Origin of the sequence: Cytobacillus mangrovibacter, from assembly GCF_042865275.1 — a bacterium.
GTDB classification, from domain to species: domain Bacteria; phylum Bacillota; class Bacilli; order Bacillales; family Cytobacillaceae; genus Cytobacillus; species Cytobacillus mangrovibacter.
On record NZ_JBIACJ010000003.1, the window covers coordinates 284,378 to 342,048 of the forward strand.

At 38.3% G+C, this 57,671-nt stretch carries 57 protein-coding genes (2 of these 57 running past the window's edge); 40 read left to right on the plus strand and 17 right to left on the minus strand.

Annotation, left to right across the window (positions count from 1 at the left end; all coding sequences use genetic code 11):
* Positions 1–1,216: the 5' portion of a YheC/YheD family endospore coat-associated protein gene (locus ACFYKT_RS07810; protein WP_389217873.1), read on the minus strand. The gene continues 158 nt to the left of window position 1, outside the view; 1,216 of the gene's 1,374 nt are visible here — the first part of the coding sequence; its start codon is at positions 1,214–1,216; the stop codon falls past the left edge of the window.
* A gap of 125 nt (positions 1,217–1,341) precedes the next feature.
* Here ACFYKT_RS07810 and ACFYKT_RS07815 point away from each other — a divergent pair, with 125 nt between their 5' ends.
* Both ACFYKT_RS07815 and ACFYKT_RS07820 read left to right on the plus strand, forming a co-directional pair.
* Positions 1,342–2,481 carry a DUF445 domain-containing protein gene (locus tag ACFYKT_RS07815; protein WP_389217875.1) on the plus strand — a complete coding sequence of 380 codons (1,140 nt, stop codon included), beginning with the start codon at positions 1,342–1,344 and terminating at the stop codon, positions 2,479–2,481.
* 75 nt (positions 2,482–2,556) lie between these two features.
* A complete protein-coding gene (locus ACFYKT_RS07820; protein ID WP_389217878.1) occupies positions 2,557–2,907 on the plus strand; it encodes a YlbF family regulator in 351 nt (116 codons plus the stop codon).
* Positions 2,908–2,981: 74 nt separating this feature from the next.
* Here the strand turns inward: ACFYKT_RS07820 and ACFYKT_RS07825 are convergent, their stop codons facing one another.
* Positions 2,982–3,182, minus strand: coding sequence for an alpha/beta-type small acid-soluble spore protein (locus tag ACFYKT_RS07825; RefSeq protein ID WP_053475138.1), 201 nt, complete (start codon positions 3,180–3,182; stop codon positions 2,982–2,984).
* Between the two features lie 230 nt (positions 3,183–3,412).
* On the opposite strand from ACFYKT_RS07825, the gene ACFYKT_RS07830 reads away from it, so the two are divergent.
* The 4 genes from ACFYKT_RS07830 (at position 3,413) to ACFYKT_RS07845 (ending at position 8,916) form a co-directional block, all read left to right on the plus strand.
* Positions 3,413–4,279 (plus strand): Cof-type HAD-IIB family hydrolase, encoded by an 867-nt coding sequence (locus ACFYKT_RS07830; RefSeq protein WP_389217881.1) that lies wholly within the window; start codon positions 3,413–3,415, stop codon positions 4,277–4,279.
* 432 nt (positions 4,280–4,711) lie between these two features.
* Positions 4,712–6,223, plus strand: coding sequence for a coproporphyrinogen III oxidase (locus ACFYKT_RS07835; RefSeq protein ID WP_389217884.1), 1,512 nt, complete (start codon positions 4,712–4,714; stop codon positions 6,221–6,223).
* A 147-nt stretch (positions 6,224–6,370) separates the two neighbouring features.
* Complete coding sequence (locus tag ACFYKT_RS07840) at positions 6,371–7,993, plus strand: long-chain fatty acid--CoA ligase (RefSeq protein WP_389218310.1); 1,623 nt, start codon at positions 6,371–6,373, stop codon at positions 7,991–7,993.
* Positions 7,994–8,124: 131 nt separating this feature from the next.
* On the plus strand, positions 8,125–8,916 hold the full coding sequence (locus ACFYKT_RS07845) for an enoyl-CoA hydratase (RefSeq protein ID WP_389217887.1): 792 nt from the start codon (positions 8,125–8,127) through the stop codon (positions 8,914–8,916).
* Between the two features lie 60 nt (positions 8,917–8,976).
* Here the strand turns inward: ACFYKT_RS07845 and ACFYKT_RS07850 are convergent, their stop codons facing one another.
* Positions 8,977–9,162, minus strand: coding sequence for a YhzD family protein (locus tag ACFYKT_RS07850; RefSeq protein ID WP_389217890.1), 186 nt, complete (start codon positions 9,160–9,162; stop codon positions 8,977–8,979).
* Between the two features lie 171 nt (positions 9,163–9,333).
* Between ACFYKT_RS07850 and ACFYKT_RS07855 the strand changes: the two genes are divergently transcribed.
* The 6 genes from ACFYKT_RS07855 to ACFYKT_RS07880 all read left to right on the plus strand — a co-directional run bounded on the left by ACFYKT_RS07855 (position 9,334) and on the right by ACFYKT_RS07880 (position 17,300).
* A complete protein-coding gene (locus ACFYKT_RS07855; protein WP_389217892.1) occupies positions 9,334–10,233 on the plus strand; it encodes an ABC transporter ATP-binding protein in 900 nt (299 codons plus the stop codon).
* A complete protein-coding gene (locus ACFYKT_RS07860) occupies positions 10,226–11,479 on the plus strand; it encodes an ABC transporter permease (protein ID WP_389217895.1) in 1,254 nt (417 codons plus the stop codon). The genes ACFYKT_RS07855 and ACFYKT_RS07860 overlap by 8 nt, the downstream gene beginning before the upstream one ends.
* Positions 11,480–11,708: 229 nt before the next feature.
* The gene (locus ACFYKT_RS07865) at positions 11,709–12,929 is read left to right on the plus strand and encodes a metallophosphoesterase family protein (RefSeq protein ID WP_389217897.1); all 1,221 of its coding nucleotides are present in this window, start codon (positions 11,709–11,711) and stop codon (positions 12,927–12,929) included.
* Positions 12,930–12,941: 12 nt separating this feature from the next.
* Positions 12,942–15,947 carry an ATP-binding protein gene (locus ACFYKT_RS07870; protein WP_389217900.1) on the plus strand — a complete coding sequence of 1,002 codons (3,006 nt, stop codon included), beginning with the start codon at positions 12,942–12,944 and terminating at the stop codon, positions 15,945–15,947.
* 77 nt (positions 15,948–16,024) lie between these two features.
* Positions 16,025–16,969 (plus strand): 3'-5' exoribonuclease YhaM, encoded by a 945-nt coding sequence (gene yhaM, locus ACFYKT_RS07875; RefSeq protein ID WP_389217903.1) that lies wholly within the window; start codon positions 16,025–16,027, stop codon positions 16,967–16,969.
* Between the two features lie 157 nt (positions 16,970–17,126).
* The gene (locus ACFYKT_RS07880; protein ID WP_389218313.1) at positions 17,127–17,300 is read left to right on the plus strand and encodes a sporulation YhaL family protein; all 174 of its coding nucleotides are present in this window, start codon (positions 17,127–17,129) and stop codon (positions 17,298–17,300) included.
* A 56-nt stretch (positions 17,301–17,356) separates the two neighbouring features.
* On the opposite strand, the gene ACFYKT_RS07885 is transcribed toward ACFYKT_RS07880, so the two are convergent.
* On the minus strand, positions 17,357–18,253 hold the full coding sequence (locus tag ACFYKT_RS07885) for a peptidylprolyl isomerase (RefSeq protein ID WP_389217905.1): 897 nt from the start codon (positions 18,251–18,253) through the stop codon (positions 17,357–17,359).
* A gap of 273 nt (positions 18,254–18,526) precedes the next feature.
* Here ACFYKT_RS07885 and ACFYKT_RS07890 point away from each other — a divergent pair, with 273 nt between their 5' ends.
* Together ACFYKT_RS07890 and ACFYKT_RS07895 are read left to right on the plus strand one after the other, a co-directional pair.
* Positions 18,527–18,610: a YjcZ family sporulation protein gene (locus ACFYKT_RS07890; protein WP_064503397.1), complete on the plus strand. Its 84-nt coding sequence runs from the start codon at positions 18,527–18,529 to the stop codon at positions 18,608–18,610.
* A gap of 213 nt (positions 18,611–18,823) precedes the next feature.
* The gene (locus tag ACFYKT_RS07895; RefSeq protein WP_389217908.1) at positions 18,824–18,919 is read left to right on the plus strand and encodes a YjcZ family sporulation protein; all 96 of its coding nucleotides are present in this window, start codon (positions 18,824–18,826) and stop codon (positions 18,917–18,919) included.
* Between the two features lie 165 nt (positions 18,920–19,084).
* Here ACFYKT_RS07895 and ACFYKT_RS07900 read toward each other — a convergent pair whose 3' ends face one another.
* Positions 19,085–19,264 (minus strand): hypothetical protein, encoded by a 180-nt coding sequence (locus tag ACFYKT_RS07900; protein WP_389217911.1) that lies wholly within the window; start codon positions 19,262–19,264, stop codon positions 19,085–19,087.
* A 182-nt stretch (positions 19,265–19,446) separates the two neighbouring features.
* Positions 19,447–19,995 carry a DUF3267 domain-containing protein gene (locus ACFYKT_RS07905; protein WP_389217913.1) on the minus strand — a complete coding sequence of 183 codons (549 nt, stop codon included), beginning with the start codon at positions 19,993–19,995 and terminating at the stop codon, positions 19,447–19,449.
* Between the two features lie 148 nt (positions 19,996–20,143).
* Here ACFYKT_RS07905 and ACFYKT_RS07910 point away from each other — a divergent pair, with 148 nt between their 5' ends.
* Positions 20,144–20,479 carry a DUF1878 family protein gene (locus ACFYKT_RS07910; RefSeq protein ID WP_389217916.1) on the plus strand — a complete coding sequence of 112 codons (336 nt, stop codon included), beginning with the start codon at positions 20,144–20,146 and terminating at the stop codon, positions 20,477–20,479.
* A 5-nt stretch (positions 20,480–20,484) separates the two neighbouring features.
* On the opposite strand, the gene ACFYKT_RS07915 is transcribed toward ACFYKT_RS07910, so the two are convergent.
* Both ACFYKT_RS07915 and ACFYKT_RS07920 read right to left on the minus strand, forming a co-directional pair.
* Positions 20,485–21,060, minus strand: a complete 576-nt coding sequence (locus tag ACFYKT_RS07915) for an HTH-type transcriptional regulator Hpr (protein ID WP_389217919.1) — start codon at positions 21,058–21,060, stop codon at positions 20,485–20,487.
* Between the two features lie 501 nt (positions 21,061–21,561).
* On the minus strand, positions 21,562–21,924 hold the full coding sequence (locus tag ACFYKT_RS07920; protein ID WP_389217922.1) for a YtxH domain-containing protein: 363 nt from the start codon (positions 21,922–21,924) through the stop codon (positions 21,562–21,564).
* Between the two features lie 183 nt (positions 21,925–22,107).
* Between ACFYKT_RS07920 and ACFYKT_RS07925 the strand changes: the two genes are divergently transcribed.
* Positions 22,108–22,299 carry a hypothetical protein gene (locus ACFYKT_RS07925; RefSeq protein ID WP_389217924.1) on the plus strand — a complete coding sequence of 64 codons (192 nt, stop codon included), beginning with the start codon at positions 22,108–22,110 and terminating at the stop codon, positions 22,297–22,299.
* Between the two features lie 44 nt (positions 22,300–22,343).
* Here ACFYKT_RS07925 and ACFYKT_RS07930 read toward each other — a convergent pair whose 3' ends face one another.
* The 3 genes from ACFYKT_RS07930 to ACFYKT_RS07940 all read right to left on the minus strand — a co-directional run bounded on the left by ACFYKT_RS07930 (position 22,344) and on the right by ACFYKT_RS07940 (position 24,947).
* Positions 22,344–22,880 carry a tryptophan transporter gene (locus ACFYKT_RS07930; RefSeq protein ID WP_389217927.1) on the minus strand — a complete coding sequence of 179 codons (537 nt, stop codon included), beginning with the start codon at positions 22,878–22,880 and terminating at the stop codon, positions 22,344–22,346.
* Between the two features lie 124 nt (positions 22,881–23,004).
* The gene (serC, locus tag ACFYKT_RS07935; RefSeq protein ID WP_389217930.1) at positions 23,005–24,087 is read right to left on the minus strand and encodes a 3-phosphoserine/phosphohydroxythreonine transaminase; all 1,083 of its coding nucleotides are present in this window, start codon (positions 24,085–24,087) and stop codon (positions 23,005–23,007) included.
* Positions 24,088–24,527: 440 nt separating this feature from the next.
* On the minus strand, positions 24,528–24,947 hold the full coding sequence (locus tag ACFYKT_RS07940; protein WP_389217933.1) for an HIT family protein: 420 nt from the start codon (positions 24,945–24,947) through the stop codon (positions 24,528–24,530).
* 673 nt (positions 24,948–25,620) lie between these two features.
* Between ACFYKT_RS07940 and ACFYKT_RS07945 the strand changes: the two genes are divergently transcribed.
* From ACFYKT_RS07945 to ACFYKT_RS07955, 3 genes are all read left to right on the plus strand, one after another.
* A complete protein-coding gene (locus ACFYKT_RS07945; RefSeq protein ID WP_389217936.1) occupies positions 25,621–26,361 on the plus strand; it encodes an ABC transporter ATP-binding protein in 741 nt (246 codons plus the stop codon).
* A complete protein-coding gene (locus ACFYKT_RS07950; RefSeq protein ID WP_389217939.1) occupies positions 26,354–27,565 on the plus strand; it encodes an ABC transporter permease in 1,212 nt (403 codons plus the stop codon). Before ACFYKT_RS07945 ends, ACFYKT_RS07950 begins: the two co-directional genes overlap by 8 nt.
* Before the next feature lie 78 nt (positions 27,566–27,643).
* Positions 27,644–28,369 carry an EcsC family protein gene (locus ACFYKT_RS07955; RefSeq protein WP_389217942.1) on the plus strand — a complete coding sequence of 242 codons (726 nt, stop codon included), beginning with the start codon at positions 27,644–27,646 and terminating at the stop codon, positions 28,367–28,369.
* Between the two features lie 25 nt (positions 28,370–28,394).
* Here the strand turns inward: ACFYKT_RS07955 and ACFYKT_RS07960 are convergent, their stop codons facing one another.
* Positions 28,395–29,549 (minus strand): M20 family metallopeptidase, encoded by a 1,155-nt coding sequence (locus tag ACFYKT_RS07960; RefSeq protein ID WP_389218316.1) that lies wholly within the window; start codon positions 29,547–29,549, stop codon positions 28,395–28,397.
* A 406-nt stretch (positions 29,550–29,955) separates the two neighbouring features.
* On the opposite strand from ACFYKT_RS07960, the gene ACFYKT_RS07965 reads away from it, so the two are divergent.
* Together ACFYKT_RS07965 and ACFYKT_RS07970 are read left to right on the plus strand one after the other, a co-directional pair.
* The gene (locus tag ACFYKT_RS07965; RefSeq protein WP_389217945.1) at positions 29,956–30,603 is read left to right on the plus strand and encodes a phosphatase PAP2 family protein; all 648 of its coding nucleotides are present in this window, start codon (positions 29,956–29,958) and stop codon (positions 30,601–30,603) included.
* A 148-nt stretch (positions 30,604–30,751) separates the two neighbouring features.
* A complete protein-coding gene (locus tag ACFYKT_RS07970; RefSeq protein ID WP_389217948.1) occupies positions 30,752–32,992 on the plus strand; it encodes an AAA domain-containing protein in 2,241 nt (746 codons plus the stop codon).
* A gap of 31 nt (positions 32,993–33,023) precedes the next feature.
* On the opposite strand, the gene ACFYKT_RS07975 is transcribed toward ACFYKT_RS07970, so the two are convergent.
* Positions 33,024–33,530 (minus strand): antibiotic biosynthesis monooxygenase family protein, encoded by a 507-nt coding sequence (locus tag ACFYKT_RS07975; protein ID WP_389217952.1) that lies wholly within the window; start codon positions 33,528–33,530, stop codon positions 33,024–33,026.
* 502 nt (positions 33,531–34,032) lie between these two features.
* On the opposite strand from ACFYKT_RS07975, the gene hemE reads away from it, so the two are divergent.
* The 5 genes from hemE to ACFYKT_RS08000 all read left to right on the plus strand — a co-directional run bounded on the left by hemE (position 34,033) and on the right by ACFYKT_RS08000 (position 40,706).
* Positions 34,033–35,079, plus strand: coding sequence for a uroporphyrinogen decarboxylase (gene hemE / locus ACFYKT_RS07980; RefSeq protein WP_389217955.1), 1,047 nt, complete (start codon positions 34,033–34,035; stop codon positions 35,077–35,079).
* A 212-nt stretch (positions 35,080–35,291) separates the two neighbouring features.
* Entirely contained in the window at positions 35,292–36,227 is a 936-nt protein-coding gene (gene hemH / locus ACFYKT_RS07985; RefSeq protein WP_389217957.1) for a ferrochelatase, read from the plus strand.
* A 26-nt stretch (positions 36,228–36,253) separates the two neighbouring features.
* Positions 36,254–37,684: a protoporphyrinogen oxidase gene (hemY, locus tag ACFYKT_RS07990; protein ID WP_389217960.1), complete on the plus strand. Its 1,431-nt coding sequence runs from the start codon at positions 36,254–36,256 to the stop codon at positions 37,682–37,684.
* A gap of 214 nt (positions 37,685–37,898) precedes the next feature.
* Positions 37,899–38,474: a TetR/AcrR family transcriptional regulator gene (locus ACFYKT_RS07995; protein WP_389217963.1), complete on the plus strand. Its 576-nt coding sequence runs from the start codon at positions 37,899–37,901 to the stop codon at positions 38,472–38,474.
* Positions 38,475–38,540: 66 nt separating this feature from the next.
* Positions 38,541–40,706 (plus strand): YhgE/Pip family protein, encoded by a 2,166-nt coding sequence (locus ACFYKT_RS08000; RefSeq protein ID WP_389217965.1) that lies wholly within the window; start codon positions 38,541–38,543, stop codon positions 40,704–40,706.
* Positions 40,707–41,064: 358 nt separating this feature from the next.
* Here ACFYKT_RS08000 and yhfH read toward each other — a convergent pair whose 3' ends face one another.
* Positions 41,065–41,199 (minus strand): protein YhfH, encoded by a 135-nt coding sequence (yhfH, locus tag ACFYKT_RS08005; RefSeq protein ID WP_075209111.1) that lies wholly within the window; start codon positions 41,197–41,199, stop codon positions 41,065–41,067.
* Between the two features lie 211 nt (positions 41,200–41,410).
* Between yhfH and ACFYKT_RS08010 the strand changes: the two genes are divergently transcribed.
* From ACFYKT_RS08010 to ACFYKT_RS08050, 9 genes are all read left to right on the plus strand, one after another.
* Positions 41,411–42,145 (plus strand): MBL fold metallo-hydrolase, encoded by a 735-nt coding sequence (locus ACFYKT_RS08010; RefSeq protein WP_389217968.1) that lies wholly within the window; start codon positions 41,411–41,413, stop codon positions 42,143–42,145.
* Positions 42,146–42,158: 13 nt separating this feature from the next.
* Positions 42,159–43,148 (plus strand): lipoate--protein ligase, encoded by a 990-nt coding sequence (locus ACFYKT_RS08015; protein ID WP_389217971.1) that lies wholly within the window; start codon positions 42,159–42,161, stop codon positions 43,146–43,148.
* Between the two features lie 354 nt (positions 43,149–43,502).
* On the plus strand, positions 43,503–44,018 hold the full coding sequence (locus ACFYKT_RS08020) for an RNA polymerase sigma factor (RefSeq protein WP_389217974.1): 516 nt from the start codon (positions 43,503–43,505) through the stop codon (positions 44,016–44,018).
* 1 nt (position 44,019) lies between these two features.
* Positions 44,020–44,901: a DUF3298 and DUF4163 domain-containing protein gene (locus ACFYKT_RS08025; RefSeq protein WP_389217977.1), complete on the plus strand. Its 882-nt coding sequence runs from the start codon at positions 44,020–44,022 to the stop codon at positions 44,899–44,901.
* A gap of 198 nt (positions 44,902–45,099) precedes the next feature.
* Complete coding sequence (locus ACFYKT_RS08030) at positions 45,100–46,650, plus strand: fatty acid--CoA ligase family protein (RefSeq protein WP_389217980.1); 1,551 nt, start codon at positions 45,100–45,102, stop codon at positions 46,648–46,650.
* Between the two features lie 136 nt (positions 46,651–46,786).
* Positions 46,787–47,563, plus strand: a complete 777-nt coding sequence (locus ACFYKT_RS08035) for an enoyl-CoA hydratase-related protein (RefSeq protein ID WP_389217983.1) — start codon at positions 46,787–46,789, stop codon at positions 47,561–47,563.
* Between the two features lie 501 nt (positions 47,564–48,064).
* Positions 48,065–49,078, plus strand: coding sequence for an ABC transporter substrate-binding protein (locus ACFYKT_RS08040; protein WP_389217986.1), 1,014 nt, complete (start codon positions 48,065–48,067; stop codon positions 49,076–49,078).
* A 63-nt stretch (positions 49,079–49,141) separates the two neighbouring features.
* Positions 49,142–50,152, plus strand: a complete 1,011-nt coding sequence (locus tag ACFYKT_RS08045) for an ABC transporter permease (protein ID WP_389217989.1) — start codon at positions 49,142–49,144, stop codon at positions 50,150–50,152.
* Entirely contained in the window at positions 50,127–50,921 is a 795-nt protein-coding gene (locus tag ACFYKT_RS08050) for an ABC transporter ATP-binding protein (protein ID WP_389217992.1), read from the plus strand. Before ACFYKT_RS08045 ends, ACFYKT_RS08050 begins: the two co-directional genes overlap by 26 nt.
* Positions 50,922–51,065: 144 nt before the next feature.
* On the opposite strand, the gene ACFYKT_RS08055 is transcribed toward ACFYKT_RS08050, so the two are convergent.
* A complete protein-coding gene (locus ACFYKT_RS08055) occupies positions 51,066–51,617 on the minus strand; it encodes a helix-turn-helix domain-containing protein (RefSeq protein ID WP_389217995.1) in 552 nt (183 codons plus the stop codon).
* 143 nt (positions 51,618–51,760) lie between these two features.
* On the opposite strand from ACFYKT_RS08055, the gene ACFYKT_RS08060 reads away from it, so the two are divergent.
* The 3 genes from ACFYKT_RS08060 (at position 51,761) to ACFYKT_RS08070 (ending at position 54,355) form a co-directional block, all read left to right on the plus strand.
* Entirely contained in the window at positions 51,761–52,489 is a 729-nt protein-coding gene (locus ACFYKT_RS08060) for an AzlC family ABC transporter permease (RefSeq protein ID WP_389217998.1), read from the plus strand.
* Positions 52,482–52,787 carry an AzlD domain-containing protein gene (locus tag ACFYKT_RS08065; protein WP_389218000.1) on the plus strand — a complete coding sequence of 102 codons (306 nt, stop codon included), beginning with the start codon at positions 52,482–52,484 and terminating at the stop codon, positions 52,785–52,787. Before ACFYKT_RS08060 ends, ACFYKT_RS08065 begins: the two co-directional genes overlap by 8 nt.
* A 287-nt stretch (positions 52,788–53,074) precedes the next feature.
* Positions 53,075–54,355, plus strand: a complete 1,281-nt coding sequence (locus ACFYKT_RS08070) for a M48 family metallopeptidase (protein ID WP_389218003.1) — start codon at positions 53,075–53,077, stop codon at positions 54,353–54,355.
* Positions 54,356–54,453: 98 nt separating this feature from the next.
* Here ACFYKT_RS08070 and ACFYKT_RS08075 read toward each other — a convergent pair whose 3' ends face one another.
* The gene (locus ACFYKT_RS08075; protein ID WP_389218006.1) at positions 54,454–54,690 is read right to left on the minus strand and encodes an IDEAL domain-containing protein; all 237 of its coding nucleotides are present in this window, start codon (positions 54,688–54,690) and stop codon (positions 54,454–54,456) included.
* 265 nt (positions 54,691–54,955) lie between these two features.
* On the opposite strand from ACFYKT_RS08075, the gene ACFYKT_RS08080 reads away from it, so the two are divergent.
* Positions 54,956–55,534 carry a competence protein ComK gene (locus ACFYKT_RS08080; protein ID WP_389218009.1) on the plus strand — a complete coding sequence of 193 codons (579 nt, stop codon included), beginning with the start codon at positions 54,956–54,958 and terminating at the stop codon, positions 55,532–55,534.
* A 144-nt stretch (positions 55,535–55,678) separates the two neighbouring features.
* On the opposite strand, the gene ACFYKT_RS08085 is transcribed toward ACFYKT_RS08080, so the two are convergent.
* Positions 55,679–56,068, minus strand: coding sequence for a hypothetical protein (locus ACFYKT_RS08085; RefSeq protein ID WP_389218012.1), 390 nt, complete (start codon positions 56,066–56,068; stop codon positions 55,679–55,681).
* A 262-nt stretch (positions 56,069–56,330) separates the two neighbouring features.
* Here ACFYKT_RS08085 and ACFYKT_RS08090 point away from each other — a divergent pair, with 262 nt between their 5' ends.
* On the plus strand, positions 56,331–57,671 hold the 5' portion of the coding sequence (locus ACFYKT_RS08090; RefSeq protein WP_389218015.1) for a S9 family peptidase. 648 nt of this gene lie beyond the right edge of the window; the window shows 1,341 of its 1,989 coding nt (coding positions 1–1,341); the start codon lies at positions 56,331–56,333; the stop codon falls past the right edge of the window.

A 57,671-nucleotide genomic window follows, 5' to 3' on the forward strand; every position in this document is an offset into this window, starting at 1 on the left:
CTATTCCCAATTCCCCTACTAGGCCATCAGCCGTTTGACAAATTAATGAGGCTATCTCAACGGCTAGTTCTTTCATTAATTCTAACTGTTGAAGGGCTATACTCCGATCGGATAATAGAGAGAGAATGTGTAATGGTCGCATCATGTCACCGCCCCTTGCGATGTTTGATACAAATTGCTGATCAGCAGATATTCTTGCCACTGCGGAAGTAGCTTTCCATGCGTCCTGGAAATTTTTATGACAAAGGATTCGGAAATCTAGCTGCCTCTCCTTATAGGTGATCAAAGGAATAGCCTGCTGGACTATATATTTTCTTCTTTTTAGAAAAGGTTTTAGCCACTTGTGAAATTGGCTAAAGTCTCCAAATGAGAGGATATTATCCTTTCCCATCCCTGTTGATAATTTAGCCGATAGCTGATTATTTTCTTTTGAAACCTTGATAATATTTCTGCCTTGGCTTCCGTGTATTGGTTTGATGAAAATGGAATGATATTTTTCAAGGATTACTTGAAGTGATTGTTCCGTGAGAAGGCTTGTTTCAGGAAGGTAGGGCTGCATATATTCTTCGGAATACAGGATTTGATGAACAATTTCTTTCGATAAGAACCGATCATTAAAAATTGCTATATTTTCTGTCAATAGCATGGTCTTAAATTGTTGAAAAAATGGGCTCGCTTCAAGCTTGCGTGAATGAATGCGATTATAAATTACATTCGGAAGGGGGACGGATGATTTCTGCCAGCGATTATTTTCTAGATAATAGCCATTTAGCTTGCCGTCAGAGAAATCACTTAGTTGAAACACATAGAGAAAACCGCCGATATCTGCCATATGGTCATGCAGTTCCCTGCAAAAAGTATGAATCGTGCGGAAGTGCGGTTCTTCTCCCGTTTGATCTATTTCAGTCAGCACCCCGATGACCGGCCCTAATGTAAGCCGATTATCCTTTCTTGAAAAGCTGGCAATCCATTGGGCTTCCTTGAGGGGGAGGAATAACTCTGAAAATATATTTTCAGCTAAAAATATTTCATCCTTTGTGATTGCTTCCCCTCTGACCCTAGTTACGATTTGATTGCGGCCGACTGTAAGAATAAGAGGCTTACTTGTATCGATCTCCCAATATTTGATGAGGGAGTGGCTGACCTGAACATGGACATCATTCTGTTGAAACTTTTTAACTGGAATAATCGTAATGGGTAATAATGAAAAAGTCATGATCATTCCTCATTTGCTTAGGCTTTGTGGTACATTATATTATAGGCAAAAGCTGATAAAGTATCGTATGTCAAAAAGGATAAATTGGTGCGCAAGCCCACAACGGAAGGTAGAGGTTAAACAGTATGCAAATAGCACTAACAATTACAATGATGATCGTAATAGGAGCGATTATCGGAGGCTTTACAAATTATCTTGCGATTAAAATGCTCTTTAGGCCTTATAAAACTTTATATATTGGCAAATGGAGAGTTCCTTTTACACCGGGATTAATTCCAAAACGGCGGGATGAGCTTGCTGAGCAAATGGGGAAAGTTGTTACTCATCATTTATTAACGCCTGAGGGCATAAAGAAAAAATTCCTTAATGAGAACTTTCAAAATGAGATGACTGGTTTCGTACAAAAAGAGTTAGAGAACCTCTTGAATACGGAAAAGTCACCAGCTGAGCTGCTTGAAGCATTTGGAATAACTGACGGACATCTAAAAGCAGAAATTCGTATCAATCAATTGATTGATGATAAATACGATAGCTTAATGGATAAATACCGTTATCAACCTTTAAAAAACATTCTTTCAGAAAATGTAGTCGAAAAGGTTGATGCTAAACTTCCGATCGTAAGCTCATTCATTCTGCAAAAAGGGATCGATTATTTTTCGAGCATAGAGGGAAGAATGCGTATACAAAAAATGGCAGATGATTTTCTGAAAGAACGAAGCGGCGTACTTGGAAATATGATGCAAATGTTTATGGGCAATATTAATATTGCTGATAAAATTCAACCAGAGATCATTAAGTTTCTTAGAAATGAAGGAACCGCAGAAATGATTACGACACTGCTGAAAAAAGAATGGGATAAAGTGCTTGAATGGGAAGCGGTAAAGTTGGAAGAGCAATTTAAGAAAGAGGAAATTCTTTCTATGATTAAGGTAAATGTGAGTAAATTACTTGGTTTAGAGAATTTATTCCAAACTCCATTGTCCCAATTAACCATGTCTATCCGAACAGAATTAATTGACAATCTAGCTCCCAAAGGGGTTCAGCTATTCGGAGATTGGCTTGCAGACAGAATGGATGTCTTAATGGAAAGGCTTCGCCTGCAAGAGATTGTCCGACAGCAGGTAGAGAACTTTTCAGTTGAGCAGCTAGAGGAAATGGTTCTAACGATCATTAATAAGGAATTAAAAATGATTACTTTCTTAGGAGCTTTGCTCGGTGGAGCGATCGGGCTTTTTCAAGGAATTCTTGCTATCGTAATGAATTAATTTGTCATTTCTCGCATTTATTATCATAGTTTGTTATAGTGGAGTCATTCTTGGAATGAGTAAGGGGTGTCATACATGCCAGTTAATTTATACGATGCTGCCTATGAGCTTGAGAAGGCAGTGAGGCAAAGTGAAGAATATAGTCGTTTAAAGCAAGCATATGATGAAGTGAATGCGGATGCGTCAGCGAAAGATATGTTTGATAATTTCCGCAGCATTCAATTGCAGCTTCAGCAGAAGCAAATGATGGGCGAGGATATTTCAGAAGAAGTAGTAATGCAAGCTCAAAAGTCAGTAGCTCTTGTCCAGCAGAATGCAAAGATCTCGAAGCTAATGGAAGCAGAGCAGCGCATGAGCATGGTTATTGCTGAAATGAATAAGATTATCATGAAGCCTCTTGAAGAATTATACGGATCAATGGAATAAGTACCTATCCTAAAGGAAAAACAACCGCTCCACGGTGATGATGTGGAGCGGTTGTTTTGTGATCTAAGTATGTTTTAGAATCTTCCGCCAAGCTGCTGCTCAGCCATTTGTACAAGACGCTTTGTAATTTCTCCACCAACAGAACCATTTGCTCTTGAAGATGTTTCTGGGCCAAGATTCACGCCAAATTCTGATGCGATTTCTACCTTCATTTGATCAATTGCTTGAGAAACTCCTGGTACTAAAAGCTGATTTGAACTATTGTTACTTGCCATGTAAATCATCTCCTTTGGTGTTTTTTTGTTACAGTTATAGTTTTGTGAGAATAACCAATATTTATTCGTTGTTTATAGTGGTAATTATTTCATATTAGGCTTTCTCTCAGTCCGCAAAAAATATGACGTTCGATTTAAATTCTGACATTGTCCATGTACTGTTCTATTCCTTTTCATTTTTTCATAAAAGTGTAGTAGAGACTTTTACACCAGGAATAGGGGGCAATGATATGATATACCGGCTGTTAGCAATTAATATTGACGGAACTCTCCTTCAATCGAATGGAAGACTTCATAAATCAACAAAAGAAGCCATAGAATATGTTCAGCATAAGGGGATATATGTCACCTTAGTGACATCAAGAAGCTACCCTTCAGCGAAAAAGGTAGCAAAGGCATTGAAATTAAATTCATTGCTTATTGCCCATAGCGGTGCTTATATTGCCGGGCCACAAGGAAAGCCGATATTTGTTCAACGGATTGCTGAGGATGTAACCTACGAAATTGTCCGCCTCCTTGAGGGTTTTCCGAGCCAAATTCGCTTGGTACATGAGAAATATGCATTGGCAAATAAGTTCAAGCTTAATCATAATATGATGGCCAAAACAGTTTTTACATCAGGGGATCCTATTTTTTATTCACAGCAATTTGTCGATTGTGTGAGTGACACGATTCTTGAGGAACCAGTTACACCTTCAAAAATTGAAGTGTATTTTGAAGATAAAGCAGATCTTGAAGATGCAAAGGCAGCGATTCAAGGTGCGTTTGGAGAAGTGGATATTGTTCAATTAAACGAGCTTCGGCTAGATATTATGCCTGAAGGCGTTTCTAAGTTAAATGCATTATTATATCTTGGAGAGCATCTTGAAATTGCCCGTAATGAAATGGTTGTCATTGGTGATGGAATTGATGATCTAGAAATGATTGAAGCAGTTGGTCTTGGCGTTGCAATGGGGAATGCACCGAATGAGGTGAAAAAAGCGGCTGATTGGGTAACCCGCCCGAATGACCAGCAAGGAGTTACTTACATGGTGAAAGAGCATTTCAGAAAACAGCAGCCCATTGAATTTTTGAAGAAAATGAATATATTAAAATAGATTGTATGAAGAGAGTTATCCTTTTAGGGATGGACTCTTTTTTTGTTTTTATTCTAAAAGATTGTTGTTCTTTGAATAGATTGTATGATTAAAAACCTTTGACAAAATAGGTTAGTTGATTGGAGCGGAAGGTGCGAGACTCCTGTGGGACGTGTGGGACAGCTGAGACCCCGCAGGCGCTAGCGCCGAGGAGGCTCAGCGCCCACCCCACGGAAAGCGAGCACCTGGAGCGGAAATCAACTTCTACGAATTTGTGTTAAAAGCAACAATGTTTGCCAACGAGCCTTTTCCTTTAAAAAAATGGTCGGTATGATTAAATGAACAGGTCTATACCTCCCAACTTTAAACATTTGACCTTGTTTAGGCATTTCTGTACACTTTAAGAAGCTTTAAAGATAGCAGTTTTACTATATTTATTAAAAGGTGATTATTTTGCGAATCTTAATAAAAGGATTAGAGGACGAACGTTTTCATCGTCCGCTTCAACTGATTGCGAATTTATTTTTTGAGGAATGTGAGATTGCTTTCAATCCACTAGATCAGAATGATTTAGTTATAGATTTTACAGTAAGTGTAAGTGAGACGATTAATGTGAGTGGGGTCCTTACAGACAGCAAAGGCAGAATAGAGTTTGCCGCCTATGAAAAAGCATTAATCCCTGCTGCATCAGATAAAGAGTATTTTAAACAAGTGAAGCATGCAGTTGCTCATGTGTACTTAACTGTTCTTCAGGATTGGACGGGAATGACGCAGAAATGGGGAATTCTAACAGGTATTCGCCCTACTAAGCTACTTCATCGCCAAATGCAAAAGCAAACACCAACAGCTGCTGCCCATCAGCAGCTAAAGGATGAATACTTGATAACGGATGAAAAAATTCAGCTGATGCAGCAAATTGTTGATCGTCAGCTTACCGTTGTGCCGGACCTTTACGAATTGCAAAATGAGGTAAGCATTTATATTGGCATTCCTTTTTGTCCGACGAAGTGTGCCTATTGTACTTTCCCTGCTTATGCAATTAACGGCAGACAGGGGTCTGTTGATTCATTCTTAGGTGGCCTTCATTATGAAATGCAGAAAATGGGTGAGTGGCTGAAAGAAAATAATGTCAAAATTACAACGGTGTATTATGGCGGTGGAACGCCTACAAGCATCAGTGCTGAAGAGATGGATATGCTTTATGAAGAAATGTATGAATCCTTCCCAGATGTAGAGAATATCCGGGAAATTACGGTTGAGGCAGGGAGACCCGATACAATTACACCTGAGAAGCTAGAAGTCTTGAAGAAGTGGAAAATCGACCGCATAAGCATTAATCCGCAATCGTATACGCAAGAAACCTTAAAAGCGATTGGCAGACATCATACGGTAGAGGAAACGATTGATAAGTTTCATTTAGCTCGGTCCATGGGTATGAATAATATTAATATGGATCTGATTATTGGTCTGCCGGGTGAAGGCGTTTCGGAATTTGCGAATAGCTTACAAGAGACTGAAAAGTTGATGCCTGAATCACTCACCGTTCATACACTTTCTTTTAAGCGTGCATCAGAAATGACGCGCAATAAGGAAAAGTATAAAGTAGCTGATCGGGTTGAGATTGAGAAAATGATGAATATGGCAGAGGAATGGACGAAGGAGCATAACTATACTCCATACTATCTGTACCGGCAGAAAAACATCCTAGGCAATCTGGAAAATGTCGGGTATGCCTTACCGAATCAGGACAGCATCTATAATATTATGATTATGGAAGAGCAGCAGACCATTATCGGTCTTGGCTGTGGGGCGGCAAGTAAATTCATCCATCCGCAAACCGGCAAGATCACTCATTTTGCCAACCCAAAAGACCCAAAAACATATAATGATAGCTTTGAAAAATATACAGAAGATAAACTGAAAATATTAAATGAGTTATTTGATAAAGAAGAATCCCTTGCCTGAATGAGGCGGGGTTTTTTTACTAATTAATTTCAGAATTTTCAATAAAAATAAAGGGTTTTCTTAATAAAAATAGAATGTTTTAGGTACAAATAATCATAAACTTCTTTGAGATGTAAGCGCTTTTATAAAAGGGAGGAATCAAATATGATGATGCAAACACCTTTGACAATGACGCAAATGATCAACAGAGCAGAGAGGTTTTTTCCAAAAAAAGAAGTAGTTTCAAGAACAGCAAGTGGCATTCAGCGATTTACATACAAGCAGATAGCCGAACGAACAAGAAGGCTTGCTGAAGCACTCCAAAAGCTTGGTGTGGAAAGAGGAGATAAAGTAGGGACACTTGCATGGAACCACCATCGCCACTTGGAAGCGTACTTCGCGATTCCGTGCAGTGGAGCGGTTCTCCATACGATTAATATTCGCCTTTCCCCTCAGCATATTGTGTACATTATTAATCATGCAGAGGACAAAGTGTTATTAATCGATTCGGATATTTTGCCATTGATTGAGGCAATCAAAGACAAGATTCCAGCGGTAAAGGCATTTGTTATCATGACGGATGAACCTGAGCTTCCTGAAACAACACTTTCACCTGTATATCATTATGAAAAATTACTTGAAGAAGCAACAGGAGAGTATGCATACCCGGATGATTTAGATGAAAATGCTCCAGCTGGCATGTGCTATACATCTGCAACGACTGGGAATCCGAAAGGGGTCGTTTATTCACATAGAGGAATTATTCTGCACAGTATGGCATTGGGAATGGCTGATAGTGCGGCTGTCAGTGAAAAGGACATCGCGATGCCTGTTGTGCCAATGTTCCATGCGAATGCATGGGGATTGCCATTCGCAGCTGTTTGGTTTGGCACGAATATGGTCATGCCTGGTCCTTATTTTACACCAAAGTTATTGGCTGAACTTATCCAAGATGAGAAAGTTACGATTACTGCCGGTGTGCCAACAATCTGGCTTGGGCTGTTGAAGGAACTGGATGAAAATACGTATGATATGAGCTCGCTTCGATCTGTGCTCTGTGGGGGAGCGGCTGCGCCAAAAGGCATGATCAAAGCCTTTGAACAGAAACATAAGATTCCTTTTATGCATGCATATGGAATGACAGAAACAAGTCCGCTTGTTGTTATCTCAACTTTGAAAAGCTACCAGGAGGAGCTCTCTTATGAAGAAAGGCTTGATATTAAGGCAAAGCAAGGAATTCTTGTACCAGGCCTTGAGATGAAGGTGGTCGGAAAAGACGGCGAGGTAGCTTGGGATGGAAAAGAAATGGGGGAATTTGCGGTTCGTGGCCCATGGATTGCTTCTGAATATTACAAGGATGAGAGGACAGCAGAAGCTTTCCATGATGGCTGGCTGTACACCGGTGATGTTGTAACGATTGATGAGGAAGGGTATATGAAAATTGTCGATCGAACGAAAGACTTGATTAAGAGCGGGGGCGAGTGGATTTCCTCTGTTGATCTTGAAAATGCATTAATGGCTCATGAAGCTGTATTTGAAGCTGCAGTTATTGCTGTCCCTCATGAACAATGGCAGGAGCGCCCTGTCGGCTGTGTCGTATTAAAGGATGCGTACAAAGGAAAAGTAGACAAGGCAGAGCTATTTGAATTTCTGAAACCTCAATTTGCCAAATGGTGGATTCCAGATGATATTCTCTTTCTTGAAGAAATTCCAAAAACATCTGTAGGAAAGTTCCTCAAAATGGCATTAAGGGATCAGATTCATAAGGACTATGCTGAAACTAAAAAATAGATAATAAAATCAACCGCGAACAAGTTGTTTGCGGTTGATTTTGTTTAAATAATAAGAATTTTTAAAATAAAGCTTTTTAAATATAATAAATTTCTTTATAATGGGAGAAGAATGAAAGAGGAGGGAATAGTATGACAATTGAATTTGTTACTGATACCGTTCAACTACATGTGAATGGTCGTGTGGCAACTGTAGAAATGAACAGGCCAGATTCATTAAATTCTCTAAATGTGGAGATGTTAAAAGGATTAGCTGCAATTTTAACGGAAATCAGTCAATCAGATGAGGTGGAGATTGTTGTTTTAAAAGGAAAAGGACGAGCTTTTTCCTCAGGCGGAGATATTAAGACAATGTTATTAGAGGCCAATGAAAGTGATTTCCCAATTGTGATGGATTATATAAATGAAGTGGTTGTCTCACTATATACGATGCCTAAGCTGACAATTAGCGCGGTACAAGGTGCAGCTGCAGGTCTTGGCCTTAGCATCGCTTTAGCAACTGACTACATAATAGCTGACAAGACAAGTAAACTTGCAATGAACTTTATTGGGATCGGTTTAATTCCTGATGGTGGAGGTCATTACTTCTTAGAAAAACGTTTGGGTGAGAATAAAGCTAAGCATTTAATTTGGGAAGGAAAGCCTCTGTCAGCTGAGGAAGCTTATCAACTAGGGCTGATTCATGAAGTTGTGGAAAGCCCATTGGAGGAAGCAGTCGAATCGAAGCTGCAGCGATTGCTTAGCAGTCCAGTATTAGCGATGATAGAAACGAAAAAAGTCTATGCTGAAAAAAACTTGCCGCAATTACTGAGTGTATTGGAGCTGGAGAAGGAAGGGCAGCGCAAAATGCGCCAGACGACGGACCACCAAGAAGGCATCCAAGCTTTCTTAGAAAAGAGGCGGCCTGTTTTTACAGGGAAGTAGCTCATAATATGATAATAGGCAAAGAGTCATCATCGGCTCTTTGCCTATTATCACGGATGTTTATTTATGAAATAGTATAAGTTTCCCTGCTGGTGAGGTGCAGCGATGTGTTTTCTCGGATAAATTCTTTTCATGTAACATCTTTTCGCCGATACCCTTTGCTTCTTGATCATTGCTCGCCTGAAAAGCTTCATCAATAATCTTTTCCCCATTTAGTTCAAATGCAGTTAGTTTATAAGTTTTCAATTCTAACACCCCTTATTATAAAATTCAGATAGTTACTATTATTCTTGCATAATTTCTGTAATGGTGTAAAGAGTTATTTATTCGAGATGGGAAAGAACCTAAGTAAAATAAATGAACCCTTTTTCCATTTAAACCGTATATGTAGTTGGTGTAAGAAAGGAGCGTATGACAATGGGATTGCAATTAGAACATGTAACAAAGCGCTTTGGGAAATTTACTGCAGTTGATGATTTGTCCATCTCTATTCCTGACAAAGAGATGTTTGGTTTTCTTGGAGCGAATGGTGCTGGAAAAACAACAACCTTTCGTATGATTCTTGGGTTGATTGATGCGAGTGATGGGATCATTACTTGGGATGGACAACCAATTAATTATTCAACAAGTCCAATAATTGGTTATTTGCCTGAAGAGCGTGGATTATATCCAAAGCTTAAAGTAAAGGATCAGATTGTTTATCTAGCAAGATTACGAGGGATGCATAAGCAAGACGTATTAAAGGAGCTGGATTATTGGCTGAATCGTTTTAAAGTTCCTGAATATGCAGATAAGAAGGTTGAGGAGCTTTCTAAAGGGAATCAGCAAAAAATCCAATTCATAACAGCAGTCATTCACAAGCCTAAATTATTAATCCTTGATGAGCCGTTCAGCGGACTTGATCCTGTGAATGTTGAGCAGCTGAAAGAAGCTGTACTTGAATTAAAGAATAATGGCACAACGATCGTCTTCTCATCCCATAGAATGGAGCATGTGGAAGAAATGTGCGAGCATTTATGTATTATGCATAAAGGAAAGCCAGTTGTTCAAGGTGCCTTAAAGGAAATTAAACGGGCATTTGGCAGAAAGAATTTAGTCATTCATGCAGATTTCAATATGGAATACTTGAAGAATTATCCTGGGGTAAAGCGAACAAAGCAAACAACTGAAGGAATCCATCTGCAAATTGAGGGTGAAGAGATTGCAGAAGGAATATTGAAGGAGCTTGTTGGTAAAGGGTTTATCCGAAAGTTTGTTCTTGAAGAGCCTTCATTAAATGATATTTTTATCGAAAAGGTAGGTGCTTCATATGAATAACTTTTGGATCATTCTTTGGCATACGTATTTCAGCAAAATTAAAACGAAATCATTTATCATTACAACGCTTATTACTGTGGTCTTAGTTATTGGCTTAACCAATATGTCGCAAATAATCAATTACTTTAATTCAGATGAACAAGGGGACAAGGTAGCAGTCATTGACGAATCTGGTGAGTTATTTCAACCATTGAAGGAACAGATGGGCCAGATTAACAATACTATTGTTATTGAACATTATGAGGGAACAGAAAAAGAGGGAGAGGCAGCGGTTAAGAATGATGAGTATAAGGGATTACTTATTCTATCTCTAACAAATGAAAGCTTGCCAGAAGCATCTTATAAAGCTAGGAGTATTGCAGATTCTTCCCTTCCAGCTAATTTGCAGCAAGGACTGCAGCAAATTAAGATGCAGCTTGCTGCTTCACAAATCAATCTTTCCCAGGAACAATTAGGGAAGCTGTATGAACCAGTATCCTTTGGTAAAACGGCCCTTGAGGAAAATGCAAAAACGGAGGAAGAATTAAACCAAGCAAGAGGGCTTGTATATGTTCTCCTTTTCGTCATTTACTTCGCCGTCCTTATGTATGCGAATATGATTGCGATGGAAGTGGCAACAGAAAAATCCTCTCGTGTAATGGAAATACTTATTTCAAGTGTTTCTCCAATTAAACAAATGTTTGCAAAAATTATTGGTATTGCATTGCTCAGCTTAACTCAAATGGGAATTTTTCTAATTGTGGGCTATTACTTTGTAAAACGGAACTTAGAGTCAATGGAAGGCGGATTTTTTGAGTTCTTTGGATTTGGAGATGTCCCACTTCAAACAATCATTTATGCACTTGTTTTCTTTGTACTTGGGTATTTCTTATACGCAACATTAGCGGCATTCCTTGGTTCGCTTGTCAGCCGTATTGAGGATGTTCAGCAAATGATTACACCTATGACGATGATGGTTGTTGCAGGATTCTTGATTGCTATGTTTGGTCTTGGCCAGCCTGAAACTACATTTATTACAATTACCTCTTATATCCCATTTTTTACCCCTATGCTCATGTTTATGCGTGTGGGTATGCTGACATTGCCAGCATGGGAGCCATTGTTAGGAATAGCGATTCTTGTTATTTCTATTGTCATACTTGCTGTATTTGGGGCAAGGGTATATAAGGGAGGCGTATTAATGTACGGCAAATCTAACTCCTTCAAAGATATTAAAAAAGCACTGCAATTAACGAAAAATGAATAAACATCATGAAACAGCTTGCCTAACAGGTGAGCTGTTTTTCTGTATGAAAATAAATGGTCGGTCTGATTCATTGAACAAGCCTTTATGTACGAAGTAATAACCAGCGCAGTGAAATGAAGCAGACCGACATTTACATACTTAGTTGAAAAAGCACGAAATATCTAAGAGAACGTGCATTCGCTTTTGAAATCAGTTAAAATGGTAAAAAAGAGAACGTGAGGAATTTTATATGAAGGAACTAACTTTTATCCATGCCGCAGACCTCCATTTAGATAGCCCGATGATTGGTTTAAAGGATTTACCACAGCGTATTTTCAGAAAGCTTCAGGAAAGCACTTTTGATGCATTAAGTAAAATCGTCGATTCAGCCATCTATCATCAAGTTGACTTTGTGATTCTAGCTGGAGATTTATATGATGGCGAGGATCGCAGTATTCGTGCGCAAACAAGGTTTATTAAGGAAATGGAACGATTGGCGGAAAGGAATATTTCAGTCTTTGCTATACATGGAAACCATGATCATATGGAGGGGAACTGGACACATTTGCCAATGCCGGAAAATGTCTACATTTTCCCTCATGAGTTAGAGACAAAAAGCTTTTTGAATAAACGGGATACCTCTGTAAATCTTTATGGATTTAGCTATCCGAGAAGACATGTATATGAACGAATGATTCAGCACTACGGTAAACAGGAAGGTGCTGACTTCCATATTGGATTATTGCATGGCCAGTTGGAAGGAAACAATGATCATGGAAATTATGCTCCATTTACTCTAAAGGAGCTGCTTGAAAAAGGATTTGACTATTGGGCACTCGGTCATATTCACAAGCGTAATCAATTAAATAGTCAGCCGCCAGTTATTTATCCAGGTAATATTCAAGGGCGTAATCGAAAGGAAACAGGGGTGAAGGGGTGTTATTTAGTCCATTTAACAGATGCAGGGGCTGATTTGCAGTTTATAGAAGCCTCTACTGTTATTTGGGAAGAACTGACTGTTGATGCATCCAATATTTCCACATTTCATGATATTTATATGATGTGCAGGGGAGCTTTAGAAAATGTTCGAAAGGACAATAAGGGAATGATTCTTACGCTTACACTTGAAAATGTAACGATTCCTAATCAGGAATTTAAAAGTCTTGTAAACGGTGAGCTTTTAGAAATGTTGCAGGATGGAGAAAAGGATGAGGAAGCATTCGTATGGGTTGCAGATGTGTTTGCCATTGAAAAAATGGAATGGACTCGTGAACAATTGGCAAATGAATCAGAATTTTACCAAGAGCTTTTTCAAACAGCGTGTAAATATGGGCAAGATGACCAAAGTATTTCTCCATTATATGATCATCCAACAGCTAGAAAGTATCTAGAGAATCTTTCAGAGGAAGAACAAGGAGAATTAGTGGAGGAAGCGGAAAAATTACTAGTGAATCTTATGTACAATCTATAGGGAGGTGTAGGAATGAAAATAAGTGACCTTCATATTTATGGATATGGAAAACTTTCCAACTTGAAGATTTCAGGTCTGCATGAGCTTCAGGTGTTTTACGGAGAAAATGAAGCAGGTAAATCAACGCTTATGTCGTTTATTCATAGCATCTTATTTGGCTTCCCTACGAAGCAGCAAACAGAACTAAGGTATGAACCGAAGGAAGGAGCCAAATATGGCGGCCAATTAACAGCTATATTCGAATCCCATGGGAAGGCTGTTATTGAGCGGGTCAAGGGAAAGGCAACTGGAGATGTTCGTGTCACATTAGAGGATGGGACAGTGGGGGAAGAGGAACTTCTAAAAGATTTATTATTTCACGTAGATAAATCACTCTTTCAATCCATTTTTTCCTTTAATATTCATGGTTTGCAGAACTTCCATCAAATTAAAGCTGAAGATATTGGGAAGTTTCTATTTTCGGCAGGGACATTAGGAACAGATCAGTTAATGCGAGCAGAAAATACGATTCAAAAAGAACTCGAAATGCGCTTTAAACCAAATGGAAAAAAGCCAAGCATCAATGAGAAACTGAAAGAACTAAAGCACGTCCATCTTGACCTGAAAAAAGCTGAACACCATAATGAACAGTATTGGACTTTACTAAAGGAAAAAACAGCTTTAGAGCAAGAAATAAAGGAAAACGAAAAAGAGCTTCAATTAGCGGAGGGTGAAAAATCCCGATTAGAAGCCTGGCGGCAAATTCAGCCGATCAAAGCTGAAGAAAAGTGGTTAAAAGAAGAGTTGAGCAAGTATGAAGCTATTCAGTTCCCAACTGATGGCTTGATAAGATTAGACCGCTTGGAAGGGATGATTAAACCGCTTGAAGGGCAAATGGCTAGCCTGACGAAAAGAATAAGCAGTGTGGAGGAAGAGCTAGAGAACAATAGACCGAATGAGATGATGTTAAGGAAAGAGCCGGACATTTTGGCGGCAGTCGAGAGTCTAGCACTATTAGAAAAGCTGAAGCAAGAGAGCGAAGAGCTGACAGCCAAGCTGCAAGAAATAAGTGAGGATCAAGCAGCCGTCAATGAAAAGCTTCATTTACCTATTCAGGAAGATCAATTGTTGATGATTAATACAAGCGTCTTTACTAAGGAGAAAATCATTCATTTGGAAGAGCAATATCGACGATTAAAATCAAAAAGACTTGATCTAGACGATCGTTTTAATGAAGCTAAACAATTGCTAGAGGAAGCAGAAGACAAAATAGAGAAACTGGAACGAAATCTACTTTCTGCAAATGAGAGAGCAATACTTGAGGAAAAAGTAAAGGTTGCCAATCAAAAGGAGATAATGAAGCATGAAGTTTCAAAAATAGAAGAAAGGCTCCAATTTCTTAAATCTGCACAAAAAAAGGAAACAGAAAAGGCAAAGAAAAAGTATGCACAAGAACGTTTTCAATTCTTGCTATTTAGCTTTCTCTTTTTCATCCTCATTGTGTGGGGGATTCTAGATGCTGTGTGGCCTCTAATGATTGCTGGTGCTCTCGGAATCATTTTTTCAATGTATCTGTTCTTTAAAAAGTCATCCTCATCAGACAATCGTTTCGTTTATGAAGAAATACAGGCTTTGGAAGAAAAGAAAAAGGACTTAATGCCAAAGATGAATGCAGCAGACCTTCGTCAAGTTTCCTTTATTGAAAGCGAATTAGAGAGAGACAGAGAATTAACCAATCAGCTCCACCAATATAAGCTGCTTTGGGAGCAAAGAAATGACCAATATGAAAAGATAGTAGTAGCATTTGAATCTTGGGAGAAGGAAGTTATTGTACTTGAAAGGAAGATGCTTGAAATTGGCGGAGAACTTTCGCTTCCAAAGGAAATAGCACTTGCTCATTTAATGGATGCCTTCCAACTAATTGAACAGATAAAGGTGCTACATAGAGAGAAGAAATTAATCATTGAACGAAAAAAGTCTGTAACGGAACGTATAAAAGAAATAACGGATACAATTGCTGCTTTAAGCAATACCTTTATGGAAAGAAGCCCAGCTAATCTTCAGGAAACTGCCTATTTATTAAGAAAAACACTAAAGGAAGAAACTGAAAAGCAAATAAAAGATGGCGAAAGACGGTCAAAGCTTTTAGAGCTTGAAGAAGAGTTTAATAGACTTAGAATAGAATTAGAGCATTTCCAAAAGGAGCAGGAAAATCTCTTGAAACTTGCCAAAGCAGAGACAATCGAGCATTATCGGGAAATTGGCCATTTAGCAGAAAGTAAAGCGAAGCTAGAAGGCCAGCTAATGGAGGTTAAGAGGTTAATTAACCGAGCGCCATTTAATGAGAATGAGATGGAAGAATACATGAATCTGCCCAATCTAGAATCCAGCATTCGTGAGCATGTGGACAAGTTAAAAAATCGAAAAGAAATGCAGCCATTGTTGCAAAGCAGCCTTGCAAAGAAAAAATATGAGATTCAAGTAATTGAAGAAGGCGGAACATATGCGGAGCTTTTGCACAAATATAAACAAATGAAGGCAGAGCTAAATAAAGAGGCAAAAGAATGGGCTAAATATGCGATTGCGAAGGATCTTCTTGTTAGAACGATAGAAAGCTTTAAAAATGAGCGGATGCCCAAAATGCTAAATAAGGCAGAAGAATTTCTTGTCTTTTTAACAGAGGGGAACTATGTCCGAATATACCCGCAAAAGGAATTCAATGGCTTTTTAATTGAGAATAAGGATCATCAATTATTTGAAGTGAATGAACTAAGCCAGGCGACCATGGAGCAGATTTATGTTTCATTCAGATTGGCATTGGCTGTAACAGTATATGAGAAGTTTCCTTTTCCGATTATTATTGATGATAGCTTCGTTAACTTTGACCATAAAAGGACAGAGAAGATGATTGCTCTTTTAAAAAGCTTTACAAATAGACAAATCCTTTACTTTACATGCCATCAACATTTGCTTCCACATTTTTCAGAGGAACAGATTTTATTTGTAAACAAAGAGACCAGTCTATCGCTGCCGTATTAGTTGCGAACCACTTTTTGGGACGGAAATACGACTCAATATGGTATACTATTTTCATAAAAAGGAGAGTCGGTGAAGGGATGTCAAAGGGAATTATTAATTATGATGTTGGTGAGCAAATTGATCTTTTTTTACTTGTGAAAAATGCGACGAAAGGAATTGCCAGTAATGGCAAGCCTTTTTTGACATTAATATTTCAAGATAAGAGTGGAGATATTGAAGCAAAGCTTTGGGATGTATCAGATGGCGATGAAAAGAATTATAGTCCTCAAACAATTGTCAAAGTGACCGGGGATATATTGAATTATCGTGGGAGGAATCAGCTTAGAATCCGGCAAATACGCTCGGCGTCTCCAACTGATTCTGTTAAATTAGCGGATTTTCTTGAAACGGCCCCATTAAGTACAGAAGAAATGATGGGGAAAATAACTCAGTACATTTTTGAAATGAAAAATCCAAATATCCAAAGAATTACACGCTATTTAATTAGTAAAAATCAGAAGGCGTTTCTTGAATACCCTGCTGCAACGAAAAACCATCATGAGTTTGTGTCAGGACTTGCTTATCATGTTGTATCCATGCTTGACTTAGCTAAAGCAATTGCAGGGCTTTACCCGAGTCTTGATAAAGATCTTTTATATGCTGGAGTTATTCTGCATGATTTAGGGAAGATTATTGAACTGTCTGGGCCAATCTCTACGGTCTACACGATTGAAGGCAATCTTCTTGGTCATATTACGATTATGGTCAATGAAATTGGCAAAGCAGCTGATGAACTTTCTATTTCGGGTGAAGAGATACTCGTTCTTCAGCACCTAGTTCTTAGCCATCATGGCAAAGCTGAATGGGGAAGCCCAAAGCCTCCGCTAATTAAAGAGGCTGAAATTCTGCATTACATCGATAATCTTGATGCAAAGATGAATATGCTTGATCGGGCACTTGATAGAGTGAAGCCAGGCGAATTCACTGAAAGAGTATTTGCTTTAGACAACCGATCTTTTTATAAACCAAGCTTTCATAACTAATTTATCGCAGATTTACAGCCGTGCCCTCTTATGTGTGAGGGGCGGCTGTTTATTTTTGAGCGGATAAAATAGGTATGTGTAATCATAATTTTCAATTCTAGGCATAAATTTTAATAAAGAAGGGACAACCATTCAATAAAGGGGGATGAAAAGGATGATGACTATCCCAATTTGGGTTTATTTTGCTATCGTAGGAATTCTTATAAGTGCGTACATGGCTATTAAAACAGGGAAAGAAGAGCGAAAGATTGAGAGTGAAAGTATTGAACTTGAAGGAAAGGTCTATATGGAAAGACTTGAGAAGGAGAAAGAAGCAAGAAGAGCGGTTTAATCATCAACAAGAAAAGGTTCCCATTTTGGGGAACCTTTTCTTGTTAGATCCTGAAATTATTTCTCTGTTTCAGTATTGCTTTTTAGGATATCTTTTAAGTCTTTATCATTGATTTTTACACTTGCATCTTTCAATTCACGTTCCATAGCCTTTTCGATTTTTTCACCGTCAAGCTTAGCAACCTTCACTTCATATTCCATCTTTTCTTTCATATCTTCAAACGACTTTTTCTCTTTTTTCTCAGTTGTTTGGATAATATGATAGCCGTGCTGTGATTTAACTGGCGCACTAATTTCATTTACATCAAGCGCATAAGCAGCTTCTTCAAATTCAGGAACCATTTGTCCAGCTCCGAACCAGCCAAGGTCACCGCCATTTGCTGCTGAACCTGGATCTTCAGAATACTCAGTCGCTAAATCTTCGAATTTTCCGCCTTCATCTAGCTTTTTCTTTACTTCATCAATTTTTTTCTTAGCATCTGCCTCTGTTGTATCTTCATCAATCTTTATTAAGATGTGACGAGCTTTAATTTGTGGCTTGAAGTTATCATAGTATTCCTTAACTTCTTCTTCAGTTGCCTTAACATCTTTAATAGCTGCTTTTTCTTGCATTAAGCCTGTTTTAAATGTAGCTTTTAAATCTTCTTCATCCTTATAGCCATATTGTTGTAGTGCGAGTTCGAAGTTAGTACCAAGCTGTTGTTTTAATTCATCGACTTTTTCATTCAATTCCTCATCCGTTACATTATATTTCTCTGAAAGGACTTTTTGATAGACAAGCTCTCTTAGCGCTTGTTCACCAACTTTATCTTTCATTGCATTATAAAGCTCGTCCTTTGAAATATCACCCGCTTTTGTCTCAACAACAACATCTTTAGATCCGCTTGTGCTGTTACATGCGCTTAATCCCAAAACCCCAGCAGAAACTGTGAGGGCAATAATCCATTTTTTCATGTTGAACACTCCTATTAGTATTTATCGATTTAGATTTCACAAAACTTACTATACCACAATTATTAGGAAGAACAAAAACAATAACCTAAGGTGATTTGCAAAAAATAGGTTTTTACCTATCCCAAATCATTCAATCGGTCATATGATACAAAGAATACTTTTTACGAGGTCCTTGACCTCAGTAAGAATTTTGGATAAGTCGTGATAAATGCCTATTCGCTCGCGGCGGTTGTTGAATAGTATATGTTAGCAGCATGAAAGGAGGGTGTTCTCATGGGTGCAGGATACGGCGGAGGTTTCGCGTTAATCGTAGTATTGTTCATCTTACTAATTATCGTAGGCGCAGCTTGGTTATAAGAAGAAAAGCGTAATCGGCTCGTTCAGGGGCGACAAGGTCACCTCGAGCCCCTAGCCGATGGAGCTAGACAAAGAAAAGCGTAATCGGCTCGTTCAGGGGCGACAAGGTCACCTCAAGCCCCTAGCCGATGAAGCTGAACAAAGTAAAGCGCAATTGGAGTAAGTGATGGGATCCATTTGATCCCATTACTGTATTGGAAGGGAGGAAACAATATGTCTGGTGGAGCTGGATATGGACTTGGCGGAGGCTTTGCCTTACTAGTCGTTTTATTCATCCTTTTAATTATTATCGGAGCATCCTGGATGTAATTGGGGCTGATCCATTTAATAGTGTATAAGAAAAAGCGGAGGGCTAAATTTCCCACCGCTTTTTCTATGTAGTTAATTTAAATATCAACTGTCTGTAAATGCCCGATTGGTTTTACTAGCCGTTAGTGAGAGGGAAAGAACGCCCCCACTGTTGGAGGTTTCGCTTTATGCGTATAGAATTTCAACGAATGAGGATATCAAAAGGATAGTGACTAAAATATTGATCGTTCTAAATACTTTAGGCTGTCGTTCCTCAGGGATTTCCTTTTGAAGACAAAGGGAATTTGTCATTTTATTAATATTGTATAAAATAAAAACGGCAAAAATAATAAAAATGGAGATCATCGAAAATTCCCTCCCTTAAACTGTGAATTTTTTACGAAAAAAAGTCAGTACATTTGTATGTTACTTACAATAACAAAATTTGCTGAAAAAAGATAGTCTTTAAGACTTTGTAAGCAATCATTTGATTGATGCTTTCAAAATAATGGAAAAGGCATCCGTTTTGGACACCTAATAGAAAAATATTAAGGATTGTTGCTGCGCAGTAAAATCTCTAAGCCATCTTCATTCTCTTCAATATATGAATGATTGGGTGCAGAAAGCACATTTTTAGCACGAACTAGATCAGAAAAACAAATACCAACATGGAAAGCTAGTAAAATGGTAAAATAATGTACATAATGTGGGAAAAGAAAACATGCCCAAACTAATATGCTATTTATTACTACAAATGGTGTAAATAAAGCAATTACAAATAGCCATTTGGCAATTGGCTCACAAACTTTCGTTTGGATAATTGGAAAAAGGCCATATTTAATGGTTACCAGCTTACTTACCTTTTCCCCTAGATGGGCAATTGGTAAATAGTGAAATAGTTTATGAAGTGGATACATGATCCATAAGCTCATAATAAATAATAAGAAGTAATTATCATGGAACGAAGTCGTTCCAGCTAAATGTTGAACAGGACCATAAATAATAATAAAAGTTAATAACATTGTTAAGGAAGACATGAAGAAAAGTCTATGTGATCCGTAATGCTTGTTATAATTAATTGTCTTCCAGCAATTCATTGCATCATACCTCCATATGGAGAAAATAATATTTCCTCAAAACATACTAAAATAATGTACGATGAAAGAGCAAAAAAATCAATAGGAAAAAAACGTAGATTTTGTCGAAGAATATAAGTGGACAAATGACTGAGGAAGGAGGGCGCATGTGGATATTAATGTCTTATTGGAAAAGATCTATAAATTGGAATACCAGCAAAAATTGCTATTGAAGTTTATAGAAAATAAAAATAATCAGTTTTATAAATTAGCTGTTGAAAAATCACTTGGAGAAAAGGATGTAGAGGGATTTAAACAATTTTGTGAGAGAATGAGCATAAAGATGGAAGAACAAAAAGCGGAAGGTTTTCTATATTTTCATCCGCTTTATAAAGAATTTGAAAAATATTTACATCCTAATCTTCAAGCTGGTGAGGTAATCCATGCTTGTATTCAACAGGATTTATATACGCAATTAATGGAGGAAATGAGAAAATATCTCTAATTTATTTATACACTTTCTTGTAGGGAAGTATCTTTTTTATAAAGCTTTCCTTCTTCCTCCACAAAATCATTATCTAAGTTTGCAAATGATTTTTCGAAGATTTCCATAAAGTCATCTCCGTAAATGTTTCTAACAATAGCCATAATTTCAATGATATCAGGGAACTTCCCATAAAGATCACGCAAAGGCTTAGCACCTGTGTAGACAGCGTTTTGATTCGGATCATATGATTCCATTAGGCTAAGTAAGACATTTTCACCTTCAGTGGTCAGTTCGATATAAGTATTCCTCTTGTCGCTTTCTTTTTTAGAAAACTTCAATAAGCCTCGTTCTTCAAGTTTCTTCGAAAAGTTAAATGCAGTTGATACATGCATGACACCAAATTTTGCAACATCTGAAATAGATGCCCCTTTTAAATGATAGGAAATCCATAAGATATGATGTTCGTTAATATTCAAATCATAAGGCTTGATCCACTGCTGCCAATCCTTTTCAATTGTTTTCCAAAGTGCTTTACTCAATTGGGCGATTCTTTGACTAAAGATCATTGCTTCTTTCATCGAATATAGTTTATCGTTCATTCGAATTCTTCACCTACTTTTTATGGTCTAATAACATTATGCCAATAAAACAAAAATTAATAAAGATATAAATTTACTAAATTTTTAGAAATTACTTCATATAATTATATTTGAACCTTTTTGAAAGGGATACAGAAAATTTGAAATGTAGGTTCTAAGAAATAATTTAACAAAAAAAATCTTGTAAAATGCGGGTTCACTTTATTAATATATTTGTTTTCGGCTAAAAAAGAAAAAATCCTTCTTTTTTTAACAAAGAAAGGATTTTTTATTTGTTTAGCTCTGTTAAATAGGCCTGTTGATTTCCGCTCCAGGCACTCCCTTTCCGCGGGGGGGGGGCGATGAGCCTCCTCGGGGCACAAGCTCCTGTGGGGTCTCATCTGTCCCACATCTCCCGCAGGAGTCTCGTGCCTTCCGCTCCAATCAACAGGGTGCAAAATCAACAATTAGCTTTAATACAGCCATTTGTTTAGGAAGCTTTATCAAAATTATTGTAGTTTTTTAAGCTTTTTGCCCGTTTAAGTTTTTTTCAAGTTCTTGGAGGGCCGATTCAATAGCTTGTAATTCTTTTTGTAGCTCTTGTTGGTGGGGAAGGATTTCTTGCTTCCAGTTTTTTATTGAATGGGTCACATCTGATGAAAAAGCAGTAATTCCTTTTCTTCCCTCTTTGGAAGCTGTGATTGCTGTATCCTTTAATTGAATTAGTTTATGATTGAGTTCGGAAATTTGATTTTGTAAGTTTTCTTTTCTTTGCTGCATACATCTCAAAGTGTCTCTTCCAGAAGCTGGAGCTGTTAACAATGTACTTATTCCAGCTGCTGCAGCACCTACCATAAATCCAAACAATAAAGATTTTGCCTTCATTTTACTTTCACCTCTTTTAGTTCTCTTTAGTATAGATTTTACTACATCTTTAAGATAAATCCCTCATAAAATTGTGAAGGATTTATCGCAGATTTAATATGGTACATATGGGCAGAAGGATAAGCATACATTTAATTAATTGAATAATACGGATAGTTTATTAAAGGGAGTGAATTGGCCGATATGTCAGGAGTAACAGCAGGAATATTTACGATAGGAACTTTGTTAATAGCAGGTGGTGTTCATTTCTATTTAGCGATAAAAAAACCAGGTGTATACCCGCCGAAATATATATTAAAAAGGAGAGCAGCTGCTTTTGCGGCAGGGGGAATCGGGTTTATGCTGCTTGGTGTGATCATGCATAGCTTCAAATAAAAAACCCGCTGCAGCGGGTTTTTCTATTTCTATGAACTGATATATTATCTTGTCTTTATGTGTAAGGGCTGTTCGTTAAGTTTTGTTCTTTTAATAATGGTTTGTGCAATTGGGTAGAGCACAACCATTGTAATTGTATTGACAATGGTTGCCGGCAATACGACTCCAGCAAATAATGCTGCAAAAGGGCCAGGCAATCCAACGATAAAATAAGCTGATGTTAAAAAAACAACTCCAGAAATAAGGGTGCCAATCGCAGTTAAAATAGAAGCACTAATGATTGACTTTCGATATTTCTTAAGTACAAGGAATAATCCAAAAAATATCGCAGCAGTTACTGGTTTATCAATGATATTTGGTATCAGTCCACCAGGGAAGGTGGTTGTTAACCCTGAAATTAACCCTGTTGTTAAAGATAGTAGTAAAACGCTTTTTCGATCTGGAAAAAGAATAATCCCTAAAAACATCATTGTTAACATCATGTCAGGCTTCATCCCTGCACCAAAACCAGGCATAACAGCATGCAGTACGGCTCCCATTCCCACCAAAAGGGATAGGGCTACAAGATTTTTCGTATTCATTTCTCATCTCTCCTCTTCTCATCTCAACTATTTTGGTTTCTCCTACAGTGCTCTCTATGCCTGCAGCGAAAAACTTGTAGTTATTGTATCATAGATTTGATCAAAAGGGGGAATTAATTTTCAGTTAACTTAAATTCCTGAATTTTTTCATAAACTCAGCTAGTCGATGCACATATTCTAATGGCATTGCATTGTAAATGGAGGCACGGCATCCACCAATAGAACGATGTCCGTTTAGACCGATGAACCCTTCCTCTTTTGCTTGATGGAGAAAGCGATTGGCTAACTCTTGATTGTCAAGATTGAAAGTGACATTCATTTTTGACCTATTTTTTTTATCAGCATGTCCTACATAAAAATGACTGCTGCTATCAATGGCATCATATAAGATGTTTGCCTTTTCTTTATTTTTATTTTCTAATGCTTCTAAGCCACCTTGTCTTACAGCCCATTCAAGTACAAGCTTTAGTAAATAGATCGAAAGGGTAGGGGGAGTGTTGTATAGGGAGTTATGTTTTGCATAGGTGTTGTAATTTAGCATTGTCGGCAAAAGACTGTTGTTTGATCTGGCTAGAAGCTCCTTTTTGATTATTACAACTGTTACTCCTGATGGACCAAGGTTTTTTTGTGCACCAGCATATATTAGATCAAAGTTTTCCATTGAGATAGGTCTGCTAAGAATATCACTTGACATATCAGCGACTAAAGGGACCTTTTCATTCGAAGGAAAATGATGCCATTGTGTGCCATATATCGTATTATTGCTCGTTATGTGGAGATAGGCTGCATCCTCTGAAATCTCATTGATAATATTTGGAATGGACTTATATTCTTGCTCTTTGCTTGATGCGGAAATGAATGTTTGCCCAATTTTTTTTGCTTCCTCCCATGCCTTTTCCGACCAAGCTCCAGTTAATATGTAGTTTCCTGTGCTTTCTTTCGTTAACAGGTTCATTGGTACCATTGAGAACTGTAAGCTTGCTCCACCTTGAAGAAAAAGAACTTCATAGCTGCTAGGGATGGATAGGAGTTCACGCAATAATACTTGGGCTTTTTCATGAACTTCTTCGTATTCATTGCTTCTGTGACTAAGCTCCATTACGGCCATACCAGTTCCATTAAAATTAAGCCAGTTCTTATTTGCCTCCAATAATACTTCTTCTGGTAACATGGCTGGACCTGCATTGAAATTAAGTGCTCGGTTCATTTGTTTACCCCTCCATATAAAGATAATTCTATCCTAACAAAAAAGTTTTCATTGTACAGATGTTATTGTGAATATTTAGAAAATATATTAAATGAAAGGCTGTTTTCGCAAATATTGTTGCTATTGGAAAATTTAATTTGTAGAGGTTGATTTCCGCTCCAGGCATTCGCTTTCCGCGGGGTGGGCGCTGAGCCTCCTCGGCGCTAAAGCGCCTGTGGGGTCTCAGCTGTCCCACTACTCCCGCAGGACGTTGAATAGGCTTCTTGAATGAACACCGCACGAGGAAATGCGGATGCATTTTCGAGGAGTCTCATGCCTTCCGCTCCAATCAACGAAGTTTTTTGTCAACTGTATTCTTTTTCAAAACTTATTCAAACAACAATTAAAAAAAGTGACTAAATAAAAAAGACTTCCCTTAGGAGGAAGTCTTATTGATGTGATTATATATGACTTTTAATGCCATTAGCTAATTCTTGCAAATCTGCTGGGCTATAGTCAGATTGATGTGATTTCCAAACGGCACCGAAGCCATCTCCGTTTCCGTATCTTGGTATTAGGTGCATATGATAGTGGAAAACAGTTTGACCAGCGAGCTCACCAGTATTTTGGACGATATTCATTCCAACTGGGTTGAATTGTGCTTTTATGGCATTAGCAAGCTGTGGGACTACTTCAAAAAGATTCCGTGCGGCTTCTGGACTTAAATCAAAGATGTTTTCATTATGTACTTTCGGAATAATTAATGTATGACCCTTTGTTACTTGGCTAATATCAAGAAAAGCCACTACATGTTCATTCTCGAAAACCTTGGCTGACGGTATTTCTCCATTGACTATTTTACAGAAAATACAATCGCTCATTAGAAACAACTCCTAAATTTTGACGTTTTCCTTATATTATCATATTTATAAAAATGTTAAAAGGCAGGATCCGCGTGGAATCCTGCCCTCGTGAAGGGGAAAGCTTCGTTTTAAGACGTTTCTACTTCAGGTTATTCTCTTTGATAAACACCTCATTTATTATGAATGATTGTGTTTAATTCTAGAGACTTTCGATCTTTGTTCAAGCTGACCATCCCCTAATCTCTTTATATGTTTTTAGGCGTATAAAGCAGGTTATTGTCTTTTACAAACACCTCATTTAAAAAGTGATTGTTAGACCACCATCGAAGTTAGGCGATCAAGGCTTAAGATCCTTTGGTTCATTCAGCAGTGTAGCCCAATGTAACCATCCCCTTAGTATTAGGAACGTTTGAAGCTATTCATGAAAGAGAACTTTGCTGTCTGCGACAGACACCTCATTTCAAGTTTTGATAATTTTTTATGTTATCAAATGGCTTGTTTCCCCTTCATAGATTAGAATGTCCGCTTTTTGAATTTCATATACATGAATGAATTAATTTTTTTTATCATTTAGGTTAGATAAGAAATCAGCCCACCAACTTATCTCACTTCCAATCTCTTGCTTCCAGATTGGACAAGTAGCTGCGGCGTTTCTTACAATAGAAATAACAAATACGGAAGGACGTTGAATATGGCTCTTTTGGAAATAAAGAATATAACAGGTGGCTATACAAGGAATCCGGTGCTGAAGGATGTTTCTTTTGAAGTGGAAGAAAAAGAAATCGTTGGCTTAATTGGATTAAATGGAGCTGGGAAAAGTACGACAATTAAACATGTGATAGGCTTGATGGAGCCACAGAGTGGAGAAATTACGATTAATGGAAATACGTTTCATAAAGATAAAGAAGGATACCGCAGACAATTTACATTTGTGCCGGAAACACCTATTTTATACGATGAATTAACGCTTAAAGAGCATTTGGAAATGACCGCAATGGCTTATGGCATTCTGCCTGGAGAATATAAGGAGCGAATGGAAAAGCTTCTGAAGGAATTCCGAATGGAAAAAAGATTAAAATGGTTTCCTGCCCATTTTTCAAAAGGCATGAAGCAGAAGGTGATGATTATGTGTGCGTTTTTAGTTCAGCCTTCTCTTTATATTGTTGATGAGCCGTTTGTTGGACTTGATCCACTTGGAATTCAATCCTTGCTTGATCTAATGAAAAAAATGAAAGAGAATGGGGCCGGCATTTTAATGTCGACTCATATATTAGCAACAGCTGAAAGATATTGTGACAGGTTTGTTATTTTGCATGAGGGTAAGGTACGGGCAAAAGGGACATTGGCTGATTTAAGAAAGCAATTTTCTATGCCGGATGCAACATTGGATGATATTTATATTCAACTGACAAAGGAAGAAGATTATGTTTGATGAGAAGAAGTTATGGAAAGAGCGGTTTAGTCAGACAAGTAAGGAGTTAAGCCGCTACTTACGATATATTTTTAATGGACATATTGTCATTGTGATGGTTTTTTTATTGGGAACAGCAGCTTTTTATTATCAAGAATGGTTAACAACGATTCCAGAACAATTTCCGGCTGCGATTATTATGGCAATCGTACTTGCTTCCATTCTAACGTATAGCCCCATTTTTACTTTTCTTACTGAGGCTGATCGAATTTTTCTGCTGCCACTTGAAAATAGGCTTCAAGGCTTTTTTAAACGTTCAATGGTTGTCAGCTATTTATTTCAGGCTTATTTGCTTATCATGGGGCTAGCTGTTTTTATGCCAATGTATGCAAGGATAAATGAGGGGGATTTTCAAGCCTTTTTGCCGTTTTTCACAGCAATGTTGGTCATTAAGGTGATGAACCTGCTTATTCGCTGGAAGGTCCAATACTATGTTGAAAAAAGTGTTCATCTTACAGATTCTTTGATACGCTATGCAGTCAATGCTGTTTTTTTATTTTTCCTTTTCTCGAATGAAAGTTTGTTATTGCTGCTTCCAGAGGTATTCCTCTTAATCCTCTTGCTTCTCTTTTATAGGAATAGTACGAAGGAAAAAGGGTTGAAGTGGGAGTTTTTAATTGAGCAAGAAGAAAGAAGAATGACTTCCTTTTATAGGCTAGCTAATATGTTTACAGACGTGCCGAATTTGAGAGATCGGGTAAAAAGACGTCTATGGCTTGATTGGTTATTTAGCAAGCTTGAATATGGGCAGAAAAATACGTTTAGTTATCTATTTATCAGAACCTTTTTACGGGCTGGAGATTACTTTGGTCTATTTATCCGCTTGACCATCATTGGTGCAGCAGGTATTTATTTAATTTCATTTGGATTCGGGCAGATTTTGCTCATTTTGCTCTTTATGTATTTAACCGGGTTCCAGCTAGTGCCACTTTGGAATCACCATCAGCATAAGCTATGGGTGAAGCTGTACCCAGTTGATGAAGAGCTGAAGTCGAAATCGTTTAAGCAGCTTTTATCGAAAATATTGTATGTACAAGCCTTTTTATTATCAATCGCTGTTTTGGTTAAGGGAGAAGGAGTGATGGCATTAATCGCTCTTATTGCCGGAGTGGGATTTGCTTATTTCTTTACCAATATCTATATTCAAAAGAAGCTCGCATCCTAATTTATTCCTTCATATGTTGAAACCTTTTTCTTGTGTTTAACGTAAAGAATTAAACTGAAAGAAAAGGCAGGGTAGCTTATGAATGAATATGAATTAGCAGCATTTCGCGAAGTAGAAGAATGGAAGCGCAAAATGGTCAAGCGATCCAGTCTTTTGAATAGACTTTCCAAAAAAGCTCAAACAAAAATGAATAACTTAATTCCAGATAAAGTTCATCAAATCATGACGGAAAGTATAAGCAGTATGGTAAAAGCAACTCTTATAGGCTCCAATTTAACAACTAGAAAGAACCAATTTTCCTTGGACTCGCTTGCAGAGATGGATAACCAATTAGCTAAAAAACTGGACACCTATCGAAAAACCGCAATTGTCGAAGGAGCAGGTACTGGAGCAGGTGGATTGCTTCTCGGTTTAGCAGATTTCCCGCTGCTATTATCGATAAAAATGAAGTTTTTATTCGAAGCTGCGTCTGTTTATGGTTTTGACACAACGAACTATGAAGAGCGTATATTTATTCTCCATGTATTTAAGCTTGCCTTTTCAAGTGATGAGAATAGAAGAGAGGCATTGCAAATTGTCGAGGATTGGGATGATAGTAAAGAAAAATACATGGAAATGAATTGGCAAGAATTTCAGCAAGAATACCGTGATTATATCGATTTTGTTAAAATGCTTCAGCTTGTACCAGGCATTGGAGCAGCGATAGGCGCTTATGCAAATAATAATCTATTGGAGCATTTAGGTGAGGTAGCAAAGAACGCCTACCGGATGCGCAAATTAAAAATAGCCCCTAAACCAGATTAAACTAGGTTAGGGGCTATTTTTAAATTTAGCTGATGGCCTGCTTGATTTTTTCAGAAGCGTGATAGTTAATGGCTGCTGAACCAAGTGTTTTAGCTGCTATTAACATGGCCTTCTCATCAATATCAAATTTAGGATGATGATGCGGATAGTTTTCATCTGTATATTCAGGTTTTGCACCAGTAAAGAAAAAAGTCCCTTTTCTATGTTGGAGATAGTAGGCAAAATCCTCTCCTCCCATATGTGGCTCCGTTTCCTCAATACGAGTAACACCGTCTATCTGTCCTGCGCAAGTGACTAAGTAGTCCGTTTCCTCTTTATGGTTGACAACTGCTGGATAGCCTTTTGCGTACAAATAGTCATATGTACTATCTGCTGTGTAGCATGTTCCTTTCGTAATCCTCTCAATTTCACCCTCAATAAATTCGCGGACCTCTTCATTAAATGTTCGAACAGTCCCAATTAGCTTTGCTCTGTCAGCGATCACATTAAAGGCGTTGTCAGCTACGAAAGAACCGACAGTAACAACGGCTGAATCAATTGGATTTACTTTTCTGCTTACGATTTGCTGAAGATTAACAACTAATTGAGAAGCTGTTACAATTGAATCTTTTGTTCTATGTGGCTGTGCACCATGTCCGCCTTTTCCTTGAATAGTGATTTCAAACCTATCAGCAGCGGCCATGACTGGGCCGACACGATATTGGATTGTTCCTGTTGGCTCAGAAGCCCATAAATGGGTGCCGAAAATCACATCCACTCCTTCTAAGCAGCCATCCTCAATCATCGAAATAGCTCCGCCTGGTGCATACTCCTCTGCATGCTGATGGATCATCACATACGTTCCTTCTAATTCATCACGCAATTCATGCAAGGCTTTTGCAAGCACGAGTAAAGTGGCTGTATGTCCATCATGGCCGCAAGCATGCATGACACCTGGGACAAGTGATTTATATGGAACATCTTTTTCGTCCTGAATGGGCAATGCATCAAAATCTGCTCTTAATGCGACTATTTTTCCTGGAAGGCTTCCATAGATTTTAGCGACGACTCCATTCCCGCCAACATTTCCTCTCACTTCAATTCCTAAATCTTCATAAAAACTTTTAATATAAGCAGCGGTTTTTTCTTCCTTAAATGATAATTCTGGATTCTGGTGGAGATGTCTTCTAATCGAAACCATGTCTTCATAATAACTTTCTAACTTATCAAATAATTTACTCAACCTTTTCTCCTCCTTAAGTATAATTTTTTGATTATTATAACATTATTATCTAGTCTTATGTGGGGTATATTGGTAAAAGATCTTAATTGCGTAAGGATGTTTTTTCAAGCATTGTTGTTTTTTAACACGAAAAAGGTAGAAGTTGATTTCCGCTCCAGGATGCTCCCTTTCCGCGGGGTGGGCGGGGAGCCTCCTCGGAGCATTCGCTCCTGCGGGGTCTCACCTGTCCCACTACTCCCGCAGGAGTCTCGCACCTTCCGCTCCAATCAACTAATCTTAATTGTAAGCGACTATCACTAACACAATTTATTCAAAAAACAACCTTGTTTAAAGATGACAATAGTGAGAAAAAGGAGTAATTAAAGTGGAGTTTAGAAAATCAAAAATAACATTTTTATTATTAATTATAGCTGCATGCATTTCTATTTACTTTTGGATAGCTGTAAAAAGTGGCGATCCATTAGGTTTTGATCAATATATTTCAAATTTTGTTACCGGAATATTTACGGATTTTTCGTATCCATTTTTTAAATTAATGGATTGGTTAGGCTCTAAACTCGGTGTTGGGATTATTAGTCTAGTCTGCATTTTTTGGCTATGGGTTAAAAAGGGGAACTATTTAGCGATGATCGTACTTGCTTTTGCTGTTGTTTTTGGAAATGAATTAAATAGGTGGCTAAAGAATATCGCAGGAAGACCCCGTCCTGATTTGGAGCATATGGTGACGGTAAAAAGTCTAAGCTTTCCAAGTGGCCATGCCATGATGGGAATGATACTTTACTTGATGATAGCTTATTTTATAATGATTGATCTGGAATCAAAAGCTGTAAAATGGCTAACAGGAGTTCTTTTAGTGCTGTGGATTCTCTTAATGGGAATAAGCAGAGTAGTGATGCAAGTCCATTATCCATCAGACGTTACTGCTGGTTTTGCGATGGGATTTATTTGGGTATTCATTTGGATCACTATTTATGAAATGCTATCTACGAAAAAAAAGTATAGGCATTTTTAAAATATTATTGTTTACCATGCTTAAGGCTACTGCAAGCCATCCTTTCTTTTTAATGGATTAAAAAAAGACTACAATGGTAGTATACCATGTTGTAATAGAAAATTTAGGGATCATAAATGAATATTTCTCGAGTAAAGGAAGTTTGGTAATGACTACAACATTGACTTACATAAAAGTTTGGCAAAAGGCATTAAAAGCTGAGATTCAGCATTTGAAAAATGAAGGCAGTACAAGGTATTTGCTGCTGAATGGGCGTTTGCTTTCAAAAGAAAATGCCTATATCTATTTTTTTGATACTCCTTCATCAATAAAAATACCTGTCGGTTCGATTGTCAGAATGGAATGGGGAAAAAAGCTTGCGGATGGTCGTATCCTTTCATCAGAAGGAAGAAGTGTCATCATTGAAATAAAGGAAAACTTAGGTCCCACTTTATCTGAGAGTTATATGCTTTATGATCCATGGGAGCTGCTTGATCAGCTTTTTCAGCGACTGGAGGATATGAAGGAGAGCAAGCGGAAAAGGGGAAGGATCAAAAAGCTGATGGATCCATCCATGCCTGCGAAACATCCAACTGATAATATTAAATCAAACGTTCATGAACTCATACTTCGCTCGAAGTACAATCCTGTCACTTTTGTATGGGGACCTCCAGGAACAGGGAAGACTCATACGCTTGCTAGAGTTGTTGCCAATAAATATTTAAAGGATGCTCGAGTGCTCGTTCTTTCTCATAGCAACCAGGCAGTCGATGTACTTATGGCGGAAGTTTCTATATTTGTTGAAAAAAAAGGTCATTTACGAGAGGGAGACCTGCTAAGGTATGGTTCACAAGCAGGGGAAGCGATTCAAAATCGGCCGTTTTTAACGGCAAGTCATCTCATTGAAAAACATCATTCAAATTTGGCAGAAAACAAGGAAGCTTTAATAGAAGAACGTAGGTTTATTAAATTGGACTTGTCTAAATCCTTTAGTAAAAGAGACTCTGATCGTCTTCTAGACATTGAAAAAAAGCTAGCGGCTGTACTTGAAAAGGTCCGTCAAAAAGAGCTGCAATTTTTACAAGATGCAAAGATCATTGGAACAACCTTGGCAAAGGCAGCCAATGATCCAGCTATTTACGAAAAGGAATTTGATCTTGTAGTTGTAGATGAAGCAAGCATGGCCTATGTACCTCAAACAGCGTTCGCTGTTTCACTTGCCAAACGGGCCATTATTTGTGGAGACTTTAAGCAGCTTCCGCCCATTGCATCTGCACGTCATCCGCTTGTTAGCGAATGGTTAAGAGAGGATGTTTTCCATAAATCTGGCGTTTCGGAGTGGGTAAACGAAGGAAAGCTGCATCCACATTTATTTCTTCTTAAAGAACAAAGGCGAATGCATCCGGAAATTTCCTTGTTTACAAATAAATATATTTACCATTCATTGGTAGGGGATCATAAAAGTGTACTGACATCAAGGCAGGATATCTCAAGGAGATTGCCCTTTCAAGATAGAGCTTCTATTCTTCTAGACACATCAGGTGCTGGAGAGTACTGCATAACAGAACGTTTTTCAAAATCAAGAATTAACTTATGGCAGCTTCTTTTATCTTTTCAACTAGTACATGAGGCATATGTTGGTGGAACCAGGTCTATTGGCTATGTCACCCCTTACCGTGCGCAAGCGGTGCTCCTAGAACAATTGCTCAATGAATTGTATGAAGAGGAGCTTGGTGAGGCAGATATTGTTGCGGCTACCGTTCATCGCTTTCAAGGAAGTGAACGAGATGTGATGATTTTCGATACAGTGGATAGTGAACCACAGGATCGTGCAGGAATGCTTTTAACTGGAAAAGAGAGTGAGAGGCTGTTGAATGTCGCGATTACGAGAACAAAAGGGAAGTTTATCCATCTGTGCAATCACAAATTTGTCCGCAATCGGGTGTATCGTAATAAAACTTGGCGTCATCTTGTTGAACATCAGCTTACGCTTGGAAAAGCAATCGGTCCAAGTGAAATCGGCACATGGATAAAAAATCAGCATCCAAATCTGCAATGGATGTATGCAAGAAAGCTAGAACAAGTGAAGAAAGACATCAGTACAGCAAGCAAAACAATCATTGTCTCACTTCCAGATGGCGGTTTATTAACAGAAGAATGGATAGGAATATTAAATAAGAGAGAAAAAGGAACAAAATTGACTTTGCTGGCAAAGAATCGGGTCGCCGGACTTAAAAGTGAGAAAGAAAAATCGGAGCCATTCCCATTTCCGCTGATTATGATTGATAATCAATTACTTTGGCTCGGTTTGCCGATTGAAGCTAATAGACATGCAGAACCGCCCTTCATCGCTGCCAGACTAGACTCTAAACGGATAGTTAGCTATCTTCTGTCATATATAAATGAATGAAATTGGATGGCTAAATGATGACCATCCATTTCTATTTTTCTTCTGGGATGAAATATTTTGTTATATAGGAAGAACCTATTAATAGCTGTGCTGTTTTGAAAGATAGATTCATTTCCACTTCATTCATGAACATATCATAGGAAGCCGAATGCTCCCAATCCATGTATGCCTTTTCATTTTGCCATAATGTAAGGACAATGTAGGTATCTGATTTAAGCGGCTGAAGGATTCGGATCGCTAAAAACCCCTTGAGATTTTGGAAAAGATTTTTTATATTTTTTAGACGGTATTCGAACAAAGGTCTTTCTTCCTCTGTTACGGGTATATTATTCATGACAACGTAGCCTCTATTTTCGAGAGGACCAAAAGAATCAAGGACTTGGAAGGACCTTGGTGTATTAAATACGGATGATTTTGTTGTCTCGTGCAATAATACGGCATTGTCGATATTTTGCATGAGGATCATGGACTCAGCTAAATGTTTTTTTTTCATTTTAAATAAAAAATCGAAAGTTCCGCTTGTCAAATGGATGTTCATTCCGTTCATCCCTTTCACTTATAGTTTCTAATACTATACTATATTTTGCTAAGTCTATTCTTGCAAACATTACAGTTAAATAAACATTTTTTGTAGAGGTTGATTTCCGCTCCAGGATGCTCCCTTTCCGCGGGGTGGGCGCTGAGCCTCCTCGGAGCAATCGCTCCTGCGGGGTCTCACCTGTCCCACTACTCCCGCAGGACGTTGAATAGGCTTCTTGAATAGACACCGCACGAGGAAATGCGGATGCATTTTCGAGGAGTCTCGCACCTTCCGCTCCAATCAACCTAGTTTTTTTGTCAACTGTTTTCATGTACATAACTTATTTATTGCTTTGAAATGGGGACGTTTTGTCAAATTTTCGACATTTTTCTTCGTTGTCTATACAATCTTACTAGAAAACGATACAGTTAAATACGGATGATTAGGCGTCAATATTTCAAATATCCTTACTTATATATTAAAATGTTAAGCAGACAGTCTTGAAAGGTGGATAATTAAAATGGAAAAAATAATAAATGATACATTTTTACGAGCGGCTAGAGGTGAAAAGACAGATCATGTACCTGTATGGTATATGCGTCAAGCAGGACGTTCTCAGCCAGAATACAGAGCCATTAAAGAGAAATACTCTTTATTTGAAATTACACATCAGCCTGAGCTATGTGCTTATGTAACAAAGCTGCCTGTTGATCAATATAATAATGATGCGGCCATTCTTTATAAAGACATTATGTCACCGCTTCCTTCACTAGGGGTTGAGGTTGAAATAAAGTCTGGTATTGGCCCAGTTATTTCTAATCCGATTCGTTCAATTGCTGATGTTGAAAAGCTTGGAGAAATTAATCCGGAAGAGGATGTACCATATGTACTTGAAACGATTAAGCTTCTTACTCAAGAACAATTGACAGTTCCATTAATTGGATTTGCTGGTGCACCGTTCACCCTTGCAAGCTACATGATCGAAGGCGGTCCTTCGAAAAATTACAATAAAACAAAATCATTTATGCATGCTGAACCAAAAGCATGGTTTGCTTTAATGGACAAGCTGAGCGAAATGACGATTACATATGTGAAATCACAAATTAATGCTGGCGCAAAAGCGATTCAGATTTTCGATTCATGGGTTGGTGCATTGAATGTGGAGGATTATCGCCTATTCATTAAACCAACGATGAACAGAATTTTCTCTGCTTTAAGAGAAGAAAATGTACCTCTTATTATGTTCGGTGTTGGTGCAAGTCATCTTGCAATGGAGTGGCATGATCTTCCGCTTGATGTTGTTGGTCTTGACTGGAGACTGCCAATTAAAGAAGCGAGAGAAAGAGGAATCACAAAGGCTGTTCAAGGAAACCTTGATCCTGCTCTTCTGCTTGCACCATGGGAAGTTATTGAAGAGAAAGCAAAAGCGATTCTAGATCAAGGAATGGAGCGCCCTGGATATATCTTTAACCTTGGACATGGCGTATTCCCAGATGTAAATCCAGAAACATTAAAGCGATTAACTGCATTTGTTCATGAATATTCTGCTTCAAAATTAAGCAAGTAAGCCCTTTGAATCAATGAGTTGGATATCTTGTGCTATACCGCAGATTAACGGGCTGTAAGACCCCCACTTCAAGAACTTAGTGGGGACCAACAGCCCGTAAATGCCCGATAAGTTCAACTAACAATCAGTGGGGGATGAAGAAAACCCCCACTGATTGAAGTTTCACTATATGACAGGTTGAAATGAGAACAGATTAACAAGAGGTGGATAATATGACAAGAAAGAAAATGGGGTTACTTGTAATGGCGTATGGTACGCCTTATAAGGAAGAGGATATTGAGCGTTATTATACGCATATTAGACATGGAAGAAAGCCTACTCCAGAGATGCTTGAGGACTTACGGGGAAGATATGAAGCGATCGGCGGCATTTCTCCACTTGCAAAAATAACAACGGATCAAGCGAAAGGTCTTGAATCCTATCTGAATGAAATACAAGATGAATATGAATTCGTCATGTATTTAGGATTAAAGCATATCGAGCCATTTATTGAGGATGCAGTTAAACAAATGAATGAGGATGGGATTGAAGAAGCAGTCAGCCTTGTTCTTGCTCCACATTTCTCTACATTCAGCGTGAAATCTTACAATGGACGTGCTAAGGAAGAAGCAGAGAAGCTTGGAGGACCAGTGATTCATTCAGTAGAAAGCTGGTATAATGAGCCGAAATTCATCAAATATTGGGCAGATCGTGTGAAATCAACCTTTGCAAGTATGACAGCTGAAGAAAGTGAAAAAGCCGTACTTATCGTTTCAGCACATAGCTTGCCTGAGAAGATTTTACAATTAGGTGACCCATATCCGCATCAGCTTCAGGAAACGGCGGATATGATTGCAAGCCAGGCTGGAGTTAAAAACTATGCGGTAGGCTGGCAAAGCGCCGGAAATACGCCTGAACCGTGGCTTGGACCAGATGTTCAGGATTTAACGAGAGAACTTTTTGAAAAAGAAGGCTATAAGGCCTTTGTATATACGCCAGTTGGCTTTATCTCTGATCATTTAGAAGTGCTATTTGATAACGATTATGAATGTAAAGTTGTAACGAATGAAATTGGTGCAGCTTATTATCGTCCGGAGATGCCGAATGATCAACCAGAATTTATTGATGCCCTTGCAACGATCATTCAACAAAAATTAGCAAGCAAGTGAACCTTAAGTAAAGAAGGCGATGAACCATGTCGAATGAACAGCAGAAGGTACTCATTATCGGGGGTGGCATCACCGGTTTAGCTGCAGCTTATTATTTACAAAAGGAAGCCCGTGAAAAGAACCTTCCACTTGATGTGAAACTGGTGGAGGCCTCTCACCGTCTTGGGGGAAAATTGCAAACGGTCGTTAAGGAAGGCTTTGTTATTGAGAGAGGGCCTGATTCCTTCCTTGCTAGAAAGCAAAGTGCGAGCCGCTTAGCTAAAGAGGTAGGAATGGAAAATGAACTTATTAACAATACAGCGGGGAAATCATTTGTTCTAGCAAGGGAGCGTCTTCATCCGATGCCTGGAGGGTCCATTATGGGAATCCCAACACAAATGGCTCCTTTTGTTACGACAGGTCTATTTTCATTTACAGGGAAAATGCGTGCTGCGGCAGATTTTGTTCTGCCGCGTTCAAACCCTGCCGAGGATCAGGCACTAGGGGGATTTTTCCGAAGAAGACTTGGTGATGAGGTTGTTGAAAACTTAATCGAGCCGCTTCTTTCTGGCATATATGCTGGTGATATCGATCATTTAAGCTTAATGTCTACTTTCCCGCAATTTTATCAAGTGGAACAAAAATATAGAAGCTTGATATTAGGAATGAAAAAGGCAACACCTCCACAGCCAAAAAGCTCAGGTGAGAAGAAAGAAAAAGGAATGTTCTTAACCTTTAAAAAGGGTCTGCAGTCATTTGTGGACGCTATTGAGGCGAAATTAGAACCCGGTTCTGTACTTAAAGGTTTTCGGGTAGAGCAGATTCATAAAACAGATAGCGGTTATGAGGTTGGATTAATTGATGGTGAAGTATTACAGGCAGATAGTATTATTCTGTCAGTTCCACATCATGTTACTCAATCTATATTTCCGCAGTATCGCCTTTTTGATCGCTTTAAGGAAATGCCTTCAACTTCAGTTGCTACTGTTGCACTTGCTTTTCCAGAGGAAGCGATTGAGAAGGATATTGAGGGAACAGGATTCGTTGTCTCTAGAAATTGTGATTACACCATCACTGCTTGTACTTGGACACATAAGAAGTGGCCACATTCAACACCGAAAGGAAAAGTCCTGCTGCGCTGCTATGTAGGCAGACCTGGTGACGAGGCGGTAGTTGATGTCTCAGATGATGAAATGGTGAAAATCGTTTTAAATGATTTGAATAAAACAATGAATATTACGATGGCTCCTGAGTTTTCAGTGATTTCTAGATGGAAGGACTCCATGCCACAGTACACGGTCGGTCACAAGGATCGAATCGAAAAGGTAACGAATCAGCTGACAACTGAGCTTCCAGGCGTATATCTTGCAGGGAGTTCATATGATGGTTTAGGGATGCCAGATTGTATTGATCAAGGTGAAAAGGCTGTTCAACAAGTACTATCCTTTTTATTTACCCAAAAAGCTATCCATTCGTGATAGCTTTTTTTTCTGTAAAAAAATGATCTGATTATTAAACAAGCCTTGACTGACATTCACATACCTGGCTGAAAGCAGATGTTCATGAATATTTTTTAGTCTTATTAAAATTGGGTTGCATTTAATAAACATGTATGATAAATTATTTATTGTACAAAATGACCGAATTACTCATTTAGTCAATTATTCTTTTTTTCTAGCGAGAGGTGAGGACATGGCAATCGATCGAAAGCAGCTGATTATTGAGGCGGCTACTAAATCCTTTTCATTATTTGGCTTTAAGGCCACAACAATGGATCAGGTTGCAAAGATTGCAAATGTAGGAAAAGGAACGATTTATACATTCTTTAAAAATAAAGAAGAACTGTTCGATGAAATCATTAGCTCGCTTATTATTGAAATGAAACAGGCGGCTGATGAAGCAATGGATTCTACCCTTTCATTTCATGAAAAGGTTCATCAGGGACTCTATCAAATTCTGGAATTTCGCCTAAAGCATCAGTTGACCATTAAGCTCTTTCAAGAAGAGAAAGAAATGGGGACTCCTGCAGTTATGGAGGTAATGATTAAACTAGAAGATGCCATTCTTGGCTATTTAAAAGAGAAAATCATTGCAGCCATTAAGAAGGGAGAAATCCAAGATTGCAACCCAGATGTAACAGCATTCATTATGCTAAAGCTCTATGTTGCTCTTATTTTTGATTGGGAGAAGCGGAATGAACCATTAGAGAAGGAAGAAATTGCAAAGCTATTTGAACAGTATATCTTTGAAGGATTATCCAACAGATAGTCCTCATTTTTTGGAATATGTTGACTAAATGAACAAAACAGTCAGTATAACAAGGAGGCAACAACATTGAGAGAAAGTCTTTTCAAAAAGGAATTGCTGTCTGTTTTGAGGAATAAAAAGCTTCTTATTCCGATTATTGCAGTTCTATTTATTCCGGTATTATACAGCGGGATGTTCCTTTGGGCATTTTGGGATCCGTATGATCATTTAGCAGACTTGCCTGTGGCGATTGTGAATGAGGATCAGGGGGCTGATTTTGAAGGGAAAGAGCTTCAGCTCGGGAATGAGCTTGTTGATAAATTAAAAGAAAGTGGAGATTTTAATTTTCAATTTGTTAACAAAGAGCAGGGATATAAGGATCTTAAAAATCAAGAGTATTATATGCTGATTGAAATTCCATCAGAATTTTCATCCAATGCTACAACATTGCTTGATGATCATCCTGAAAAGTTAAAGCTTGTCTATGTTCCGAATGAAAGCTATAACTTCCTTTCTTCCCAAATAGGTGAAACTGCTATAGAAAAAATTAAATCATCTATTTCAGAGAAAATAACCGAAACATATGCAGAAACGATGTTTGATAAAGTGACGGAGCTTGCTGATGGAATGGGGCAAGCAAGTGACGGTGCTTCAAAAATAAATGAAGGCGCAGCCGAACTAAAGGACGGTTCTTCTCTTATTTATGAAAAGCTATCCTTATTGGCTAATAAATCCATTGAATTTAATGATGGGGTTGGGAAAATCAATAATGGCTCTAAAGAGCTAGTATCTGGTTCAAAAACTCTTGCAGATGGGCTTGGTCAGCTCCAAGAAGGACAGAATACATTACAGTCAGCCTCTGATCAATTGAAAGCAGGTCATGAGCAATTGGCTGCAGGGATTCATCAGACAAAAGAAGGCATAGGAGCAGTTAATGAAAAGCTCCCAGCTGTTGTTACTGGTACTGAGCAAATTGGGGCTGGTGCGAAATCACTGTCATCCTCTTTGCAGCAATGGCAATCAGAAGCAGAAAAAGTAAACGGCGGAATGGCAGTGCTTCAGGAAAAACTGCAAGCATTGGTTGGCCAGCTTCCTGAAAATTCACCTCAGCGTTTAGAATTAGAAGGTGCATTGAACCAGCTTAAAACTGGAACAGCTGAACTTGCCGGTGCTGCTGGTCAGCTTGCTAATGGCGGAAATGACATTGCTGTTAAAATTGGCGAGCTAAATGCAGGACAGAAGCAGCTTCAGCAAGGTGTAAGTGAGCTTGCAAAAGGCAGCGAAAAGCTTGATAGTGGTGCACAGGCAGTTTCGAAGGGGCAAAATGAGTTCCAAACAGGAATGAATACTTTTGGTCAAAAGTTCGCAGAAGCAAAAGCGGGTGCGGATCAATTAGCTAATGGGTCAACTGTGTTAGCTGGGGGACTTGGGCAATTACAAGATGGCTCTGTTGCTATCAAAGATGGAACAGCTCAGCTTAAAGATGGTGCTGAAAAGATAGCAGATGGAACGGCAACTTTACATGAAGGTTCAGAGGAACTAGCTAGCAAATTAGGAGATGGAGCTGAAAAGGCATCGTCTGTTCATGCGAGTGATGATACATTCAGTATGATGGCAGGGCCAGTCAAAGTGGATAATGAGAAGATTAATAAAGTTCCAAACTATGGAACTGGATTTGCTCCATATTTCTTATCTCTTGGTCTATTTGTTGGTGCGCTCTTGCTTTCCATTGTCTTTCCATTGCGTGAACCAGCGGGAGTACCTAAGAACGGATTTAGCTGGTTTACAAGTAAATTCCTTATTCTAATGGGAATTGGTGTGATTCAGGCTTTAATTGCAGTATTGATTATGTTTGTTGGTCTAAAAATTGAAGTGCAAAGTGTACCTTTATTTATTCTCTTTGCGATCATTACAAGCTTAACATTCATTACATTGATTCAATTCTTTGTTACTACATTTGGTGATCCTGGACGTTTTATTGCGATCATCATCTTAATTCTACAATTAACAACAAGTGCAGGTACATTCCCACTTGAGTTAATTCCTAACTTCTTACAGCCATTTAGCACATTCTTGCCAATGACTTACACTGTTTCAGGCTTTAAAGCAGTCATTTCAAGTGGTGATATTAGCTTTATGTGGCATAACGTAGGAATATTAGCGATTTTCATTGTCTTATTTATTGTAGGAACAATTACATTCTTCACAGGCATGCATAAAAAGCGTTTTGCTGCTGTAACTGTTACAGAATAAAACAAAAAACCAGCCGTTTCTTAATGAAGCGGCTGGTTTTTTGAATAAAAATTCAGGCTTTTTTCACAAGCATGTTGTTAAATAATCATTTATAGGTAAGGTTGATTTCCGCTCCAGGATGCTCCCTTTCCGCGGGGTGGGCGGTGAGCCTCCTCGGAGCAAAGCTCCTGTGGGGTCTCACCTGTCCCACTTCTCCCGCAGGACGTTGAATAGGCTTCTTGAATGTACACCGCACGAGGAAATGCAAATGCATTTTCGAGGAGTCTCGCACCTTCCGCTCCAATCAACTAGCTTTTTGGTAAATAATTATTCAAAAACAACATTCTTTAAAAAGACTTTAGAAAAAGAAGTAAAAGTGTTATATATCCGAAACTCCCATACAATGATCACATTTATTTCCATAGCATTCATGCTGTTCTTCTATTGGCTTCCCACAGTCAACACATTGCTTTGCTGGTAAATTTCTAAAGAAATCTAAAATGTTTTGGATCATTTTAAAAGCCTCCCGGTGGTTTGTGTTTGTTTAGAATAGTAAGATTTCTTTTATTGTATTATAACAGTAATATTATGTCAATGGCTGTTTTGGTACAAAAATAAGGAATATGAAAAAATAGGCTTATTCAGGTATATTAGTAATGATTAAATGTTTTCCATTTCGATTAATAGGTGAAAATAACGAGGAATAGCTAGAAGGAGGAGAAATAATGAAGTTTACAGTGATCGGCTGCTGGGGTGGGTATCCAAAGGCAGATGAAGCGAGTTCGGGATATTTACTAGAACACGAGGGATTTCAATTAATGCTTGATTTCGGAAGCGGTGTCCTTGCAAAAATGCAAAAGATTATTCAGCCGGAGGATATTGATGGAGTCATCCTTTCTCATTATCATCCTGATCATATTGCTGATATCGGTGTACTTCAGCATGCTCGTCTTATTCAAGGCTTTTTAGGCAATAAGACAGAGTGTCTCCCTATTTATGGTCATGAAAAGGATGAACAAGAGTTTTCGAAATTAACGTATAAAGAGATTACGAAAGGGATCGCCTATCAAGTAGATCAAACTTTAAAAATCGGCCCATTTACGATACAATTTTTACAGACGGATCATCCTGTTCTGTGCTATGCGATGAGAATTGAGGCGGATGGAAAATCCCTTGTTTACACTGCGGATACATCATATAAAGAAGAATTCGTTCCTTTTAGCAATGGCGCGGATTTATTAGTGTGTGAGTGTAATTTTTATAAGCATCAGAATGGCAAGAGTGCAGGACATATGACAAGCTATGATGCAGGAACTTTAGCACAGAAAGCAAATGTCAAAAAGCTTCTGCTTACTCATCTGCCGCATTATGGGAATATAGAGGATTTAAAGGAAGAAGCTGCAGAGATGTATAGTGGGCCAATTGCGCTTGCTGCATATCAATGGTCCGTTAAATTATAAGGAGTGAATCAACATGTTATTTATCGATAACAAAGGAATAACTGATCCAAGAATTAACTTAGCAATTGAAGAATACGCATTGAAAAATCTAGATATTAACGAAACGTATTTACTTTTTTACATAAATGAGCCATCGATTATCATTGGGAAAAATCAAAATACGATTGAAGAAATTAATACTGAATATGTAGAAGGCAATGGCATTCATGTTGTTCGCCGTTTATCTGGCGGTGGAGCTGTGTATCATGATTTAGGAAACTTGAACTTTAGCTTCATTACAAAAGACGACGGAGAAAGCTTTCATAATTTCCGTAAGTTCACTGAGCCTGTTGTTGATGCTTTAAGAAAGCTAGGAGTAAATGCTGAACTAAGCGGCAGAAATGATCTTACCGTTGAAGGCAGAAAAATCTCCGGGAATGCTCAATTCTCTACAAAGGGAAGAATGTTTAGCCACGGAACACTTATGCTAGATTCAGAAATTGACAGTGTCGTTTCCGCATTAAAGGTGAAAAAGGATAAAATTGAGTCGAAGGGGATTAAATCGATTCGGAGCCGGGTTGCTAATATTTCTGAGTTTTTAACTGAAAAAATTTCGATTGAAGAATTCCGTGCTCTATTGCTTGAAAATATTTTTGGCGGCAAAGACCAAATTGAAGAGTATGTTTTAACAGATGAGGACTGGGAAAAAATTCATCAGTTATCTGAGGAACGCTATCAGAACTGGGATTGGAATTACGGGAAATCGCCTAAATTTAACTTGCAGCATTCCCATCGCTTCCCAGTTGGCGGCCTTGATATTCGACTAGACGTGGATAAAGGCAAAGTGGAAAATTGCAAAATATACGGTGACTTTTTCGGTGTAGGAGATGTGAGTGACATTGAAAATAAACTAACCGGCATTCGCTATGAAAAAGCAGAATTAGAAAAAGCACTAGAAGAAATTGATATTAAACATTATTTCGGTAATATTACTAAAGAAGACTTTTTAAATCTAATATACTAAAATTCATGAGAGTGTTCCTTACGGGGAACGCTTTTTTTAATGAGCAGAAGTCAATAATAAGTTTTTAAATAAGTTATGTGTTCGAAACTGTTGCTAAAAAAGTTGGTTGATTGGAGCGGAAGGTTGCGAGACTCCTGCGGGAAGTGTGGGACAGCTGAGACCCCACAGGCGCTAGCGCCGAGGAGGCTCAGCGCCCACCCCGCGGAAAGCGAGCGACCTGGAGCGGAAATCAACTCTACCCAACTACATATTTGAATAGCAATAATCCATAACAAAAGCTAAAACTTTTTACCACTGATGATGCGTCTTTTAAATGTATACAAATTAATAGCAATAAAGGAGCCTTTTTGCGACATGAGAAAGAAAAATAGATTAAATCAGGACGAATTATTTGTAAGCTTTATTCGAGAGAACAAAGAGAACTTTTATCGGCTAGCCTATAGCTATGTGAAAAATTCTGAGGATGCTTTAGATATTGTGCAAGACTCGATCCATAAAGCGATCATCTCCATTGACTCTCTTCAGGATTTAAAAACACTTAAAAGCTGGTTTTATAGAATAGTGGTCAATACTTCCTTAGATTTTCTCAGGAAACATAAACGAGTCAGTATTGTCGATGCGGAAACAATGGAATTTATTAGTTCAGGCAGTGAAGATCATTATGAAAACATTGATTTAGAAAGGGCTTTGGATCAATTAGCACCTGAATACAAAAGCATTATTGTTCTACGCTTTTTCGAAGATATGAAAATTGAAGAAGTGGCTGATGTACTGAATGAAAATGTGAACACGATAAAAACACGATTGTATAAAGCATTGAAGCTATTACGCATCGAATTGAAAGATGAAATCATTAAGGGGGCTAACTAGAATGGACAAAAAATTAGAGGAACTGAAAACGGAGTATAAAAATATTCAAATTCCAGATGAATTGGATCTCATTGTTGAAAGAGCTTTATTAAAAGGAAAGAAAAAGAAAAACGGGTATAAATGGATGGCTGGGGCGGCTGCAGCGGCAGTTCTTTTTATCGGAGGATTGAATATTAGCCCTGCTATGGCTAGCAGTTTAGCAGAAATGCCTGTCGTTGGGAGTATAGTAAAGGTATTAACCTTTACAGAATACAAAGTGGATAAAGAAAAATACCAAGCAGATATTAAAGTACCAGCCGTATCAGATTTAGAAAATGGAGATTTAGCTCAAAGTCTGAATGATAAATATTTAAAAGAAGGAAAAGAACTATATGATGAGTTCATGCTCGAAGTAAAGGAATTAGAGGATAACGGTGGCGGTCATTTAGGTGTTGACAGCGGATATGAGGTGAAAACGGATAACGAGCAGATTTTGTCAATCGGCAGATATGTTGTAAACACAGTTGCATCATCTTCAACGATTATGAAGTATGATACGATTGATAAGAAAAATCAAATTTTGTTAAGCTTACCAATGTTATTTACAGATGAAAGCTATGTGAATACAATAAGTGAGAATATCAAAGAACAAATGCGTGAGCAAATGAAGGTGGATGAGAATACAATTTATTGGGTTTCTGGAGCTGGCCTTGAAGATGAAGACCTTACTGAGCTTTTTGAAACGATAAACATGGAGCAAAACTTCTATATTAATAATGAAGGAAAATTAGTGATATCTTTTGATAAGTACGAAGTGGCGCCTGGATATATGGGTGTTGTTGAGTTTATCATTCCGACTGAAGTCATTTCAGACATATTAGTAAGCGAGGAGTATATTCATTAATATGAAAACCGAACGGTGGCATCCGTTCGGTTTTTATATTAATATAAAAATTCTTGTTAATATAATTGCGAATTCCTTGAAAATTAGCATTAAAAACTTTTTCGCTTGAATACATAACTTTCTTTCAATATAATATATTTAGAAAATTATTTTAATAAAAATGAATGATTACTCATTCAGGAAAAGGGGGAAAGGGATATGAATTTAACAAAACAGCTCCATGAAACAGCACAAATAAAGGGAAGCAAACCGGCTTATTACTTTATGGATCAATCAAGTACATATGCAGAATTGGATGCGGCGGTTACGAAATTTGCTTCTGGCCTTGAACTATTAGGGGTGAAAGAAGGGGATCATATTGCCTTATTGTTAGGAAATTCTCCACACTTTGTGATTGGTTTACATGGGGCGCTTCGTCTTGGGGCAACAGTTATACCAATTAACCCGATCTATACACCTGATGAAATTGGTTATATCGTTAATAATGGAGATGTAAAAGCGGTTGTAGCACTTGATTTATTGCTTCCTTTAGTTGAAAAAATGCATCCGGCTTTGCCAAAAGTAGAGAACTACATTATTTGCGAAACACCTCAGGGGAAGGAATCAGGTATTGATATAACCGAGCTATCCGCATTTTCTAAATTGAAATCGTTTTCACAAGTGTTAGCATCAGGTGATTTAAGCTTTACAGGACCAGAATTAGATGATGATGAAGTGGCAATCATTCTGTATACTTCAGGCACAACAGGCAAACCAAAGGGTGCGATGCTGACGCATAAAAATCTTTACAGTAATGCGAAGGATGTTAGTGATTATCTTCATATGAATGAAGAGGATCGTGTCGTGACAACCTTGCCGATGTTCCATGTTTTTTGCTTGACTGTTGCTTTGAATGCTCCGCTTATGAATGGTGCAACGATCATTATTGATCCGAAGTTCAGTCCAAAGGAAATGTTCAGGCTTGTAGATACGTATAAGCCAACTGTATTTGCAGGTGTTCCAACGATGTATAATTTCCTTCTTCAATATGCCGCAAGCTATGGTGGAGACTTAAGCTCGCTAAGACTTTGTATTTCTGGCGGATCAGCGATGCCTGTTGCATTATTAAAGAATTTTGAACAGAAATTTAATGTGCTGATTTCTGAAGGGTATGGTCTTTCCGAAGCATCACCTGTTACATGCTTTAACCCACTAGACAGACCAAGAAAAGCTGGCTCTATTGGTCAATCGATTGTGAATGTAGAGAACAAAGTCGTTAATGAACTTGGTGATGAAGTTCCAGTTGGCGAGGTTGGAGAATTGATTGTCCGCGGTCCAAATGTAATGAAGGGCTACTACAAAATGCCTGAAGAATCAGCTGCAGCTATTAAGGATGGCTGGCTTTATACGGGTGATTTAGCTCGTATGGATGAAGACGGCTACTTTTATATCGTTGATCGGAAAAAGGAATTAATTATTGTTGGCGGCTATAATGTGTATCCAAGAGAAGTCGAAGAAGTGCTTTATGATCATCCTGATGTTGTTGAGGCAGCCGCAATTGGTGTTCCGGATCCTAATCTAGGCGAAGCAGTTAAGTGCTATGTCGTAAAAAAGAACCCTAGTTTAACTGAAGCAGATCTTCAAGAATATTGTGCTCAGCATTTGGCGAAATATAAGTTGCCATCTTCTATTGAATTCTTGGATGAGCTTCCTAAAAATACGACAGGAAAAATCTTGCGAAGAGCTTTGAAAACTCAGGTTTTACAATAAAATTCGTATTCCATTTTTAATTAACCATTAGAAACAGGCAGACGGGCTTGTTTCTTTTTTTCTGAAATTTTGAAAGGATTTTCGCGAATTTTCGCGAATTGGAACATGTAGTTAATAAAAGGGGGGCGGATTCACTTTGAGTTCAATTGCTGTTGAATTAAAAGAACATATTGCATTAGTAACGATCAATCGTCCAGATGCATTGAATGCATTTAATTATGAAACGTTATCCGAGCTTCAAGCTTCGGTTGAGAAATTACGAACAGATCCTGAGGTTCGAGTTGTAATTTTTACAGGAGCAGGTGAAAAGGCATTTAGTGTTGGAGCAGATTTGAAGGAGCGCAAAACGTTATCAGACGTGGAAGTGCGCCGAAATATTTATAAGATTGGCGAAGTGTTTTCACTTATTGATCAGCTTCCACAGCCAACGATTGCTGCGATAAATGGCTTTGCTTTTGGAGGAGGAATGGAATTAGCCTTATCATGTGATTTCAGAATTGCTGTTGCAGGTACATCAATGGGACTAACTGAAACAAGCTTAGCAATCATTCCAGGAGCGGGTGGAACACAAAGGCTGCCAAGATTGATTGGCCAGGCAAAAGCGTTAGAATTGATTTTAACAGCCAAGCGTTTATCATCAGAGGAAGCATTCGAATACGGTTTATTAACAAAGGTAGCCGAACGAGATAATTTATTGAACACATGCTACGAGCTTGCAGAGCAAATGCTGGCCAATGGACCATTAGCACTTCAGCAGGCAAAGTTTGCTGTTAAGCAAGGAATGAATGTGGATTTACAGACTGGACTACAAATCGAAAGAAAAGCCTATGAGGTCATCATTCCGACAGAAGATCGAGTAGAAGCACTTCAAGCCTTTGCAGAAAAAAGAAAGCCAGAATTTAAAGGGAAATAAGGACACGGCCATCGCAGCCGTGTTTTTTTGTGGGGAATTGGTGGTTAGGAGATATTTATGGTGCCGGAAAAAGGAGTGACTGGAAAATCGGTAGTTAAGAGGCGATCAAAACTCCCAAAAAAAGGAGTGGCTGGAAAACTGGTAGTTAAGAGGCGATCATAACTTCCGAAAAAAGGAGTGACTGAAAAATTGGTAGTTAAGAGGTGATCATAACCCCCGGAAAAAGGAGTGACTGGAAAACCGGTAGTTAAGAGGCGTTTAAAACTTCCGAAAAAAGGAGTGACTGGAAAATCGGTAGTTAAGAGATGTTTATACCGCTCGAAATCAGGAGTAAGCAAAAATTTATAGCTACAAGCCCTCAAAGCACGAGAGCTCATCTTAGTCGTTTATTTCATCAATTTTTTGAAAATAATAAAAAGTACTTGATATTTTATCTTTACTAGATTTATAATTTAGTGAATAAAAGCATAAAAGCGTTTAAGTATAAAAGGAGTGCGAGAAATGATTAAACAATTAAAAGTACTAGCTGCTGCTAGTTTAGTAGGGGTTGCATTATTAAGTGGCTGTGGAAGTGAAAGCACAGAAGGAAATGGAACAGATAGCGGAAAGGAAAAAATGTTCAAGATTGGCTTAACCCAATTTGCTGAACACCCGTCTCTTGATGCAGCAACAGAAGGATTTAAAAAGGCATTAGAAGATGAAGGATTTAAAGAGGGCGAAAATGTTGAATACAATTTCCAAAACGCACAAGCAGATATGAACAATACACAGACAATTGCCAATAACTTTGTCGGTGATAAGGTTGATTTAATCTTTGCGAATGCTACACCAAGTGCTGTGAGTGCTTTAAATGCGACAAAGGATATTCCGATTCTTTTCACATCTGTTACAGATCCAGTGGGAGCGGGGTTAGTCGAAGCGTTTGATAAGCCAGGAAACAATATTACGGGAACAACGGACAACCATCCTGAAGGAACAGCAAAAACCATTAACTTTATTGTGGAAGAGGCTGGGGCCAAAAATATCGGTGTCATCTACAATGCGGGGGAACAAAACTCTGAAGTACAAGTAGATCAAGTTGAAGAGCTCGCTAAAGGGTTAGGAGCTTCGATTGTGAAAGCGTCAGTATCTACTTCTGCTGAAGTGAAGCAGGCTGCCGAATCATTAGTCGGACGTGTCGACGCCATTTATGTACCTACAGATAACACTGTTGTTTCTGCATTAGAATCTGTTATCTCTGTTGCCAATGGCGAGAAAATCCCACTTTTTGTTGGAGAATTAGATTCGATGGAGCGCGGTGCGATTGCTGCAAGTGGTTTCAGCTATTTTGATCTAGGCTACCAAACGGGGAAAATGGCAGCTGAAATTTTAAAAGGCAATAAAAAGGTGTCTGATATTTCGGTTGAGCTGCCTGAAAGCTTAAAGCTTGTCATTAATAAAAAAGCAGCCGAAGCGCAAGGACTTGAAGTAAAACAAGAATGGGAGAATATTGCTGAATTTTTTGAAGGGAAATAATATCAACGAGCTAGTTTTGCGGAATCTAATTTTACTTGATAAGTGACAGAGAGGAAGAGAAGCATGCCAACAGCCATTTTCGGTTCAATAGAAGCAGGTGCCATCTATGCATTAATGGCATTAGGCGTCTACCTATCTTTTAGAATACTCGATTTTCCTGACTTAACAGTGGATGGAAGCTTTGTAACAGGTGCTGCAGTGGCAGCGGTCCTTATTGTCGGCGGAACAAATCCGTTTGTCGCTACGCTCCTTGCAGTGTGTGCCGGCTTTGTCGCTGGATGTATGACCGGACTTCTTCATACGAAGGGAAAAATCAATCCGCTTTTATCCGGAATTCTCATGATGATTGCCTTATATTCGATTAACTTACGCATTATGGGGAAATCGAATGTTCCACTTCTTGCAGAAGAGACGGTGATGACAAAATTAACGGCATTTTGGCAGAGTCTTGGATTGGATAAGCCGCTGCAAGCATTATCTTCGGTGATAGGCTTTGAACCGAAAACTTGGGGAATTCTTTTCCTTATGCTGATCCTCGCACTTGTTGTAAAAGTCATCATTGACTTATTTTTAAAAACAGATATTGGCCTTGCGATTCGAGCAACAGGGAATAATGAAACGATGATTCGCAGCTTTTCAGCGGATACTGATTTACTAAAAATAATGGGCCTTGGCATTTCGAATGCCCTTGTTGCTTTCTCAGGTGCACTAGTTGCCCAATACAATGGGTTTAGTGATGTTGGCATGGGAATTGGTATGATAGTGATCGGTCTTGCTTCCGTCATTATCGGCGAAGCAATCTTCGGGGCGAAAACGATTGTTCGAGCAACATTGGCTGTCATCGGCGGAGCGATTTTATATCGAATTATTGTCACAGCTGCCCTTCGCGTTGATTTTCTTGAAGCAGGTGATATGAAGCTGATTACGGCTTTGATTGTTGTCTGTGCGCTCATCATTCCGAAAGTGCTTGAAAAGCAAAAAGAAAGACAGCGGAAAAAACGTCGGGTTCTCCAGTCGAAACAAACAGCTTATGAGGGTGGTGAACAGCTTGCTGCAATTAAAACAGATTCATAAGATTTTTAACGAAGGAACACCAGATGAGAAAATAGCGCTTCAGCATATGGACTTGCATCTCAAGCCAGGTGACTTTATGACTGTCATTGGCAGTAATGGAGCAGGAAAATCAACCCTCATGAACCTTATTTCTGGAAAAATGATTCCTGATGTTGGTGAAGTAATCATTGATGGGAAGAACGTCACGACGGTAAAAGAACATAAACGTTCAAGATTGATTGGCCGTGTCTTTCAGGACCCGATGGCGGGAACAGCACCGGCAATGACGATTGAAGAAAACCTTGCGATTGCTTATTCAAGAACGACCTCCCGTGGCTTTAGTAGAGGTGTTTCGAAAGCTAGAAGAACTTTCTTTCAGGAAAAGCTTGAATCACTGCATCTCGGATTGGAAAATCGCCTACAGGCAAAGGTAGGCTTATTATCAGGCGGAGAAAGGCAGGCGCTCTCCTTATTGATGGCGACCTTCACTGAACCGAAAATTCTCCTGCTTGATGAACATACCGCCGCCCTTGATCCAGCCCGTGCCGAGCTGATTACGGCTTTAACGAAAGAAATTGTTCAATCATATCAGCTAACAACCTTGATGGTCACTCATAATATGCAGCAAGCATTAGATCTCGGCAATCGATTGATCATGATGGATAAGGGCCAGCTAATTTTTCAAACGGATGAAGAGCAGAAACAGCACTTAACAGTTGAGAAGCTTCTGGCAGAATTCCAACGAATTCGCGGGGAGAAAATGAGCAGTGATAAAGCAGTACTTATTTGAATACTGGATAAATAGGACGATTGCTCGATAAAATGCTGGAAATACTAGATAAATCGAAAAAGTTGCTTGATAAAATAGAAATATCCTAGTTAATACCATAAAAAAGGCCTATCACTCGAAAAAGTGATAGGCCTCAAGAAGTTTTTAAGGGTAATACATAACAATCTGAAATGTAATCAGCTCGGTACCAATATTTTTATATGTATGTGCTTTGTTTGCTAAAAAATGAATCGAGTTTCCTTGCTCAATTTGAATCTGCTGCTCACCGATATGCACTTCGAGCTTGCCACTTATGACTGTAATGTACTCCTCTACCCCTTCATTATGCTTATCAGCGATATGCTGACAGCCTGGTTCGATCTCTACGACGAACATTTCAAACTTTTTTCGCGGGTCAAATGGGAAAGTTGGATACACCCGATAATTGCCGTTACATTCGATAATCGGTGAAATGGACTTTCTATCTACATAAAGAACCTCTGAGGGCTTTTCACTAATTAAGGAAGAAAAAGAAACTTGAAGGCCGCTTGCAATTTTCCATAATGTTGTTACAGTAGGATTGGATTCCCCTCGTTCAATTTGCCCGAGCATCGCCTTGCTCACCCCAGTGATTTCAGCTGCCGCATCCAGACTGTATCCTCGCGTTCTTCGAATATTCCTTAGGTTTATCCCAATATTTTTTTGAATATTCTCCATTGTTTCCTCCAAAAGAATTGTCTATTATAACGTCTATATGTATAATATATTATATCAAACAACTTAAATAGTATACATGTTATCTATTATAGTACATTTTTATGGAGAAATATTAGATTTTTCAAAAAAGGAAGGTGTCACTATTGGCAGAGCTCGCAGTGAATAAGTCTGCATCAGAATTTAGGAAAGGGATTCAAGCCGGGATCAGTATCGCAATTGGCTATGCACCGATTGCATTGACTTTTGGACTGCTGGCAAAAACGACAGGGCTATCGATTGGTGAAGCGGTGCTTATGAGTCTAGTTGTTTTTGCTGGAGCCTCACAATATATTTCGCTTAGCTTGCTTTCACTCGGAACAGGTGTATTTGAAATAGTTTTAACGACATTTATTGTGAATATTAGGCATTTCCTAATGTCGACAGCATTGAATGAGAAAAGTGAGGATGATCATCTGATTAATAAAGCCATTTATTCCTTTGGGATTACCGATGAAACCTTTTCAGTTGCTGCCATGAAGGAAGGCACGGTTTCGACAGGTTATATGTTTGGGCTGAATTTCATTGCTTATATGAGCTGGGTTGTTTGTTCAGGCATTGGTTTTTTAATCGGGGCAAGCCTTCCCCAAACATTGCAGGAAAGCATGTCAATTGCCTTGTATGCGATGTTTATTGGCTTACTCGTACCGTCCATGAAAAAAAGCGTTAAGATTGTGTTTCTTGCCGCTCTTGCGGCCTGCTTTAACACGATTTTTACTTTAACGAATGCATTGTCTTCTGGCTGGGCAATCGTTGTTGCTACGCTTCTTTCGGCGGTTATAGTTGAGCTGATTGAAGGTTTTAAGAAGAAGCAAAGGGGGACCGAACATGAGTAGCACAATCGTCTGGATGATCATCGGGATGGGGATTGTCACCTATATCCCAAGAATGCTGCCGTTTGTCCTTTTTAAAGGAAAAGAATTGCCTGCTTTTCTTCAAGGTGTCTTGAAGAATGTTCCGTCTGCCACTTTAGGGGCACTCATTTTTCCTGGTGTTTTATTTATACAAGAAGATATTTGGTTTGGCGTACTTGGTGCGACAGCGGCATTCCTTGTTGCCTATTTGGGTGCAAACGTCATTGTCGTTGTATTAGGTGCAATTGCTGTATTGTCTGTATATTCCTTTATTTTTTGATTTGTATATTCTTTAAATGACTGGTTCATTTTGAACCGGTCTTTTTTGTATGTAAAAATAAATAGCCGGTCTGATTAATTGAATAAGCCTGTACGAAGTAATAACCAGCATAGTGAAATGAAGCAGACCGACATTTACAGCAGATGCTCAAAATTATTTTTTGCGAAAAAGTGGCAAATCGTACAGACTATGAAGAAGAATACCTTTTGCCATAGACAAGGGGTTCTAAATATTGATTTTTATACTAAACTAAATATTAAAAGGTTGTACAAAAAGGAGGGAACGAGATGGCACGGAAAATTGGTTTGTATGGTATCTTAGCCTATGTCGTATATGGACTATTTTTTTATTGGTATTTATTTTACTTTGCTGATTCGAGTCTGCAGTTTGAGTATGAAGGGTCGAAAGCTGATCCAGCTACATTCCTAAATGGCAGGGAACTCATGCTGACCGAGGAGTATTCGAAAATAAGAAATTTATTGTTTTTCTTATCGACACCTTTTGAATGGTTATTCTATCTATTTATTTTGCTGTTAGGCTTTGGGAATGCTTTTAAAAAATGGGCAGAAAACTCTTCGAAATTTAAGTTCGTTCGGACAGCTATTTATCTATTTTGGCTTTCTCTTTTTGCCTTTATTGCAACAACACCCTTGAACTATATTAGTTATTCTTTATCGAAAAGCTATAATATTTCCACACAAAGCTTTAGCAGCTGGATGAAGGATGAGCTCATCGATTTCTGGATCAATTTTGGGATGATGATCATTATTGTTGCTGTACTTTATTGGCTCATTAATAAAAGCCGCAAGAGGTGGTGGCTATATGCTTGGTTATTGTCTGTTCCATTTACTTTGTTTATGATGTTTCTTCAGCCTGTAGTTATCGATCCACTTTACAACGACTTTTACCCATTGAAAAATAAAGAACTTGAAACAAAGATTTTAAATCTGGCAGATAAAGCTGGCATTCCGGCTGAACATGTATTTGAAGTAAATATGGCTGAAAAGACCAATGCACTGAATGCCTATGTAAACGGAATTGGTTCTAATTCAAGAATTGTTCTTTGGGATACAACATTAAATCGATTAAGTGACGACCAAATTTTATTTATTATGGCGCATGAAATGGCCCACTATGTTGAAAAGCATATTTACTTTGGAATTGCTGGTTATTTGCTACTGTCACTTGTGGGGCTTTATTTGACTGCAAAGCTTATGGAATATGTGATTGGCAAATGGGGGAATGCACTTAGGATTCCGGCGGTAAATGATATTCGTTCTCTCCCATTGTTCCTAATGATTCTTTCCATGCTATTGTTTATCTCCAGCCCATTATCGAATTTTGTTTCACGGTATCAGGAATCTCGTGCAGACCATTATGCTATTGAGATGACACAGAATACAGAAGCTGCGATCGGAACATTCCAAGAATTGACTCGAGCAGGATTAAGCCAGGTAAATCCTCCGTTGCTGGTGAAAATATTCCGTTACGGACACCCAACGATGCTCGAACGAATCTCGATGCTTGAGGATTATGAAATAAATAATAAAGCGAAAACAAACGAGTAGGCATATAAGCTGCTCGTTTGTTTTTCTTTAAAGGCTATTATTAGTGCAAAAAACAAATCCCCCGCAGTATATACGAGGGATTGTTTTCATTCGATTTGTTACGTGCCGAAGCGTTGGGCAAGCTCCTTATATTGTTTGGACAGTTGAGTAAAGGCAGTTTTATTTCCTTTATCAATGGCTTCGTCAATTTCCTTCATCAGCTTCGCTCTTTCTTTGTTCAGTAATACTTCTGCAAGCAGGATGTCAATGTAGAGATCTAATACAAAGGACTCTTTTAGCTTCTTCTTTTTCATAGCGCTTTTTTTCATCAGCTCTGTGTATGATTTTTCATTCATGAAAATCACCTCAATGCTTTTTACTAGTATATGGAGTTCATTCGATTTATTCAACCGAATTTTGAATTTTTTGAAAATATTTTTTAGAGGTAAAATAAATGGAATAAATTCATTTACTAAGTCAATTTACAAAATTATTTGGCTATTGGATAGCGAAATTAGTAGAAATTTTGAACAAATTAGTAACATTTAGAAAATAATGAAAAATATTGTCAAAAACCTGTTATGATGAGGTGGCAGAAAACTAATTTGAGGAGATGAAGAGATGAATGGCCTAACAATTCCACCTTTAATTGATGAGTATGAGATTAATCCGAATACGATGATGATTATGCCATTGGAATATGGATCGAAGGTTTATTCGCAGATTTGGGAGCTTGAGGATGAGCTAGTTTCCCCGTTTAAACCAAGTGTCATTATTAAGAAGGGCTGTACTTTCTTTGGATCATCGTTTGAAGGGCGCAAAGAGGGAACGAGACAACTAACGGGAATTACCCACAAAGCACCAATTACTATTGACCCCACAAACTTCATTTATTTTTTTCCAACTACTTCAGCGAACAACTCACAATGCATATGGATTTCGCCCGAGCATATTCAGTATTATCGCCGTGCCGATGCAGGACAGACAGAGGTAAGATTTAAAAACCAACAGTGTGTCACAATACCTGTATCTTACACTTCCTTCAATAATCAGGTCCTAAGGACGGCTTTGTTAAAAACAACTTTAATTAGCAGAATTGAAGAATCAGAGCGAAAGGCATTGTATTTCTATAGTGGCAGAAAAAATCTAAATGCTTCAGAGCGATCAAGAACTTATAGAATCGATCGAAGCAAAGAATAAGGAGCTTTCGAATAAACAGGCATTTATCCTCCCTTGTTAAAAATCAAGAACTGGTCGTCATGGAGTGTTTATGACGACCGGTTTAGTTGGAAAAAATAAAAAAGTGGCCGCTAAAGAACTCTGTAGATATTCTCCAATTATTACTCATACTTTTGTTTGTCTTTGAACCCCTTCAAGTATGAATCGTTTCCATAAATAATAATCCAACAGTTCTTGCACTCTGTTGCGAATGCGGGGGTTGAAGTAGTTGTGTTGCTCTTCAAAACCTTTATATAGAAATATGAACATCGTGAAAGCTTCATCCCTTTTTATTTGCTGAACTTGAAGTTTGTTTTTATTCATGTAGTCCTTTACATCTTCTAGTTCTTTTTGGATAATCTTCATTGTTTCCTCAATCAAATTTACATAAGGTTGTTTAAGCTTAAAAGGGCTTTTACTAATCACAATGAGATCACGATTTAAAATGGTTAGTGCCATTGGTAAATAAATAGCTTGTTCTAGTATATTACGATCTCCCTCGGGAATTCTCGTCATATACGTCATTCTCCTTTCACCCGAAAAATTCTTAATCAAAAAGGAACGTTTGTTCTATTTTACATATAGATTATTCAATTTGCAAGGGCTGTAATTTGTCGATTATAACCATATTTTTTTAGGCTTAATGCACTAAACAATTTATTTAATTGTTTGTTAATTTAAAAAATATTCTGGAATTTAGTGAAGAAAATAGTAAAAGAAGAAGGGAATTTATTTCTGTTGTCGAAATATAGAGAACAAACAAGGAGGATGATAGAAAATGACAGAAAAAAGAACGATAAGGGCAGAAGATTTATATCTGCTGAAATCTGTGGCAGATCCACAATTAGCTCATAATGGAGTTGATTGTGTATTTATTGAAACAGTCATGCTCGAAGAGGAGAATAAATATTCCTCACATTTGTACTACATAAATGTAACCGAAAAAAGCAAGCCTGTGCAATGGACGTTTGGAGAAAGCCGAAACCATTCACCGAGATGGTCTCCTGATGGACAAAGCGTAGCATTTGTATCCGATCGAAGCGGGAAAGGCCAAATTTATGTTTTAGCTGTAAATGGTGGAGAGGCCCGCCAATTAACAAAATGTCCAAATGGAGCAACGAACCCTGTCTGGTCGCCTGATGGGACAAAAATTGCCTTTAATGCAGCACTTAAAAATGGAGAATCTTTATCGACTAATATAAGTGAGGAGAAAAAGGATAAAAGGCCTGTTCCGCTTGAAGTGGATAAAATGAAATATAAATCAGATGCCTATGGATTTTGGCAAGGAAACTTTAATCAGGTTGCCGTTATTGATGTGCGTACCGGAGAAGCTCAGTTGCTTACTTCAGGTGAGCATGACTATCAGCTTCAATCGTGGTCGCCTGATGGAAAGCATATCACTGTGACAGCTGACTTAAGCGAGGATAAGGATCAATCTTTCGGAAGTGATGTATATCTCATTCATGCAGAAACGAAAGAAACAAAAAAACTAACAGGCAGTACAGGATACTTCGGTAATGCAACTTGGTCGCCTAATGGCAGATACGTTGGGATGCTTGGCCATGAAAGTGAATATAAAAATGCAACGCTCGCAAAAATCTGGATTTATGATATGGAGACAGAAAAGTTTAATTGCCTAACTAGGGATTCGGATTTATTAATCGGTGATTATGCCATTGGCGATTTTCAACAGGGAGCAGTTACACCAGGGATCTTATGGGGAGAGGATAATCACAGCTTTTATTTCTTAGCTACTGATCATGGCAATACAGTGGTTTACTATGGTTCGCTCGATGGGGAGCTGTACCCGGCTTTACTTGATAATCAGCATGTATATGGGCTCTCCACTGGCGGAAAAGTTGATCAAGCGGTAGTAGCCATTAGTAAGCCAAACCACCCAGGAGATTTATTCTTGCTGAAGGTAACAACAGGTGAAATGGAGCAGCTGACACAAGTAAATGAAGAATTTTTACAAGAAGTAGTTCTAGCTGGGGCTGAGCCAATTGAATTTAATTCTTCGGATCATTGGGATTTGCATGGCTGGATTATGAAGCCAGTTAATTTCAAAGATGGAGATAAGGTTCCATTAGTACTGGAAATTCACGGGGGTCCCCATGCG

Coding starts and splice junctions, on each gene's coding strand:
- ACFYKT_RS08010 (WP_389217968.1), top strand. CDS start 41,411: ATGAAGTTTACAGTGATCGGCTGCTGGGGTGGGTATCCAAAGGCAGAT.
- ACFYKT_RS08085 (WP_389218012.1), bottom strand. CDS start 56,068: ATGACGAGAATTCCCGAGGGAGATCGTAATATACTAGAACAAGCTATT.
- ACFYKT_RS07995 (WP_389217963.1), top strand. CDS start 37,899: ATGGCAATCGATCGAAAGCAGCTGATTATTGAGGCGGCTACTAAATCC.
- ACFYKT_RS08055 (WP_389217995.1), bottom strand. CDS start 51,617: ATGGAGAATATTCAAAAAAATATTGGGATAAACCTAAGGAATATTCGA.
- ACFYKT_RS08070 (WP_389218003.1), top strand. CDS start 53,075: ATGGCACGGAAAATTGGTTTGTATGGTATCTTAGCCTATGTCGTATAT.
- ACFYKT_RS07865 (WP_389217897.1), top strand. CDS start 11,709: ATGAAGGAACTAACTTTTATCCATGCCGCAGACCTCCATTTAGATAGC.
- hemY (WP_389217960.1), top strand. CDS start 36,254: ATGTCGAATGAACAGCAGAAGGTACTCATTATCGGGGGTGGCATCACC.
- ACFYKT_RS07950 (WP_389217939.1), top strand. CDS start 26,354: ATGTTTGATGAGAAGAAGTTATGGAAAGAGCGGTTTAGTCAGACAAGT.
- yhaM (WP_389217903.1), top strand. CDS start 16,025: ATGTCAAAGGGAATTATTAATTATGATGTTGGTGAGCAAATTGATCTT.
- ACFYKT_RS07920 (WP_389217922.1), bottom strand. CDS start 21,924: ATGAAGGCAAAATCTTTATTGTTTGGATTTATGGTAGGTGCTGCAGCA.
- ACFYKT_RS08015 (WP_389217971.1), top strand. CDS start 42,159: ATGTTATTTATCGATAACAAAGGAATAACTGATCCAAGAATTAACTTA.
- ACFYKT_RS07880 (WP_389218313.1), top strand. CDS start 17,127: ATGACTATCCCAATTTGGGTTTATTTTGCTATCGTAGGAATTCTTATA.
- ACFYKT_RS07975 (WP_389217952.1), bottom strand. CDS start 33,530: ATGAACATCCATTTGACAAGCGGAACTTTCGATTTTTTATTTAAAATG.
- ACFYKT_RS08025 (WP_389217977.1), top strand. CDS start 44,020: ATGGACAAAAAATTAGAGGAACTGAAAACGGAGTATAAAAATATTCAA.
- ACFYKT_RS07940 (WP_389217933.1), bottom strand. CDS start 24,947: ATGAGCGATTGTATTTTCTGTAAAATAGTCAATGGAGAAATACCGTCA.
- ACFYKT_RS08080 (WP_389218009.1), top strand. CDS start 54,956: ATGAATGGCCTAACAATTCCACCTTTAATTGATGAGTATGAGATTAAT.
- hemE (WP_389217955.1), top strand. CDS start 34,033: ATGGAAAAAATAATAAATGATACATTTTTACGAGCGGCTAGAGGTGAA.
- ACFYKT_RS07930 (WP_389217927.1), bottom strand. CDS start 22,880: ATGAATACGAAAAATCTTGTAGCCCTATCCCTTTTGGTGGGAATGGGA.
- ACFYKT_RS08020 (WP_389217974.1), top strand. CDS start 43,503: ATGAGAAAGAAAAATAGATTAAATCAGGACGAATTATTTGTAAGCTTT.
- ACFYKT_RS07870 (WP_389217900.1), top strand. CDS start 12,942: ATGAAAATAAGTGACCTTCATATTTATGGATATGGAAAACTTTCCAAC.
- serC (WP_389217930.1), bottom strand. CDS start 24,087: ATGAACCGAGCACTTAATTTCAATGCAGGTCCAGCCATGTTACCAGAA.
- yhfH (WP_075209111.1), bottom strand. CDS start 41,199: ATGATCCAAAACATTTTAGATTTCTTTAGAAATTTACCAGCAAAGCAA.
- ACFYKT_RS07905 (WP_389217913.1), bottom strand. CDS start 19,995: ATGAATTGCTGGAAGACAATTAATTATAACAAGCATTACGGATCACAT.
- ACFYKT_RS07945 (WP_389217936.1), top strand. CDS start 25,621: ATGGCTCTTTTGGAAATAAAGAATATAACAGGTGGCTATACAAGGAAT.
- ACFYKT_RS07855 (WP_389217892.1), top strand. CDS start 9,334: ATGGGATTGCAATTAGAACATGTAACAAAGCGCTTTGGGAAATTTACT.
- ACFYKT_RS07890 (WP_064503397.1), top strand. CDS start 18,527: ATGGGTGCAGGATACGGCGGAGGTTTCGCGTTAATCGTAGTATTGTTC.
- ACFYKT_RS07820 (WP_389217878.1), top strand. CDS start 2,557: ATGCCAGTTAATTTATACGATGCTGCCTATGAGCTTGAGAAGGCAGTG.
- ACFYKT_RS07925 (WP_389217924.1), top strand. CDS start 22,108: ATGTCAGGAGTAACAGCAGGAATATTTACGATAGGAACTTTGTTAATA.
- ACFYKT_RS07830 (WP_389217881.1), top strand. CDS start 3,413: ATGATATACCGGCTGTTAGCAATTAATATTGACGGAACTCTCCTTCAA.
- ACFYKT_RS07885 (WP_389217905.1), bottom strand. CDS start 18,253: ATGAAAAAATGGATTATTGCCCTCACAGTTTCTGCTGGGGTTTTGGGA.
- ACFYKT_RS08065 (WP_389218000.1), top strand. CDS start 52,482: ATGAGTAGCACAATCGTCTGGATGATCATCGGGATGGGGATTGTCACC.
- ACFYKT_RS07900 (WP_389217911.1), bottom strand. CDS start 19,264: ATGATCTCCATTTTTATTATTTTTGCCGTTTTTATTTTATACAATATT.
- ACFYKT_RS07845 (WP_389217887.1), top strand. CDS start 8,125: ATGACAATTGAATTTGTTACTGATACCGTTCAACTACATGTGAATGGT.
- ACFYKT_RS07960 (WP_389218316.1), bottom strand. CDS start 29,549: ATGGTTTCGATTAGAAGACATCTCCACCAGAATCCAGAATTATCATTT.
- ACFYKT_RS07825 (WP_053475138.1), bottom strand. CDS start 3,182: ATGGCAAGTAACAATAGTTCAAATCAGCTTTTAGTACCAGGAGTTTCT.
- ACFYKT_RS07915 (WP_389217919.1), bottom strand. CDS start 21,060: ATGAACGATAAACTATATTCGATGAAAGAAGCAATGATCTTTAGTCAA.
- ACFYKT_RS07895 (WP_389217908.1), top strand. CDS start 18,824: ATGTCTGGTGGAGCTGGATATGGACTTGGCGGAGGCTTTGCCTTACTA.
- ACFYKT_RS08075 (WP_389218006.1), bottom strand. CDS start 54,690: ATGAATGAAAAATCATACACAGAGCTGATGAAAAAAAGCGCTATGAAA.
- ACFYKT_RS07815 (WP_389217875.1), top strand. CDS start 1,342: ATGCAAATAGCACTAACAATTACAATGATGATCGTAATAGGAGCGATT.
- ACFYKT_RS07970 (WP_389217948.1), top strand. CDS start 30,752: ATGACTACAACATTGACTTACATAAAAGTTTGGCAAAAGGCATTAAAA.
- ACFYKT_RS08030 (WP_389217980.1), top strand. CDS start 45,100: ATGAATTTAACAAAACAGCTCCATGAAACAGCACAAATAAAGGGAAGC.
- ACFYKT_RS08040 (WP_389217986.1), top strand. CDS start 48,065: ATGATTAAACAATTAAAAGTACTAGCTGCTGCTAGTTTAGTAGGGGTT.
- hemH (WP_389217957.1), top strand. CDS start 35,292: ATGACAAGAAAGAAAATGGGGTTACTTGTAATGGCGTATGGTACGCCT.
- ACFYKT_RS07840 (WP_389218310.1), top strand. CDS start 6,371: ATGATGCAAACACCTTTGACAATGACGCAAATGATCAACAGAGCAGAG.
- ACFYKT_RS07860 (WP_389217895.1), top strand. CDS start 10,226: ATGAATAACTTTTGGATCATTCTTTGGCATACGTATTTCAGCAAAATT.
- ACFYKT_RS07955 (WP_389217942.1), top strand. CDS start 27,644: ATGAATGAATATGAATTAGCAGCATTTCGCGAAGTAGAAGAATGGAAG.
- ACFYKT_RS08045 (WP_389217989.1), top strand. CDS start 49,142: ATGCCAACAGCCATTTTCGGTTCAATAGAAGCAGGTGCCATCTATGCA.